General features: G+C 35.3%; 48 protein-coding genes and 7 pseudogenes (1 of these 55 running past the window's edge). 40 read left to right on the plus strand and 15 right to left on the minus strand.

Annotation, left to right across the window (positions count from 1 at the left end; genetic code table 11):
- From COB47_RS00880 to COB47_RS00890, 3 genes are all read left to right on the plus strand, one after another.
- Positions 1 to 326 carry the 3' portion of an ABC transporter substrate-binding protein gene (locus COB47_RS00880; RefSeq protein ID WP_013289545.1) on the plus strand. It extends 1,480 nt beyond the left edge of the window, so the window shows 326 of its 1,806 coding nt (coding positions 1,481-1,806); the start codon falls outside the window, past its left edge; its stop codon occupies positions 324 to 326.
- Between the two features lie 112 nt (positions 327 to 438).
- On the plus strand, positions 439 to 3,150 hold the full coding sequence (locus COB47_RS00885) for a glycosyl hydrolase (protein WP_013289546.1): 2,712 nt from the start codon (positions 439 to 441) through the stop codon (positions 3,148 to 3,150).
- A gap of 245 nt (positions 3,151 to 3,395) precedes the next feature.
- Positions 3,396 to 5,144: a peptidoglycan DD-metalloendopeptidase family protein gene (locus COB47_RS00890; RefSeq protein WP_013289547.1), complete on the plus strand. Its 1,749-nt coding sequence runs from the start codon at positions 3,396 to 3,398 to the stop codon at positions 5,142 to 5,144.
- 83 nt (positions 5,145 to 5,227) lie between these two features.
- Here the strand turns inward: COB47_RS00890 and queC are convergent, their stop codons facing one another.
- The 3 genes from queC to COB47_RS00905 are packed head-to-tail and all read right to left on the minus strand — an operon-like array spanning position 5,228 to position 6,713.
- A complete protein-coding gene (queC, locus tag COB47_RS00895; RefSeq protein WP_041742326.1) occupies positions 5,228 to 5,893 on the minus strand; it encodes a 7-cyano-7-deazaguanine synthase QueC in 666 nt (221 codons plus the stop codon).
- 13 nt (positions 5,894 to 5,906) lie between these two features.
- Positions 5,907 to 6,284: a RidA family protein gene (locus tag COB47_RS00900; protein WP_013289549.1), complete on the minus strand. Its 378-nt coding sequence runs from the start codon at positions 6,282 to 6,284 to the stop codon at positions 5,907 to 5,909.
- A gap of 27 nt (positions 6,285 to 6,311) precedes the next feature.
- Complete coding sequence (locus COB47_RS00905) at positions 6,312 to 6,713, minus strand: zinc ribbon domain-containing protein (RefSeq protein ID WP_013289550.1); 402 nt, start codon at positions 6,711 to 6,713, stop codon at positions 6,312 to 6,314.
- 141 nt (positions 6,714 to 6,854) lie between these two features.
- Here COB47_RS00905 and COB47_RS00910 point away from each other — a divergent pair, with 141 nt between their 5' ends.
- Positions 6,855 to 7,049 carry a MoaD/ThiS family protein gene (locus tag COB47_RS00910; protein WP_013289551.1) on the plus strand — a complete coding sequence of 65 codons (195 nt, stop codon included), beginning with the start codon at positions 6,855 to 6,857 and terminating at the stop codon, positions 7,047 to 7,049.
- Between the two features lie 28 nt (positions 7,050 to 7,077).
- Entirely contained in the window at positions 7,078 to 7,989 is a 912-nt protein-coding gene (locus COB47_RS00915) for a TIGR00269 family protein (protein WP_013289552.1), read from the plus strand.
- 63 nt (positions 7,990 to 8,052) lie between these two features.
- Here the strand turns inward: COB47_RS00915 and COB47_RS12825 are convergent.
- Positions 8,053 to 8,208: pseudogene (locus tag COB47_RS12825) on the minus strand (putative 7-carboxy-7-deazaguanine synthase QueE); the annotation flags it as partial.
- 136 nt (positions 8,209 to 8,344) lie between these two features.
- Between COB47_RS12825 and COB47_RS00920 the strand changes: the two are divergent.
- The 4 genes and pseudogenes from COB47_RS00920 to COB47_RS13005 all read left to right on the plus strand — a co-directional run.
- Complete coding sequence (locus COB47_RS00920) at positions 8,345 to 8,782, plus strand: PPC domain-containing DNA-binding protein (protein WP_013289553.1); 438 nt, start codon at positions 8,345 to 8,347, stop codon at positions 8,780 to 8,782.
- A 68-nt stretch (positions 8,783 to 8,850) separates the two neighbouring features.
- The gene (locus tag COB47_RS00925; protein ID WP_013289554.1) at positions 8,851 to 9,546 is read left to right on the plus strand and encodes an RraA family protein; all 696 of its coding nucleotides are present in this window, start codon (positions 8,851 to 8,853) and stop codon (positions 9,544 to 9,546) included.
- Positions 9,547 to 9,758: 212 nt separating this feature from the next.
- Positions 9,759 to 9,966 (plus strand): annotated as a pseudogene (locus COB47_RS12425) (helix-turn-helix domain-containing protein); the annotation flags it as partial.
- A 2-nt stretch (positions 9,967 to 9,968) separates the two neighbouring features.
- A pseudogene (locus COB47_RS13005) lies at positions 9,969 to 10,236 on the plus strand (IS30 family transposase); the annotation flags it as partial.
- 163 nt (positions 10,237 to 10,399) lie between these two features.
- Here COB47_RS13005 and COB47_RS00935 read toward each other — a convergent pair.
- Positions 10,400 to 12,781, minus strand: a complete 2,382-nt coding sequence (locus COB47_RS00935) for a helix-turn-helix domain-containing protein (protein WP_013289556.1) — start codon at positions 12,779 to 12,781, stop codon at positions 10,400 to 10,402.
- Between the two features lie 230 nt (positions 12,782 to 13,011).
- Between COB47_RS00935 and COB47_RS00940 the strand changes: the two genes are divergently transcribed.
- The 5 genes and pseudogenes from COB47_RS00940 to COB47_RS00960 all read left to right on the plus strand — a co-directional run.
- On the plus strand, positions 13,012 to 14,604 hold the full coding sequence (locus tag COB47_RS00940) for an extracellular solute-binding protein (RefSeq protein ID WP_013289557.1): 1,593 nt from the start codon (positions 13,012 to 13,014) through the stop codon (positions 14,602 to 14,604).
- Positions 14,605 to 14,700: 96 nt separating this feature from the next.
- Positions 14,701 to 15,645 (plus strand): ABC transporter permease, encoded by a 945-nt coding sequence (locus COB47_RS00945; RefSeq protein WP_013289558.1) that lies wholly within the window; start codon positions 14,701 to 14,703, stop codon positions 15,643 to 15,645.
- Positions 15,646 to 15,671: 26 nt separating this feature from the next.
- Entirely contained in the window at positions 15,672 to 16,553 is an 882-nt protein-coding gene (locus COB47_RS00950) for a carbohydrate ABC transporter permease (RefSeq protein ID WP_013289559.1), read from the plus strand.
- 50 nt (positions 16,554 to 16,603) lie between these two features.
- Positions 16,604 to 18,304, plus strand: a complete 1,701-nt coding sequence (locus COB47_RS00955) for a glycoside hydrolase family 2 TIM barrel-domain containing protein (RefSeq protein ID WP_013289560.1) — start codon at positions 16,604 to 16,606, stop codon at positions 18,302 to 18,304.
- 238 nt (positions 18,305 to 18,542) lie between these two features.
- Positions 18,543 to 18,731, plus strand: a pseudogene (locus COB47_RS00960) (IS110 family transposase); the annotation flags it as partial.
- A gap of 332 nt (positions 18,732 to 19,063) precedes the next feature.
- Here COB47_RS00960 and COB47_RS00965 read toward each other — a convergent pair.
- A pseudogene (locus tag COB47_RS00965) lies at positions 19,064 to 19,578 on the minus strand (transposase); the annotation flags it as partial.
- Between the two features lie 163 nt (positions 19,579 to 19,741).
- On the minus strand, positions 19,742 to 20,386 hold the full coding sequence (gene queE / locus COB47_RS00970; RefSeq protein WP_041742622.1) for a putative 7-carboxy-7-deazaguanine synthase QueE: 645 nt from the start codon (positions 20,384 to 20,386) through the stop codon (positions 19,742 to 19,744).
- A gap of 346 nt (positions 20,387 to 20,732) precedes the next feature.
- Here queE and COB47_RS00975 point away from each other — a divergent pair, with 346 nt between their 5' ends.
- From COB47_RS00975 to COB47_RS00995, 5 genes and pseudogenes are all read left to right on the plus strand, one after another.
- On the plus strand, positions 20,733 to 21,167 hold the full coding sequence (locus COB47_RS00975) for a MarR family winged helix-turn-helix transcriptional regulator (protein ID WP_013289563.1): 435 nt from the start codon (positions 20,733 to 20,735) through the stop codon (positions 21,165 to 21,167).
- A 34-nt stretch (positions 21,168 to 21,201) separates the two neighbouring features.
- Positions 21,202 to 23,463: an ABC transporter ATP-binding protein gene (locus COB47_RS00980; RefSeq protein ID WP_013289564.1), complete on the plus strand. Its 2,262-nt coding sequence runs from the start codon at positions 21,202 to 21,204 to the stop codon at positions 23,461 to 23,463.
- Between the two features lie 10 nt (positions 23,464 to 23,473).
- Positions 23,474 to 24,088: pseudogene (locus COB47_RS00985) on the plus strand (IS607 family transposase).
- Entirely contained in the window at positions 24,057 to 25,595 is a 1,539-nt protein-coding gene (locus COB47_RS00990; protein ID WP_013289565.1) for an IS200/IS605 family accessory protein TnpB-related protein, read from the plus strand. Before COB47_RS00985 ends, COB47_RS00990 begins: the two are co-directional and overlap by 32 nt.
- 74 nt (positions 25,596 to 25,669) lie before the next feature.
- Positions 25,670 to 27,556: an ABC transporter ATP-binding protein gene (locus COB47_RS00995; RefSeq protein ID WP_013289566.1), complete on the plus strand. Its 1,887-nt coding sequence runs from the start codon at positions 25,670 to 25,672 to the stop codon at positions 27,554 to 27,556.
- Positions 27,557 to 27,614: 58 nt separating this feature from the next.
- On the opposite strand, the gene COB47_RS01000 is transcribed toward COB47_RS00995, so the two are convergent.
- On the minus strand, positions 27,615 to 28,889 hold the full coding sequence (locus tag COB47_RS01000; protein ID WP_013289567.1) for a methyl-accepting chemotaxis protein: 1,275 nt from the start codon (positions 28,887 to 28,889) through the stop codon (positions 27,615 to 27,617).
- Between the two features lie 188 nt (positions 28,890 to 29,077).
- Here COB47_RS01000 and murA point away from each other — a divergent pair, with 188 nt between their 5' ends.
- The 15 genes from murA to COB47_RS01075 all read left to right on the plus strand — a co-directional run bounded on the left by murA (position 29,078) and on the right by COB47_RS01075 (position 42,359).
- Positions 29,078 to 30,322, plus strand: a complete 1,245-nt coding sequence (gene murA, locus COB47_RS01005; RefSeq protein WP_013289568.1) for a UDP-N-acetylglucosamine 1-carboxyvinyltransferase — start codon at positions 29,078 to 29,080, stop codon at positions 30,320 to 30,322.
- A gap of 90 nt (positions 30,323 to 30,412) precedes the next feature.
- Complete coding sequence (locus COB47_RS01010) at positions 30,413 to 30,826, plus strand: DUF1284 domain-containing protein (protein ID WP_013289569.1); 414 nt, start codon at positions 30,413 to 30,415, stop codon at positions 30,824 to 30,826.
- A complete protein-coding gene (locus COB47_RS01015; RefSeq protein WP_013289570.1) occupies positions 30,819 to 31,763 on the plus strand; it encodes a biotin--[acetyl-CoA-carboxylase] ligase in 945 nt (314 codons plus the stop codon). Before COB47_RS01010 ends, COB47_RS01015 begins: the two co-directional genes overlap by 8 nt.
- A gap of 16 nt (positions 31,764 to 31,779) precedes the next feature.
- On the plus strand, positions 31,780 to 32,904 hold the full coding sequence (gene folP, locus COB47_RS01020; RefSeq protein WP_013289571.1) for a dihydropteroate synthase: 1,125 nt from the start codon (positions 31,780 to 31,782) through the stop codon (positions 32,902 to 32,904).
- A gap of 33 nt (positions 32,905 to 32,937) precedes the next feature.
- Positions 32,938 to 33,150: a DUF3006 domain-containing protein gene (locus COB47_RS01025; protein WP_013289572.1), complete on the plus strand. Its 213-nt coding sequence runs from the start codon at positions 32,938 to 32,940 to the stop codon at positions 33,148 to 33,150.
- Between the two features lie 6 nt (positions 33,151 to 33,156).
- Complete coding sequence (gene folK, locus COB47_RS01030) at positions 33,157 to 33,618, plus strand: 2-amino-4-hydroxy-6-hydroxymethyldihydropteridine diphosphokinase (RefSeq protein ID WP_013289573.1); 462 nt, start codon at positions 33,157 to 33,159, stop codon at positions 33,616 to 33,618.
- Between the two features lie 18 nt (positions 33,619 to 33,636).
- The gene (locus tag COB47_RS01035) at positions 33,637 to 34,431 is read left to right on the plus strand and encodes an SDR family oxidoreductase (RefSeq protein WP_013289574.1); all 795 of its coding nucleotides are present in this window, start codon (positions 33,637 to 33,639) and stop codon (positions 34,429 to 34,431) included.
- The gene (locus tag COB47_RS01040) at positions 34,421 to 34,702 is read left to right on the plus strand and encodes a Uma2 family endonuclease (RefSeq protein ID WP_049770040.1); all 282 of its coding nucleotides are present in this window, start codon (positions 34,421 to 34,423) and stop codon (positions 34,700 to 34,702) included. The genes COB47_RS01035 and COB47_RS01040 overlap by 11 nt, the downstream gene beginning before the upstream one ends.
- Before the next feature lie 25 nt (positions 34,703 to 34,727).
- Positions 34,728 to 36,059 carry a hypothetical protein gene (locus tag COB47_RS01045; protein WP_013289575.1) on the plus strand — a complete coding sequence of 444 codons (1,332 nt, stop codon included), beginning with the start codon at positions 34,728 to 34,730 and terminating at the stop codon, positions 36,057 to 36,059.
- Between the two features lie 37 nt (positions 36,060 to 36,096).
- The gene (locus tag COB47_RS01050) at positions 36,097 to 36,765 is read left to right on the plus strand and encodes a PspA/IM30 family protein (RefSeq protein ID WP_013289576.1); all 669 of its coding nucleotides are present in this window, start codon (positions 36,097 to 36,099) and stop codon (positions 36,763 to 36,765) included.
- A gap of 216 nt (positions 36,766 to 36,981) precedes the next feature.
- The gene (locus tag COB47_RS01055; protein ID WP_013289577.1) at positions 36,982 to 39,288 is read left to right on the plus strand and encodes a SpoIIE family protein phosphatase; all 2,307 of its coding nucleotides are present in this window, start codon (positions 36,982 to 36,984) and stop codon (positions 39,286 to 39,288) included.
- Positions 39,257 to 40,294: a stage II sporulation protein D gene (gene spoIID, locus COB47_RS01060; RefSeq protein WP_013289578.1), complete on the plus strand. Its 1,038-nt coding sequence runs from the start codon at positions 39,257 to 39,259 to the stop codon at positions 40,292 to 40,294. The genes COB47_RS01055 and spoIID overlap by 32 nt, the downstream gene beginning before the upstream one ends.
- A gap of 42 nt (positions 40,295 to 40,336) precedes the next feature.
- The gene (locus COB47_RS01065) at positions 40,337 to 40,738 is read left to right on the plus strand and encodes a hypothetical protein (protein ID WP_013289579.1); all 402 of its coding nucleotides are present in this window, start codon (positions 40,337 to 40,339) and stop codon (positions 40,736 to 40,738) included.
- A complete protein-coding gene (locus COB47_RS01070) occupies positions 40,689 to 41,285 on the plus strand; it encodes a hypothetical protein (RefSeq protein ID WP_013289580.1) in 597 nt (198 codons plus the stop codon). Before COB47_RS01065 ends, COB47_RS01070 begins: the two co-directional genes overlap by 50 nt.
- Positions 41,286 to 41,423: 138 nt before the next feature.
- On the plus strand, positions 41,424 to 42,359 hold the full coding sequence (locus COB47_RS01075) for a DUF4097 family beta strand repeat-containing protein (protein ID WP_013289581.1): 936 nt from the start codon (positions 41,424 to 41,426) through the stop codon (positions 42,357 to 42,359).
- Positions 42,360 to 42,414: 55 nt separating this feature from the next.
- On the opposite strand, the gene COB47_RS01080 is transcribed toward COB47_RS01075, so the two are convergent.
- Both COB47_RS01080 and COB47_RS12070 read right to left on the minus strand, forming a co-directional pair.
- Complete coding sequence (locus COB47_RS01080) at positions 42,415 to 44,037, minus strand: NAD+ synthase (protein ID WP_013289582.1); 1,623 nt, start codon at positions 44,035 to 44,037, stop codon at positions 42,415 to 42,417.
- Between the two features lie 31 nt (positions 44,038 to 44,068).
- Complete coding sequence (locus COB47_RS12070; protein WP_237698947.1) at positions 44,069 to 44,224, minus strand: hypothetical protein; 156 nt, start codon at positions 44,222 to 44,224, stop codon at positions 44,069 to 44,071.
- 286 nt (positions 44,225 to 44,510) lie between these two features.
- Here COB47_RS12070 and COB47_RS01085 point away from each other — a divergent pair, with 286 nt between their 5' ends.
- From COB47_RS01085 to COB47_RS01095, 3 genes are all read left to right on the plus strand, one after another.
- Entirely contained in the window at positions 44,511 to 46,952 is a 2,442-nt protein-coding gene (locus tag COB47_RS01085; protein ID WP_013289583.1) for a beta-mannosidase, read from the plus strand.
- 234 nt (positions 46,953 to 47,186) lie between these two features.
- A complete protein-coding gene (locus COB47_RS01090; protein ID WP_013289584.1) occupies positions 47,187 to 49,022 on the plus strand; it encodes a glycoside hydrolase family 15 protein in 1,836 nt (611 codons plus the stop codon).
- A gap of 148 nt (positions 49,023 to 49,170) precedes the next feature.
- Positions 49,171 to 50,388 carry an RNA-guided endonuclease InsQ/TnpB family protein gene (locus tag COB47_RS01095; RefSeq protein WP_013289585.1) on the plus strand — a complete coding sequence of 406 codons (1,218 nt, stop codon included), beginning with the start codon at positions 49,171 to 49,173 and terminating at the stop codon, positions 50,386 to 50,388.
- 56 nt (positions 50,389 to 50,444) lie between these two features.
- Here the strand turns inward: COB47_RS01095 and COB47_RS01100 are convergent, their stop codons facing one another.
- The 5 genes from COB47_RS01100 to COB47_RS01115 all read right to left on the minus strand — a co-directional run bounded on the left by COB47_RS01100 (position 50,445) and on the right by COB47_RS01115 (position 52,743).
- Positions 50,445 to 51,044 carry a hypothetical protein gene (locus COB47_RS01100; protein ID WP_013289586.1) on the minus strand — a complete coding sequence of 200 codons (600 nt, stop codon included), beginning with the start codon at positions 51,042 to 51,044 and terminating at the stop codon, positions 50,445 to 50,447.
- A gap of 69 nt (positions 51,045 to 51,113) precedes the next feature.
- The gene (locus tag COB47_RS01105; protein ID WP_237698948.1) at positions 51,114 to 51,665 is read right to left on the minus strand and encodes a hypothetical protein; all 552 of its coding nucleotides are present in this window, start codon (positions 51,663 to 51,665) and stop codon (positions 51,114 to 51,116) included.
- The gene (locus tag COB47_RS12730; RefSeq protein WP_272941042.1) at positions 51,655 to 51,780 is read right to left on the minus strand and encodes a hypothetical protein; all 126 of its coding nucleotides are present in this window, start codon (positions 51,778 to 51,780) and stop codon (positions 51,655 to 51,657) included. Before COB47_RS12730 ends, COB47_RS01105 begins: the two co-directional genes overlap by 11 nt.
- A 62-nt stretch (positions 51,781 to 51,842) precedes the next feature.
- Positions 51,843 to 52,391, minus strand: a complete 549-nt coding sequence (locus COB47_RS01110) for a hypothetical protein (protein ID WP_013289588.1) — start codon at positions 52,389 to 52,391, stop codon at positions 51,843 to 51,845.
- On the minus strand, positions 52,381 to 52,743 hold the full coding sequence (locus COB47_RS01115) for a hypothetical protein (protein WP_013289589.1): 363 nt from the start codon (positions 52,741 to 52,743) through the stop codon (positions 52,381 to 52,383). The genes COB47_RS01110 and COB47_RS01115 overlap by 11 nt, the downstream gene beginning before the upstream one ends.
- Positions 52,744 to 53,044: 301 nt before the next feature.
- Between COB47_RS01115 and COB47_RS01120 the strand changes: the two genes are divergently transcribed.
- The 3 genes and pseudogenes from COB47_RS01120 (at position 53,045) to COB47_RS01130 (ending at position 57,480) form a co-directional block, all read left to right on the plus strand.
- On the plus strand, positions 53,045 to 54,238 hold the full coding sequence (locus COB47_RS01120; protein WP_013289590.1) for a glycosyltransferase family 4 protein: 1,194 nt from the start codon (positions 53,045 to 53,047) through the stop codon (positions 54,236 to 54,238).
- 40 nt (positions 54,239 to 54,278) lie between these two features.
- Entirely contained in the window at positions 54,279 to 56,411 is a 2,133-nt protein-coding gene (locus tag COB47_RS01125) for a sugar phosphate nucleotidyltransferase (RefSeq protein WP_013289591.1), read from the plus strand.
- Positions 56,412 to 56,493: 82 nt separating this feature from the next.
- Positions 56,494 to 57,480: pseudogene (locus COB47_RS01130) on the plus strand (glycoside hydrolase family 5 protein).
- The last annotated feature ends 191 nt before the right edge of the window (positions 57,481 to 57,671 follow it).

A 57,671-nucleotide genomic window follows, 5' to 3' on the forward strand; every position in this document is an offset into this window, starting at 1 on the left:
TAGATGCTCTGTATTCAGTTCCAAGCAAAGTTAAGATTTACGGCTGGCACGATTATAAAGTAAGCTTTGATGTAAAACTCTTGAAAGCTCCGCCAAAACCAGGTGACACATACATCTATGCTCAAATTATAAATAGCAACAAGTCTGGCTATAAGTCATATGGCTGGATAACATTCAAACTTGACAAAGCAAACACCGTTTATCATGTTGAAGGGACAATTGCAGGAATTCCTGACAACTCAACAACAATGGGCTTGAAGATTGGCATTCACTGGGGTACTGATTTTGTAATAGACAACATCAAGGTTGAAGAGGTAATTCAGTAGACAGGCTTTTTTCCGGTGGGTGCACCGCTGAAAGTAAAAAGATCAAAAGTAGGACGGTGCGGTGTACCCCCGGCTTTAAGAAAAAATAAAAAAAGGGGAGAGTGCCAGAATTATGAGAAAAGGCTTAAAGATTGCATCTTTAATAGTGAGTCTTGTATTTTTACTTGGGCTTTTGCCGACAGGAATTTTTGGTGCTGTTGAGACATCTGTTCAAAGCTATGTTTTCGACTTTGAAGATGGCACCACAATGACTTTCGGTGAGGCTTGGGGAGACTCATTAAAATGTATCAAAAAGGTGTCAGTTTCTACTGATTTGCAGCGACCTGGTAACAAGTATGCGCTCAGGCTTGATGTTGAGTTCAACGAGAACAATGGATGGGACCAGGGTGACCTTGGTGCATGGATAGGTGGTGTTGCCGAAGGGCAGTTTGACTTTACAAACTATAAATCTGTTGAGTTTGAAATGTTTGTTCCATACGACGAGTTTGCAAAAGCAAAAGGTGGCTTTGCTTACAAGGTTGTATTGAATGACGGATGGAAAGAACTTGGAAGTGAGTTTAGCATTACAGTAAATGCTGGCAAAAAGGTGAAGATAAACGGCAAGGACTATATGGTCATTCACAAGGCGTTTGCAATTCCAGATGATTTTAGAACCAAAAAGCGTGCACAGCTTGTGTTCCAGTTTGCAGGTCAAAACTGCAACTACAAAGGACCTATCTACCTTGACAATATAAGAGTAAGACCTGAGGATGCGTCAAACCTCTCAAAAGAAGACTATGGAAGTAGCGAAGAAGAGGAAATTAAGGAAGACTTTTTCACAGGGGTTACACTTGTGTATCCAGTGGAAGGCAAAAACTTTGTGTACAACTTTGAAAAAGACACAATGGGATTTTATAAATACTCAGGTGATGGATTTGCAAAGAAAACAAAATCAATGGAATTTTCGCAAGACTTGAAGACATCAACAAATGCAGGCAGTCTCAAACTCAATGCTAATTTCCAGGGCACTGCGTTTGAAGAAATGAACATTGCTGTAAAGCTCACAGACAAAGAAGGAAAACTTTTTGACCTTGGCAAATACTCAGCACTTGAATATACAATCTACATTCCAAATCCAGACAAAGTTGCTGGAAAAATCATGTCAGCAAGTGCTGTGGACAGTCCATGGAAGATAATCAAAGACTTTACAGCTCTCAATTTCAAAGATAAGACAACATGGAAAGAGATAAACGGAAAGACTTATGCGGTCATAAAGTGCAAGGATAATCTTTACAATGTGAAAGAAAAAGCAGGTGTATTGGTTTTGAGGATTGCAGGGTCTTATGTAAAGTATACAGGACCCATCTACATTGATAATGTAGCATTAATTGCTGGAAAGAAGGTTACACCAAAGGTGGAGAGAATATCACTTCCAAATCCAAAGACATACTATAAGGTTAAGATTGAAGCTGAGAGTGCAAGTGATGGCTGGGCGTACAGCGTTGAGAAAGAAAATGCAAAGTTTTCTGGGAAAGGCTATGTACTTTTGTTTGGGAACAACATGGGCAATACCCTTTATAACATCAAGGTTCCAAAGACAGGACATTACATCTTCACTCTTGCGATCTCAACCCTTGGGCTTGTAAAGGATGGTAGCATTGATATCTGGATAGATGGTGATTTGAAAGGTGGAGCAAGGGTTCCAAACATAAAGGGTAAGTTCCAGGAAGTTGTTGTCAGAAAGAAGATTTATTTAACAGAAGGCGAGCACACAATATCACTGCAAAAATCTGGCGGATACACAATTGCGGTTGACTATTTTGTGATAGAAGAGCTTGTTGCGGCAAATAAATCAAAGCTTTCAGTTTCTTCAAAGTTAGTGACGCCAAATCCACACCCCAATGCCCAAAGGCTCATGAATTATTTGGCAAGCATTTACGGTGAAAAGATTTTATCTGGTCAGCAGAGCAGTGGTGAAGGTAAAGAAGTACAGATGATCTTTGATGTAACAAAAAGATACCCAGCTGTTAGAAGCTTTGATTTCATGGACTACTCACCAAGCAGAATGCAGCGCGGCACAAAAGGTACAGATGTTGATGAGGCAATAAAGTGGTGGAAGAGCGGCGGCATAGTTGCATTTTGCTGGCACTGGAACGCACCAACAGGTCTTATTGACCAGCCGGGCAAAGAGTGGTGGAGAGGTTTTTACACAGAGGCTACAACGTTTGACCTCAAGAAAGCCATGGACAATCCAAATTCTGAGGAGTATAAGCTCATTTTGAGAGATATAGACGCAATTGCACAGCAGCTCAAAAAACTTCAGGCTGAAGGCGTGCCAGTTCTTTTTAGACCGCTTCACGAAGCGTCTGGTGGCTGGTTCTGGTGGGGAGCTAAAGGACCAGAGCCTTATATAAAGCTTTGGAAGCTCATGTTTGACAGGCTTGTAAACTATCACAAGATCAACAACCTAATATGGGTATGGAACGGTCAGGATGCGGCTTGGTATCCGGGAGATCAGTATGTTGATATAATTGCAGAAGATATATATGAGGAAAAAGCTCAGTACTCACCATATACAGAGAGGTTTGTGAAAGCTCTCAAGTACACAAATGCAAACAAGATGATAGCACTTTCTGAGTGCGGAACTATTCCTGACCCGGCTGTGCTAAAACAAGAAGGTGTTTCGTGGCTGTGGTTTTCTGTATGGGCAGGAGGCTATGTCATGACAGGCAGCAAATACAATGATGAATGGAACGACAATCACATGCTGCGAAAGATTTACAACAGCGACTATGTAATAACAAAAGATGAGCTACCTGATATAAAGAGCATTCCACTCAAATAGACGGATATAGGTTTTTAATATTTGAGATCGATTGTCAGCCTGTAAGAGGGAGGAGAAGTTCAAAAAAGACCTCCTCCCCCTTTTTTGTTCCTTGTGAGTAAAAAAATAATCAATTTTTGGTTTTGACATCTCAAACAATGTCAATTAAAATAAAAGTATAATGTTTTGCATATTCAACATAGTATAAATTATATAGAAGGGTAATTTAAATACCCTTTTATTTTTTGTATCAAGGAGGTGTTCTTGTGGCAAAGAACATTTCAAAATCTAAGTCATCTGCCACAGCCACCGTTTTGGACCAAGAGAAAGCAAGGTTTGTTTCAAAAAATACAAATGATAATGAATTCAAACAAAGTTTAAAAGAACCCTCAAAAAAACCTGAAAAACCTCTTGTGCGGGCAGATGCAAAAAAAGAAAAGAAAAAATCAAAAGGTAAAAAAACAACTGATAGAGAGAATAATAGTTATTTACATAGATTTTGGAGAGCTATATCTTCCAAGATAAAACCAGCGATAATTAAGAAAAGTCACGTTTTTAGAAATAAACCAGAAGGCTCTATTTTTTCTTACAAACATTTCAGAAAAAACCATCTAGGAAGTATATTAGATGAGATATTAAAGATAGTTATTGGGCTGAGGTTCATTGGCAATATAAGAAATTCGAAGGAAGGTGTGCTGAAACTAAAAATATCTGTTACTTTGGCATTTATGATTTTTATCATTTTTGCTATAAATAAAATTCCAACTACATACCAAAAAGCTTATGCGGTTTTACTAAATGGAAGCATTGTAGGATATGTAAAGGACAAAACAGAGGCTCAAAAACTTTTCAGCAGCCTGAAAAAAGAAATTTCAAGCAAGCATGGGACAGATGAGTTTGTTTTTCAAAACAGCCCTCAGCTAAAAGAGATTCCGCCCGGTCAGTACAAAAGTACAAGTTTGGATAGTATCAAAAACACCATAATAGAAAAAGGTGTTGTGCTTGTAAAAAGGTATGCACTTTTTGTAAATTCCAAGGCTTATTTGATATTTGAAAATTCTGAGATGCCTAAAAATATCTTAAACAAGTTAAAAGCTATTTACTACAAGGGTGAAGCAAGGTCTGCCAGGTTCCTGGAGAAGGTTGAGATAAAACCAATTTATGTAAAGCCAGACATGAAGGTTGTGACAGAACAGCAGGCACTCAATAAAATAATGTTTGGAAAAGATGAGGTAGTTGAGTATACTATCAAAGAAGGTGATACTCTCTGGGATTTGGCAAGAAAATACAATATTTCTGTGGATGATATATTTGCATCAAACCCGGGACTTACAGAAAAGATAATGCCAGGGCAGAAGATAAAACTTACCCAAATGACTCCTCTTGTAAATGTTGTACTTGAAAAAGAAGTAGAGTTTGTAGATACTCTTCCCAAAGAAGTTAAAACTATAAAATCAGATAAATACTATACAACACAAACTATAGTAAAACAAGAAGGGAAAGATGGCAAAGCAAGGATAAGAGCAAAGATAGTTTATTTAAACGGTCTTGAATATGATAGACAGGTAATTTCTCAGGAGATATTAGATAAGCCTGTGGAGAGAATTGTAGTTGTTGGCACTAAAAAACCGCCGAGATATTTTGCAACAGGAAGATTTTCATACCCGACGTGGGGAGTTTTGACATCGCGATTTGGATACAGGGGAAGAGAGTTTCATGAAGGAATAGATATAGCAGTGCCATGGGGTTCGAATGTTTATGCTGCAGATGGTGGTATTGTTGAGTTTGTAGGGTGGCTTGGTGGCTATGGTAAGCTCATTATTATAAATCACCAAAACGGCTACAAAACTTACTATGGTCATCTTAGCAGGTTTTTGGTAAGCCCAGGGCAGAAGGTTGCGAAAGGACAGCTTATTGCAAAAAGTGGTTCAACTGGTAGAAGTACAGGTCCTCATCTTCATTTTGAAGTTAGAAAAAACGGAATTCCACAAAATCCTCTGAGGTATCTCAACTGAGGGATATTCAAAATCAAAAATCAAAAATCAAGAATAAAGGGGCTATCCATTTTTTATCTTTTTGAACAGCCCCTTTTACTTTTCTACCAATCAATCTCAATTTCGTATTCAATTGGGTCTTTCACCCCCGCTTTTTTGAAAGCTTCAATCCGTTCTGTACAAGTTCCACACCTGCCACAGGCTTTTTGCCCACCCTTGTAGCATGACCATGTCAGGCTATAATCTACTCCAAGTTCAAGCCCTCTTTTAAGTATGTCTTCTTTTTTCATATCAACATAAGGTGCTTCAAGTTCAAGACCTATATAGTCAGCAAGATATAATGCCTTTTTCATTGCTTCAACAAACTCTTTTCTGCAATCAGGGTATATGGGATGGTCACCTGCATGCGCACCATAAAAAAGCTTTTTTGCACCAAGTGATATAGCATACGCCGCAGAGATAGAAAGTAAAACCATGTTCCTGTTTGGCACAACTGTCTGTTTCATTGTGCTGTCGGTATAATATCCTTCTGGTACATTCCAGTCAGGCATGGTTAGTGCAGACGGAGCAAGTTCTGCAAAAAATGATATATCTACAATCTTGTGAGGAACTAATAAAAGACTACATGTCTTTTTTGCAAACTCAAGCTCTTTTGAATGTTTTTGCCCGTACAAAAAACTTATTGCAAAAACTTCATAGCCCTGATTTTTAACATCATAAAGAAGAGTTGTTGAATCCATTCCTCCAGATAAAACCACAACTGCTCTCATTTTTTTAAGCTTTTCACTCCTTTACTGCGATGACATCAACTTCAATCAATGCACCTGGAAGAAGCTTTGCCTCAACAGTTGTTCTTGCAGGAAAATTCTGCGTAAAGATTGTGGAGTAAACTTCATTGAACTTTGCAAAATCTTCAAGTGTGGCCAAATATACGTTCACTTTGACAACATCTTCAAAAGAAAACCCGGCTTCTTTTAAAATAGCTTCAATATTCTTAAAAACAAGCTGTGTTTGAGCTTTTATATCCTCACCTTCTATTTTTCCAGACATTGGGTTTACGGCAAGCTGTCCTGAGACAAAAAGGAAATTTCCTGCTTGTACAGCATGTGAATATGGACCTACTGGCTTTGGAGCATCATTTGAAACAATACATTTTTTCATTTTAAAATCACTCTCCTACAAAAAAGTTTATTCAAGCTTGTTGCCACAATAAGGACAGTACAAAAAAGTCTTTGAAACTCTTCTCTGACAGTTTGGACAAAAATCAGACCTTTCATCCTCAAATCCATATGAAGGTTCAAATTTTCTGAAAAGTTCAACATCGGCAAGAGTAATTGGAGTGTCAATTCCATGTTCTAAGTCGTGAGCAAGTTTTTGGTTTGTAATTATATAAATCCTGTTACAACAGCTTGTTTGCAAAAAATACCTAACATTCCACCTGAAAAGTGGAATAAAGAAAAAATGAAAATAGTTATAAACTTTAAGCAAAGTATGGTTTCCTTTTCTTGAACAAAAAGGACAAATTGTCACATCTATTTGCCGTATAGCTTTTGCCTTCTCTTCGATACCAAAAATACCTATAAAAAACATTATTAGTATATTCAGCTCCTCAAAAATTATTATTCTTTTTGTATTTTATCATTTTAAGTTTTGATTTTAAAGATTTGTGATATAATTTTATTGCGGTTTGAAAAGTGCGTATTAAGATTTGTGAGGAGGGTGAATGCAGAGGTGAAGGTAATATTTGTGGGTAAAAATAAAGAACTTGAAGTAAAAGGACCAAAGACTGTTGTAAATCTTGCTAAAGAGCTAAATATAACTTTAGAGGCAAACGTGTTTATCAGGAATGGCGAGATAGTTGCACCTGATGATATTTTAAATGATGAAGACACAATTGAGGTTATCTCAGCTGTTTCAGGTGGTTAGAAAGTTTTGAAAGGAGTTGAAAAAGACTTTGAAGTGTGTCAGATGTAAAGGAAAAGGCATAATTTATCTCAAGCGACACAACGCAGCTTTTTGTCAGGATTGTTTTTTATATTACTACAAAAATCAGGTAAAGAAAAATATAAAAAGGCACAAGATGTTTGACAAAAAGGATAAGATTTTGGTGGTCATCTCCGGTGGAAAGGACAGCATGGCTCTGTGGCACATATTGGCAAGCGAAGAGTACAATGTCACAGGGATGTATATAAACCTTGGAATAGGTGAGTATTCGGATAAATCACAGCAGGTTGTGGAAAGCTTTGCGCAAAAAAATAATCTTGAAGTTATTATAAAAGACATTAAAAAAGAATATGGGCTTGACATTTACAAGCTTTCAAAGCTTTTGAAAAGAAGCACGTGTTCAGTTTGCGGTTCAATAAAAAGGTACCTTTTTAACAAAGTGGCGTACGATGGCGGGTTTTCAGCTGTTGCAACAGGTCACAATCTTGACGATGAAGCTGCAACGCTTTTGGGAAATGTTCTTTCGTGGGAAGAAGGATATCTGGCAAGACAGTCACCTGTGCTTGATTCTACTCATCCAAAGCTTGTAAAAAAAGTAAAACCGCTCTATACTCTCACAGAGCGTGAAAACCTTTTTTATGTTCTTATAAACAAGATAGAATTTTTGCATGATGAATGTCCTCATGCTGTTGGTGCAAGGTCAATTATGTACAAAGAGGTTTTAAACAGGCTTGAAGAGGAAAGTCCGGGAACAAAGCAACGTTTTATAACAAGCTTTCTTGAAAAAGGAAGGAAACATTTTCAGGATGTCTATGAAAAGGTTGAACTAAAAGAGTGCAGCATCTGCGGTCAGGTTACAACAACAGATGTCTGTTCATTTTGCAGGTTTGTAAGACTGTCAAACCAGAATACAGAACACTAAAAGGGTTGCCGAAACTGATGAATTCCAAAGCATATAAAAACTTCTTGGCAACCCTTTGATTTTTCACACCCCTCTGCTATTTTCTGACCAGATTATCTTATGAAGCTGAAGCTGGACCCTTGCATCAAAAAGCCCATTTTCAAGCAAAAACTTTACAATCTCCGCTGGTTCTATTTTACCAAACACTGGACTAAAAAAGATATTACATTTTGGTTTGAATTGTTAGCACGAAAATAGTATTATGATATCAACACTAAAATTAGGTTAACTTTATTTTCATCAATGGTAGTACTTTTTTTTAAGCATGGATATTTTATGATAAAATAAAAATCTACTGAGAGGAGATGTACCTTAAATGAAAACTTTTAGAATAAAAGAATGTAAAGAAAAAAGTCTCTTTATTCTTAATCTTGAGCCTGGCGATTTGCTCTTAGAAAGTATTAAAAAATTTGTTCAAGAGAACTTTATAAAGCATGGATGTGTAATAAGTGGGATAGGCACTTTGAAAAAGTTACGATATCATAGAGTTTTAAATACAAATTATGTACCTGAGAATGAATATCTGACGATTGAGGGGGCTATTGAATTAAGTGCCTTGCAAGGTCTGATAATAAATTATGAGCCGCACCTCCATTTTGTAGCTTCTGATTTAGAAAAAACTTATAGTGGACATTTAGAAGATGGATGTGAAGTGCTATACTTAAGTGAAATTTTATTACTTCCTTTAGAGGATATTAAATTGAAGAGGATTCCTGATAAAAGGAATGTTACTTATATTACTTTAGAGGAATAAAAAATAAATATTACTAGTAAATGGAAATTTAACACTATAAATTAATCAAAAAAGGAGGTATTAAACTCATGTTTAGCCAAAGTGAAAATCAAGAGTTAATTGAGATGTTTAGTCAACTAAGAGTTGCTGATGTCAGAGATGGGTTGGATGCAATATTGTTGCATCACTACTGTAGTCTTCCATCCACAATTAGACCTCTCTTTAGAACTAAGGCAGTTGGAATTGCAAAGACTGTAAGATATATTCCTTATAGAGGTGAAATTCCCAAGTTGAGTCCCGAAGAATATTCAGAATGGTGTGGGTATTATTATCAGAAAATTTGTCCATATCCATGGATGAGCGAGATACAAAAAGGTGATTTTATTGTCATTGATCAAAGTGAGATAGATGCTGGTTTAATGGGTTCAAACAATTCATTAGAAGGTTATGCGAAAGGAGCAGTAGGATATTTAACAAATGGTGGGCCACGAGATACCGATGAACTTATTATTCAAAAAATTCCTTTTTGGTCCAAGTTTGTGTCACAAAAAACTGTAATAGGTAGACTCCAATTTGATGCAATGAATGTTCCTGTTAATATTGAAGGAGTTTTAATAAAACCGGGAGATATTATTGTAGCTGATGGGGATGGTGTTGTAGTAGTGCCACGTGAAAGAGCCGCTGAAGTATATGAATTTGCTAAAAAAGAACTAGATGCTGATAAAGCTTCGAGAAGAAAATTATACGATATGCTTGAATGGGAGTATGATGATACTGTAAAATAACTCATTTAGGAACAAAATAATCAATAGAACTTTATTCCATCTCTTGTTTCCTGAATTTTTATAGGTGTACCCATGTAAGGTTTAAAAAATTTTATAAAATATGTTTTTTTGTAAAATTAAATGCAATGAGGTAAAAAATATTGAAGCCATAGCTTCCTCCTGTGTGTGATATTAGTTGTAAAGACAATACAATACACAGGAGGGTGAAAGCTATGGCCTATAATGATAATACCACAAAAAGAAAGAGATTTAAACATCTAAGCCATGAAGAAAGAGGAGCGATAGAGAAACTATTAAAAGCAGGACATGAAATAAGAGAAATAGCAAAACTATTAAATGGAAATACAAGCACAATTTCAAGAGAAGTAAAACGTGGGACAACACAGCAGAAAAAGAACAGACCTGAGCACATTTGAAAAAGGAAGATTTTAAGCGAATTTAGTTCTGAGGGGTATTATACACATCCATATTTAGCGTACAATAGGTGAACAAATGAGCGTATGAATGAGTTGATAAGAAGATTTATACTTAAAGGGAAAGAAATAAGCAAGATATCGAAAGAAGGGCTAAGAAGGATAAGGGATTGGTAGGAGGATATTTAACTACGAAAGCAGTGGGGAGAAGTTTTTAATGGAGATAAAGGGAATATGTGAAATAGAGATGTTAGAAAAGCTATTAATAGAGGTGTAGAGTGTATTATCTAAAAAGGAGAATATACAACATAAAATGAAAGTTCCAGCTTCCCGCAGGGAAGCTGGAATATACTGGCAACTAATATCATACACAGTTGTTATTATAGTCAAGTTTTTATTTCCAGTTCCTTTTAAAAAAGTGTTGCATTTGATATTGCAATTTAGATTTTTTGATTTTCATTTGAAATAATTCTAAATTTAGCAGGCGAAATTCCAACACGTTTTTTAAATGCGTTAATAAAGTTAGTAGGATAATTATATCCAACGTGTTGGGATATTTCGCTTATTGAGAGAGTAGAATTTATAAGTAAATACTTAGCCTTTTCAATTCTTAAATTGATTATATAATCACTTAGCTTTTGACCGGTCATTTCTTTAAAAAATAGAGAAAGATATTGTGGTGTTACTTTAAACTCATCTGCTATGGAAACTAATGAAAGATTGGGGTCTGAGTAATTTTTATTTATATACTCTATTATTTTTTCAATTGAAACTCTTCTGTTTAAGGAAAGATTATTTTTTTCAACATATTGAGCTAATTGAGCAAACATTTGTTTTATTTTATAAAAGAAGTCTTGAATTGTTTCATTATTAATATGCGAAATTACTGTTTTTTCCAAATAGTTTATTAAATCTTCGGATGGTGTATAATTAATTAATCTACATGCATTTTCGAAAATAACAACCAGTTGTATGCACAAAACTTTCGCTTCTATTGTTGTAATTTCACTTTTTTTGATATTCCTCTCATATATTAATTCAAGAAGATTTTCAACCAGGAACTTATTTCCTTCAAATATTGCATTATAGATCTTATTTTCAATCTCTGGGGGGACGTATACGTTTTTTCTTCGATAATATTGGTTAGGAAGATTTTCAAAGGCATTAACTTTTAGATTACCAGAGATAAATTTGTAATTTAGAGCAGTTTCTGCTTCATAATAACAATCCGAGATAGATTCTATTCCTGTTTTTATTGAACTCAATCCTACAGTTATGTAGAGACAAAAGTTTTGTTCTAAGAAAGATTTTGCATGTTCTAAATTTTTTATAATATCTGTTATATTTAGATTGTTACTTCCTATATTCAAAACTATAGCTAATATATTGGCTGAAAGAATAACGTTAAAACATTTACTATTATCAGTTGACAAAACTTCATCAAAAACATTAAATACTATAACTCTTAAGAGATCATGTTTTAGTGACAATTCTTCTGATATTTTATTGATATTACATATCTCTATTAATATCACACAGAAGGTATCTGAAATAAAATTAATTTGATATTTTTCATATTCTTCTTTATTCAATAATAAAATATTACCTTTTAAAAGATTTTCTATAAAAGAATTTTGAACTATTGGTAACATGCTTGTTAATTGTTGTTTAAGCTTTTCTTCTTCTCTCAGTAATATTTGTGCTATTTCTTTTAGCATAATAGATTCCTTTTTGTTAAAACTGTGGCTGCAATTTTCTGGACATGTTTTTGAATTTGTATGGATGTTGATTTTCTTAAAAAGTATTTTTTTTATTTCGTCAACTGGATGATAGCTTTTTTGGCTCAATATAATTATGAGCGGTACACCAACTAAAGTGGAGATTAAGAAGAAAAGAATAAAATAAACCCTAAAGTAGGATAATGAACTAAAAAAGCTAGAAGAAGGTATAAAAACTATATACTTCCACGCATTTTGATCGATTGTGTAAAAGCATTTCCAGTTTTTTTTCTTATAATTAATTTCTGAAATTACGTTAATATTGTCTTCTTTAAAGTTTAATTTAGAAACAGTTAGAAAAAGTTCTGAATTGGGAGCATAGCTTACTAATATTTCTCCTTTAGGGTTTAATATAAAAATGTTACTTTCTTTATACAGAGAAATATCTTTAAGATATTCTGCTAATTTATCTTTATCTATCAAGATAAAAAGTTTGGCATTAGCGCCATCAAATTGCCAGTTATCTAGGGAATGAAGATACACTATGCAATCCTTCCTATTATTTCCAATATACTTATTAAGATTAAATGTAATTGGAGGAGAAAAATAATTATAATTAGAGCTAGAAAGTAATTTAAGCCATTCTCTTTGATTGATACTAATCGGAGTAACAAAATATCTAAAAAACAATTCAGCAGACTCAAAAAAAGCAGGAGAAATGATGATGTTATCTTTTGGTATATAAACACCTATTTCGGTTATAAACGGATTTGTATAATATAATTTGAGCGTATTACAAAAATCTCGAATTTCAAATATTATTTCATTTTTGTTTGTCAAGGGATCGGAGTTTAAGAATAATGAGAGATAAAAAGGATTTCTATTAATTGATTGTTGAATCAAATCAAGTGGTTTTACGATTTCATCATAAACTCTGAGAGGGAGATGATTTAATAATGATGTTGTATAACGGTTCAAATTTTTTACAGAAATTTTGTAAGTAATAAAGTATGTATACAATCCTATAAGGAAAATAAGAGCGAAAATCGCTAAGTACGATAATACAATTCTTAAATAAATATCTTTCTGGAAGAATTTATTCATAAATTGTGTCCTCCCTTTTGTTTCTATTAATTATAATACTGCTTCTCATCAGGTACTGCAATATTAAAAAGAGAAAAATTAAATATTCATAATTATTACGAAAATTTAATAAGTAAATATTTGGTACGAAGTTGTGGTCTAAATATTGGAGCTTAATTCTTCATTATTGACAGGATGTAGTGGGAAGCAATAAAGTTTAAAATGAAAATAAAAAAAGGAGTGATGGTTCAATGAGAAAAAAGAGATTGGCTTTAAAATGTGTTGTATCTTTGGTGACCGTATGCTTTTTTCTTTTAACAATTTTACCTAATTTAATATCTGTAAACGCAGCTTCGAGTAGCAAACCAACATTAACTTACTGGTGTAATCTAAGTGGTAGAATTGGAGCTCATTACCAAAACTATGCTCAGTTACCTCTGTATCAAATAATAATGAAAAAGTTTAATGTCAATCTTAAATTTATACATCCACCCGTAGGTGGGGAAAGTGAGCAATTTAATCTACTTATAGCGACGAGGCAGTTACCAGATATGATAGAGTACTCATGGGAAGGATATCCTGGAGGAGTTCAAAAAGCTATTGAAGATAAAATAATAATAAGACTCAATCCTTATTTAGACCGATATGCTCCAAATCTAAAAAAATTTTTAGATTCAAGGCCGGATATAAAAAAGATGATGACAACAGACGATGGAACTGTATATAATTTTCCCTTTATCCGTAGCGATAAAACAATTTGTATTTTTTACGGTCCGATGATAAGAAAAGACTGGTTGAAAAAACTTAATCTTCAAACACCAGAAACTATTGATGATTGGTACAAAATGTTAGTAACATTTAAAAATAGGAAAAATGAACTACCAGGCGTAAAAACGCCATTTTATCCATTTAGCATATTAGCGTATGGCTCTAATAATGGAAATCCTCGTCGTACTTTCGATTATTGTGGTTTCTTATGTGGAGCATGGGGATTTAAAACAGATTTTTATGTAGAAAATGGAAAAGTTAAATTTGGAGCTTTACATCCTAATTTTAAAGACTTTGTTGCTTTACTACAGAAGTGGTGGAAAGAAGGATTAATAGATCCTGATATAGTAACAACAAATAACTCAGGGATAGAAGCAAAGGTTTTGAACAATCAAATTGCTTCTTTTCTTGGGCTCATCGGTGGAAACATGGGGACGTTCTTGTCAAACAAGAAAGGTACTGACTTTGATTTAGTAGGTGTTCCATACCCTGTTCTCAAGAAAGGGCAAACGCCAGAGTTTAGCCAAATGGATTTTTTATATAAGAAGTACGGAACGGCAATTACTACAGCATGCAAAAATATTCCTCTGGCAATGAAAATATTGGACTGGGCTTACAGCAAAGAGGGATATATGGCATACAACTTTGGTATACTTAATAAAACATATGTTATTAAAGACGGAAAGCCTTATTATACAGATTTAATTCTCAAAGACCCATTAGGACCTGTTTCTGCAATATCTAAATATACACGATCTCAGGTTGATGGTCCTTTTATTGGGGCAAAAGAATTTGCAGAGCAAACTCGTCTTCCACAACAAGTAGAAGCTGCAGAAAATTACGCAAAATCTAAAAATGATAAATGGCTTCCACCAGTTTCGTTAACGAAAGAGGAAGCACAAAAGTTAAGTAACATCATGAATACAATTGATACCTATTACGATGAAGCATTTTCAAAATTAATTACAGGGAAGTCTAATAACATAGAAGGTCTAGTAAAAACACTAAAGAAAATGCGCATTGAAGAAGCTATAAAAATATACCAAACAGCTTATAACAGGTATATAAAGAGGTAAAATAGATATACCACAGGTTATCCCTAAAAAGGATGACCTGTGGTGTGATAATAATATCTCTTTTTTATTAGTGTAATTTTAGAGGAGGAACAAAGTATGAGTATATTTAAAGGGATAATGACAAATATTTATGACATAGTAAAAGATCTTAAACGCAATAAAAGTCTTTATTTTATGATTTTACCTATTCTTCTTTATTATTTTATATTTCATTATATACCCATGTATGGTTTGCAAATAGCTTTTAAAGATTTTTCACCAGCAAAAGGTATAAGCGGCAGCCCATGGGTAGGCCTGGAAAAATTTAAAGAGTTTTTTGTATATGACAGTTACTATGTTTGGAGAATTATTCGCAATACCATTTTAATAAATGTATATGACATTATTTTTGGTTTTCCTGCTCCAATAATTTTCGCGTTATTGTTAAATGAAATAAAAAATAATTTTTACAAAAGAACTCTTCAAACAATTAGTTATATGCCTCATTTTATATCAACTGTTGTTATAGTAGGCATTATCTTAGATTTCTTTTCGCGAGATGGATTAATAAATTATATTTTGAAATCGTTAGGCATAATTCCAGAACCAATTGCATTCATGACAGAGCCAGGATGGTTCAGACCTCTGTATGTTGGTTCAGGTATATGGCAACACCTTGGGTGGGGTTCAATAATATATTTAGCAGCTATTTCTAATATTGATCCTCAGCTATACGAGGCAGCTATCATAGATGGTGCTGGTAGATTCAAACAGGCTTTATATATTACTTTACCAGGAATCATGCCTACAATTATTATAATGTTCATTTTGAGAGTAGGAAGTATTATGAATGTTGGATTTGAAAAAGTATTCTTGATGTACAATCCTCTTGTTTATGAAACTGCCGATGTTATTTCTACATATGTTTATCGAAAAGGACTTTTAGAAATGGATTATGGATATGGTACAGCCGTAGGTCTTTTCAATTCACTTGTAAACTTTCTGTTTGTTGTTTTAACAAATTATATTAGCAAGAAGTTTACTGAAACTTCATTATGGTAATAGTTAGAATGGAGGCGAAAATATAGATGAAAAAAAGAAGCATAGGTGAAGTATTATTTGATACAATAAATTATATATTTTTGGGTCTTATATGTTTTACTATGTTATATCCAATGGTTTATGTGATATTTGCTTCTCTCAGTGATCCATTAAAACTTATGGCATATAGAGGGCCACTTCTAAAACCAATAGATTTTACAATTAAAGCTTATAAACTTCTTTTGAATTATCCTATGATTTGGATAGGTTATAGAAACACCATTATATATGTTGTACTGGGAACCACTCTTAATATTTTTCTAACAACTATGGGAGGATATGTACTTTCTAGAAAATATTTAAAATTAAAAAATTTAATAATGTTTTTTATTGTTTTTACGATGTATTTTAGTGGAGGAATGATACCCACTTATGTTGTGGTACAGTCTCTGGGTATGATTGATACTATATGGGCTATGATAATACCTGGAGCAATTTCTACTATGAACTTAATTATTATGCGGACAGGTTTTCTATCTGTTCCCGACAGTTTGGAAGAATCTGCAAGAATGGATGGAGCCGGTGATTGGACTATACTTTTTAGAATTATGATACCACTTGCTATGCCGACAATCGCCGTAATGATACTTTTTTATGCGGTAGGACATTGGAATGCTTTTTTTAATGCGATATTATATTTAAGAAGAAGAGAATTGTATCCACTCCAGCTTGTTTTAAGGGAAATTTTGATTATGGGTGATACAACGTATATGGAGACAGGAGTTTCTGATGCAGATGATAGATTAGCTTTAACAAGGCTTATAAAGTATGCTGCTATAGTAGTTTCCACAGTACCAATATTGTGCATTTATCCATTTTTGCAGAAATACTTCGTAAAAGGTGTTATGATTGGGGCTATTAAAGAATAGAAAATTATTATTTTAAACTTAATAGTACAACAGGGAAGAAGGGAAGAATTATGATTAGGTTGTTTACACAACATAAGGTAAGAAAGCAAAAAGAATTAGAGGGACTGTGGGATTTTACAATTTTAAGCGATAATGAGAATATATTTCAAAAAAAATTTACCCATAAAATGTGGGTACCAGGTTGTTGGGAAACACATCCTGAATTTTCTAAGTTCAGAGGAAAAGCTTTGTACAAAACTACAATTGAATGTGATCGCAAGACCAATTTAAGATTTGTTTTCAAGGGTGTAAGTCATACTGCTGAAGTTTTTTTTGATAATTTTAAGATTACACAACATTACAATGCTTATACTCCCTTCGATGCAATAGTAAAAAGTGTAGAAAAAGGTAAACATGAACTTCTTGTAATGGTTGACAATTCGTTTTCAGAAGATTCAGCTCTTCATATTCCTAATGATTATTTTACCTACGGTGGTATAATTCGGCCAATTGTAATGGAGGAAATTAATGATATTTTTATTAAAAGACTAGAATTTTCACCTGCTTTAATTGATGATAATACTTGGACTGCAGAGATATCAGTTTATGTGAGAAACATTTCAGACAAAGCAGCTAATGTAAAAATAGATGGTAACTTAGATAATTGGCATCTTGATTTTGGTGTATGGTGTGTTAGAGAAGAACAGGAACTTAAAATATCAAAAAAGTTTACATTTGATGGTATTAGAGCTTGGAGTTCTGAAAATCCTCAACTTTATTTGTTGAATATACGACTGTGGAAAGATGATAGTAATGAATGTATAGATGATTTAATTGAGCGGGTAGGATTTAGAGAAATAAAAGTAAGTTCAAGTAAAATTTATATCAATGGTAAACCAGTATTCTTCAAAGGATTTAATCGACATGAAGATCATCCTGATTATGGATGTGCAATTCCGTTCCAAATGATGGTGAAAGACATAGAACTCATAAAACAGAGTGGTGCAAATATGATCAGAACAAGCCATTATCCTAACGATGAAAGATTTTTAGATCTTTGTGATGAGTATGGAATTTACGTTTGGGAAGAAAATCATGCGAGAGGATTAACCTTACAGCAGATGCAAAATCCAAATTTTGATATTCAATGTGAAAATTGTAATCGCGAGATGGTTTTGAATCATTATAATCATCCATCGATTGTTATTTGGGGTATTTTGAATGAATGTGCAAGTCATACTCCAGAAGGAAGAGAAAAATATAAAAAACAGATTGAGCAAATTAGAAAAATGGACAAAACGAGACCAATAACATTTGCGAGTTGCATGCATTTTTCTGATTTATGTCTTGATCTCGTTGATATTATATCTATGAATATATATTCAGGATGGTATGAAGACAGGGATGCTAATGAATTTTTTGATAAGTTATATTGTTGGATCCAACAAGCAGGTGGAGCAGGAAAACCAATTATTATTAGCGAATTTGGTGCAGAAGGACTTTATGGGTTTAGGGATCCGTTTGCAAGAGTCAAGTGGTCAGAAGAAAGACAGGCTGACATATTGGAAGACAATCTCAAAGTATATTTAAACAGAGAAGAAATATCTGGAGCCTTAATTTGGCAATTTTGTGATTGCAAGGTAACCGAAGAAGGAAAAGTTTTCTTAGGACGAGCACGAACAAAAAATAATAAAGGTGTATTTGATGAATATCGCCGTCCAAAACTCGCTTATGACATTGTAAAAAAATTTTTTATGTACAAAAATGGTTAAACTAAAGTAAAATTTTGTCCTAACCTGAAAGTTGTTGGGTAAAAGGTATGATTATTGTAAGTAAAAATTCTACATGAGAAATTAAAAATAACCCACTTGTGATATAATAGCGAAAAACAACACAAGCATTCCTGTAATGAACGAAAATGAGTGAAAATGAAAGAAAATGAGATTTGAAAGGAAAAGGTACCTCCTGATAAAATATAAGAAATAATCACAAAAAGGAGGTACCTACCTTTTGAAGTATATACAAAATGAGAAGATATTACAAGTGACAGAGAAAACTTTAGTTGTAGGAATAGACATAGCAAAGAAAAGGCATGTTGGCAGAGCATTTGATTTTAGAGGAGTGGAGCTTGGCAAGAGAATAGAGTTTGAGAATAGAAAAGAAGGTATGGAAAAATTTTTGGATTGGGCAAATAAGATAAGTATTTGTCAAGAGTTGGGGGTATTCTGAATGCCCCTTTTTTAGTTTTATCGAACATACATTTAATAGGGTGTTTAAATAATTTTGGGGTCTGTAAATAATTTTGTGTATTTAAGATAAACCGTCCTTCTTGGTAAGTAATCATTCAGAATTTAATTGCCAACTTTCTATTTTTTAGTATTACCATTTTGATATTTTTATGCGTAAATTTTTAACTTCATGAAGAAAATTTAATACTGGGTTATAATATTCACTTTTTTTATTTGTTTTTTAACTGCTTCTATAGAAGCGTTTAAAAAACACGAATTGACGATTGCCATCTACTTTATATATTATTTCAAACGCTCAGGATACATTATCAAAAGCTGGTTCAATATTATTCCCAGTTTCTGTATCTTTGCGTCCACTTTCTTACAACATTTTTTGTCGCAAGATAAAACATCTTTTCTAATGCTGTATTGTTTGGAAATACTGATTTTGTCTTTGCCACTTTCCTAAACTGTCTGTGAATTCCTTCTATGATGTTTGTGGTATAAATTATCTTTCTTATTTCTCTTGTCTTTAAATCATTCAATCGACCTTGCCAAAATTTTGAACTCTCACTTTCTCTTATCCATATCCCTAAAACATCCTTATATCCCTCAATGTTAATTCCTAAAACAACGTAAGCAGCTTTGTTTACAATCTTGCCTTTATCTTTTATCTTGTAATGAATTGCATCCATAAAGATAAACGGATATATCTTTTCTAACGGTCTGTTTTGCCATTCTCTTATTTCTGGTATTATTTTTTCTGTAATTTTGCTTACCATCTCAGCAGATACTTCAATACCACAGATATCTTTTAATGCTTAATAGTATTATTTTTCCCTCTAAATTAAAAATACACCTTTAATACAATTATTTTCTATATATAACAACTCTGTCATGAAGAACATTTATTGATATTATTATACTCATAATAGGAAATGATTGCTTATACTTTTAACGCCATATTTTTAAAACCTTTTTTCACACTCCTCTGCTATTTTCTGACCAGATTATCTTATGAAGCTGAAGCTGGACCCTTGCATCAAAAAGCCCATTTTCAAGCAAAAACTTTACAATCTCCGCTGGTTCTATTTTACCAAACACTGGACTAAAAAAGATATTACATTTTGGGTTGAATGTCTTTATTATTCTTTCTGCACTTTTTAAATCTTCATGTGTAGCAACAACAAATTTGAGTACATCTTTTTGACCAAGAAAGTTGATGTTGTCGACAATCATCCTGTCTTCCATACCGCTTGATGGGCACTTATAATCCATAGTGATTATAGCATCTCTTGGTACGCACTTTATACTGACAGATCCATTTGTTTCAATATTAACCTCAAATCCTTCGTAAATGAGCCTGTCAATCAATATGTAAATATATGGTTGAATAAGAGGTTCTCCACCTGTGAGAGTAACCCTTTTGATGCCGGTAGAAGCTATAAAGTTCAAAAGAGTGTCAATATCAATTTGCTCATATTTTGGATTTTCGGTTGCATACTTTGTGTCGCACCAAGAGCAGCTAAGATTGCATCCTGCAAACCGAACAAACACGGCAGGATATCCACTTCGAATACCTTCTCCTTCAATGCTAACAAATTTTTCAACCACATTAAATTTAATAAGCTCTTCGTTATTATATAAATTTAGCAACTAATATCATCACCCTTTTTGTTATAATCTGCCATATTTTATATTAAAACTCCAACACAAGGTTTTGAAGTTTTTTAAGAACAAATACTTTATACAATTAATATTATAATCAATAACATTTAAAATTTCGATGCTAACTTGAAAATAAAATAACCTCAAACAGCAAACTAACATAAAGCCTGCTTTGATGGGCTTTTAAAAGGTATAAATTTTTAGGCTTGACATATAACTATTTCGAGAGTAAAATATAATTCGCACTCAAAATATTCGGGTTCGAAATATTCGATACGAAATAAATTTGTATTTGGTGGTGACTATGGAATTAAGAGAAAAAAAGATTAAATTATTAAAACTATTAAAAGAAGTGTCTATTAAGGTTAAAGATGCGCTGAGGTACAGGGATGATAATGTGAAGATACCTGCTTCTCACTGGATGCTTATGAATGTTCTTGATAAGAATGGGGAAATGAAGGTTGGTGATTTAAGTAAATTTTTAGGACTATCGAACAGTACAGTTTCTGGTATAATAGACAAACTTGAGGAGCAGGGTTATCTTGAGAGAAGAAGAAGCACCGAAGACAGAAGAGTTGTATGGGTAAAAACAACTCAAAAGTTCAAAGACAGTTTAAAACAGCATTTTAAAGAAGCTGAAAAACAGTTTGAAGGTGTTTTGAGCAAAGCAACTGAAGAGGAATTGGATAAAATTATCGAAGGGTTTGAAACTCTTAAAAAAGTTTTAGAAAAACAATAAAATTTAAAATTCTAAAAAGAAGGGTGATAGCAAATTGAAGAAAGTACTAAGATATGTAAAACCATATACTCTGCTTGTCTTAGCAGCAGTTTTGTTTGTGTTTATTCAAGCAATGAGTGAACTTACGCTGCCAGATTATATGTCAAAGATAGTAAATGTAGGTATTCAGCAAAGTGGTATAGAAAACGCAGTGCCAGAAGCCATATCAAGTTCAACTATGGAAAAAGTGCTTTTGTTTGTGCCGCAAGACAAAAAAGATGACATTTTAAACATGTATAAGCTTTTAACAAAAAGTTCTGATGACTACAGTAGCTATCTCAAAAAATATCCTCTTTTATCCAAAGAAGATATTTATGTATTAAAGAAAAAGGACAGGGACAGTTTAGACAGAGTTAATGTTCAGATGGGTAAAGCTATTTTAGCTGCTTTTGGTATCGAAAAGATGAAGAAAGAAGCAAAAGGCGGGATTATAAACTTTAATGGCAGACAGATACCAGCAAGTATTGACCTTTTTGCTATTTTGAAACAGTTACCACAGGAACAGATAAATCAAATTCAGCAAGAAATAAACAAAAAGTTTTCATCGCTTGGTGACAGTATGATAGTTCAGGCAGCAGCTGTAGCGATAAAGGATGAATATAAAAAAATTGGAATTGATATAGGTAAGATGCAGAATGCATATATTATAAAAATGGGGCTTTTGATGCTTCTTTTAACTTTGGTTTCAGCAATCTCTACTATTCTGGTTGCTTTCTTTGCTGCAAGAGTGGCAGCTGGTGTTGCAAGAGATTTGAGGAAAGACGTGTTTTCCAAGGTTGAAAGTTTTTCAATTGAAGAGTTTGATAAGTTTTCAACGGCATCACTCATTACAAGAACGACAAACGATATCATGCAGATTCAAATGCTTCTTGTGATTGGAATAAGGATGATATTCTTTGCACCTGTAATGGGATTTGGTGGTGTAATCAAAGCACTATCAAAAAGCGTTTCAATGTCGTGGATAATTGCTCTTGCTGTAATTGTTCTTCTGGGGCTTATCATGATTTTATATGCCATTGCAATGCCAAAGTTTATGATTATGCAAAAGCTAATAGATAAGTTAAACCTTGTAGCAAGAGAGAATCTGTCTGGTATCATGGTTGTACGGGCATTTAATGCACAAAAGTTTGAAGAACAAAGGTTTGATGAGGCAAATAGAGATTTGACCAAAGTAGGTCTTTTTGTAAACAGAGCAATGGCAGTGCTTTTTCCTTCAATGCTGTTTATTATGAATGGCACAACCCTTTTGATTGTATGGGTTGGAGCACATTATATAGAAAATTCAAGTATGCAGGTTGGAGACATGCTTGCATTTATGCAGTATGCTATACAGATAATCTTTTCATTCTTGATGCTTTCAATGCTATTTATACTTGTTCCAAGAGCTGCTGTTTCAGCAGGACGTATTGAAGAGGTACTTTCAACAGAACCTTCAATCAAAAATCCGGAAAAGCCGGAGAAGTTCAGAGAAGATATGAAAGGAATGGTAGAGTTTAAAAACGTGTTCTTCAAATATCCAGGGGCTGAAGAGTATGTTCTTGAAAATATAAACTTCAAAGTTATGCCAGGGCAGACGGTTGGCATAATTGGAAGAACGGGAAGTGGAAAGAGCACTCTTGTAAACCTTATTATGAGATTTTATGATGCAACAGAAGGACAGGTTTTGGTAAACGGTGTTGATGTTAGAAGTGTAAAGGTTGAGGATTTAAGGGAAAGGATAGGATATGTTCCACAAAAGAGCTGGCTTTTTAGTGGTACCATCAAGTCAAACCTCAAGATTGGCAACGATTTTGCAACAGATGAAGATTTGAGACAGGCAGCAGAGATTGCTCAGGCACTTGAGTTTATAGAGGAAAAACCACAAAAGTTTGATACTGAGATTGCACAGGGTGGAACAAACGTCTCGGGAGGACAGAAACAGAGACTTTCAATTGCAAGGGCGCTTGTAAAAAATCCGGATATTTATATATTCGATGAAAGCTTTTCTGCTCTTGACTTTAGAACTGAACTAAAGTTAAGAAGAGCTTTGAAAGAAAAGCTTAAAGATAAGACAGTAATAATAGTATCGCAAAGAATCGCAACCTTGATTCATGCAGACCAGATAATAGTGCTTGAAGATGGTAAGATTGCTGGTATTGGCAAGCATGAAGAACTTTTAAAAACCTGTGAAACTTATCGTGAAATTGCACTTTCACAACTTCCAGAGGAGGTGACAACAGTTGAAAATAACAATGCAAAAAGGTGTAATTTTAATTAGGTGATATTGAATGTTACTGAGTATGCAAAAAGTTAAAGAGATATATGGCATTAGTCGAAGGCTATTTCCTAAACTGGGAAAAGGAAGGGTTAATAATACCTCTCAGGCTCCCTAAGGGAAGGAGAAGGTATAAAAAAAAGAAGACATAGAAAAACTACTTGGCATGATAGAAGAAAAAACAAAGCCAACCCTTGTTTTGTATGCAAAACTCTCCACTAAAAAGCAAGAAGAGTACCTTAAAAACCAGCTCAGAAGACTTGAGGAATACGCAGAGTCTCAAGGCTGGCAGTATTGAGGTTATATCTGAAATAGCTAGCACAGTAGAATAAAAACAGGAGAGGACTATTAAAACTTTTGAACAAAATCAAAAGAGGAGAAGTTGTAAAAGTTGTAATAGTGTATCCTGACAGACTTGCAAGTTTTGGATTTGAATATCTTAAGTTTTTCATGGAGAGTTTTGGGGTAGAACTTGTAGTGTTAAATGGCAGAGAAAACGAAGAAGAAATAAAAGAAGAACTGGCAGAGGATTTAATAGCGGCAGTATACATCTTTTGCAGCAAGGATTTATTGGCAAAGAGGTGCTAATAAAAGACATGGTAACAGTTCAAACCAAGCTGATTTTTGAGGGCAGTGAAGATAAGCAGAAGGTATTAGACCTTATGAGAAGATGGTCCTCTTGTATGAGGTATGCATACAAGAGGCTACTGGAAGGGCATAAAAGGAATGAACTCAAAAAGCAGCTGCAGGGAATTTTCAATCTTAATTCCCGATACGTTGATGATGCGATAATGAAAGCAAAAAGCATTTTGACCTCATGCAAAGAAAGAGGAGAAAATCCCAATAAGGTTGTTTTTGGTGGCAGGCAGCTTTTTGAAAAACTCCAGAAGAGGCACATAAACGGTAAAGCGTACAGGAAACTTCAACTTAAGTGGCAGGAGAAGAGGAAAGGGAATCTGTACTCAAGAGGAGACAGGAGCAAGAAGGGGAATCTCAACACAAGGATTGAGATAGATGAAGATTGTACAAAACTCAGAATCAACGTGGGAGAAAGGGAGTACGTATATGCGATTATACAGCCTGGATGGAAGATAAAAGACAGAACGTACACAGACAGGAATCAACTGTTGCAGGCGATAGGTACTTGTGGGGAACCCTATTCTGTTGAATTGAAACTCAAAAATGGAAAAATATATGCCTATTTTACCGTTGAAGAAGTTTTCCCAAGGCCTGCGATGACAAGAACAAGTGGAGTTATAGGGATAGACACAAACGCATATCCCAGGCACGTGGCATGGACAGAAACAGACAAGAGTGGACAGCTTCTAGAATATGGCAGAATACCAATGCCAGAGCTTGAGAGTGGGAGTTCAAGCAAGAGGGAGTATTACAGGTGGCAGTATGCATACATGATAGTAGAAATGGCGAAAGATAATCAAAAAGCCCTAGTAATTGAGAAGTTGAACATAAAGGACAAAGGGAAAAGAGGAGATTTTTCAGGTAGAAAATCAAGACGGATAAGGCACTATTTTGGGTACAGGTCACTTTTGGAGAAGGTAAAACTTTTAGCAAAGCGAGAAGGAGTAGAGGTTATAGAAGTAAACCCTGCGTATACTTCTGTGATAGGGATGTTAAAGTATGCACCGCAGTTTATGGTGAGCAAGGACGTGGCAGCTGCATATGTGATAGCCCGAAGAGGGCTTGGCTTGAGAGAAAGGATACCGCACAACTATATGATGTTTCTCAGTAGACTTGATGTAAACGAACTGGAGGAACTGAAGGAGTACGTAAGGAAGGTAGTTAAGAACACATACGTTAGGAAAAAGCAACTCAGAGAGATAGATAGAGCGAAAAAGTTTTTACAAAGCCTTGGGAGTGAGGCAGAGAGGCTATCTGTACCACTGGATGGAACAAGTGCAGGTAGTCGTGGCAAAAACCACAATCTCTGGCGAGTTCTCAGGGTAGCGGTGGTGACTCCACTCTCCCCTGACAGAGTCCTGCGTGACATGTCTGTCCTGAAATCACTTTTAGTTTCAGGGCAAGTGGGGAAGACCTATAAAGGCGTAAGTTCCTGTTTCTTGGGACAGGGGCTATGGCTTTCCCAAATACCGCCTGCTGGGGCTGGGAAAGCCTGAAAGGCGGACTATAAATACCCCAGCCGCCAAACTCGTGCTAATGTGCACAGTTTGGTTGACCAGGAACTTTTGGCATGAGTGAAAGACAGTCTACATCATCTACAATGAATATTCAAAGACCAAGAAGACGTGGACCTGGCGGACCTATGGGACCGGCTTTTGTTGGTGAAAAGCCCAAAGATTTTAAGACTGCTATGAAAAAGCTTATAAGGTATCTATCTTCTTATAAGTTGTCATTAACAGCAGTAATAGTACTTGCAATGCTGTCTGCTGCCTTTTCGATTGCTGGACCTAAGATTCTTAGCAAAGCTATAACAAAGATATTCGAAGGACTTATGAGCAAAGTAAGCGGTACAGGCAGTGGTATTGACTTTGAATATGTTGGGAAAATCATTTTAATTTTGCTGGGTCTTTATATAGTAAGTGCTATTTTTGGCTATCTACAGGGCTGGATTATGTCGGGGATTTCTATGAAGCTCACATACAGGCTCAGAAAAGAGATTTCACAGAAAATTAACAGGCTTCCACTGAAATATTTTGAAAGTACAAATCAGGGTGAGATACTGTCAAGAATCACAAACGATGTTGATACACTCACACAGACGTTAAATCAGAGCCTCACACAGGTAATAACCTCAACAACCTTAGTCATTGGTGCGCTTGTTATGATGCTGAGCATAAATCTTTTGATGACAGTGGTTGCTTTGCTTATAATTCCTCTTTCTTTTTCGGTTGTTATGTTAATTATTAGCAAATCACAGAAGTTTTTCATGCAGCAACAAGAGTATTTAGGGCATGTCAATGGTCAGGTTGAAGAAGCATATGGCGGGCATATTGTAATAAAGGCATTTAATGCTGAAAGAAAGACTATTGAAAAATTTAATATTTACAATGAAAAGCTTTATAACGCTGCATGGAAATCACAGTTTTTGACAGGTGTTATGATGCCGCTCATGAACATCATAGGGAATCTTGGATATGTTGTTGTGACTGTCTTGGGAAGTTACCTGACAATAAAAAGAACAATTGAGGTTGGAGATATTCAAGCCTTTATTCAGTATATAAGATCATTTACACAGCCAATTGCCCAGATTGCTAACATTTCAAACATCTTGCAGCAAACAGCCGCTTGTAGCGAGAGAGTGTTTGAATTCTTAGAAGAAGAGGAAGAGGTGCCAGATACACCAAATCCAGAGATTAATCTTGAAAGCATAAAAGGAGATGTAGAGTTTAGAAACGTCAGGTTTGGTTACAGACCTGACAGAATTGTTATTAAAAATTTCTCGGCAAGAGTGAATGCAGGACAGAAAATTGCTATTGTTGGACCAACTGGTGCTGGTAAGACAACTATTGTTAAGCTTTTGATGAGATATTATGATGTCAACGATGGTGCAATTTTGATAGATGGACATGACATAAGAGAGTTCAATCGTAATGATTTGAGATCCCTTTTTGGTATGGTTTTACAAGATACATGGCTTTACAATGGTACTATAAAAGATAATATACGCTATGGGAAACCAGATGCAACAGATGAAGAGGTTATAAGAGCTGCAAAACTTGCACATGCAGACCATTTTATAAGAACACTGCCTCAGGGTTATGATACTGTATTAAATGAGGAGACCACAAATATTTCTCAAGGTCAAAAACAGCTTTTGACAATTGCACGGGCAATCTTAAAAGATCCGAAGATTTTGATTCTTGACGAAGCAACAAGTTCTGTTGATACTTTGACGGAGATTCAGATTCAAAAAGCAATGGATAATCTTATGAAAGGCAGAACATCATTTATAATAGCGCACAGGCTTTCAACAATAAGAAATGCAGACCTCATTTTGGTCATGGACCATGGCGACATTGTTGAGCAAGGCACACATAAAGAGCTTTTGCGCAAAGGTGGATTTTACGCTCAGCTTTACTATAGCCAGTTTGAAAAGGAAGAAGAGCTTGCAGGATAAAAACGAATTTTCTTCAAAAACTAAAGAGCCCCGGAGCAATAGATTTCCGGGGCCTTTTTTATCTTATCTTGTATTTTTTAAGTTTCTTTTCAAGCTCATCAACAAGTTTTTGAAGTGACTGTGCAGAGTATTTCATCTCATTTATAGAATTTAACTGATTTTCAACAGTTGCTGCAACTTCCTGTGATGCTGCAGCTGTCTCCTCAGATACAGATGATATACTTTCAATTGCTTTGATAACTGCATTTCTTGCATCTTCCATTCTGACAAGAGCATCCTTAACAATATAAGTTTTTTCAACAATTGCATTTATCTCATCAGAAATTTTTGCAAATGACTGTTGAGACTCAATAACAGCATCTTTTTGACCAAACGCAGCAGATTTTATTTCGTCTATTATTTTGATTGTATTTTCGGTTTCGCCAAGTATAACATCAACAATTGAATTGATTTCATCTGCAGCTTTTTTGCTCTGGTCAGCAAGTTTTCTTACCTCATCTGCAACAACTGCAAATCCTCTGCCAGCTTCACCTGCTCTTGCTGCTTCAATTGCAGCGTTGAGTGCTAAAAGGTTTGTCTGCTCAGCAATAGTGTTTATCACTTCAACAAAGTTTGAGATATTTTTAATTCTTTCTATGAATGAAGTAATAGTATTTATAACATTTTCAGCAGTGGTCACAGCAATTTCAGCCTTTTCACGAAGTGCACTCATCTTTTCTATTCCTTCTTTGTTAAGGCTATCTATTTTGTTAGCTTCGTCAATCACAGCATTATAACTTTCAGAAACAGCATTTATCTGTTCAGAAAGGTTATTTACAAGCAGAACACCATGCTGTGCCTCTTCAGCTTGCTGGGAAGCACCTTTTGCGATCTCCTCAATGGTCTTTGCGATCTCTTCAATTGCAGCAGCAGCTTCCTCAGACGTCTTTGTGACCTTTTTAGATGCACCTACAATTGCGTTTGACAGGTCAAAAAAGCTTTCAATCAATGTCTTTATATCCGAAAGAACAATGTTTACGCTTGATGCAACTCTCTGGATATTACCAAATTCTTTTGATGAAATAAGTTTGCTGTAATCTCCGTTTTTGATTTTTTCGAGAACATCTTCAAGTTTTGTAATCATTTTGTTCATCTCATACCTGATCATGAAAGCTGTAAGTGAAAGTGTTAGGATAAATGTGATTGTGGCGACCAAGATAGAGTATAACTTGAATTTTGGTGGCATAGCAATTCCGAGCAAAATGTCAAGTACAATTATAAATGCAACTGCTACATATGTAAGACTTAAAACTCCTTTTTTGACAACACCATTTTGTTGGTTTTTTGGTGGCATTAATTTTTCACTCCTTTTACCCAAAAATTTCTTTAGTTATTTCTATTATAATACAAGATGTGCCCTTTTTGCTAATATTTCTTTTAAAAAATATGTCTAAAAATTATACAAAACTTTTTGTCTAAAGCCACAAAAAGATTTCAATACTACTATAATAAGCAAAATTTTAGGACGGAGAAGAAAGACAAATGTCGAAGTTTGTAATAGAAGGTGCAAATAAGATTTCAGGATGTATAAAGGTTCACAGTTCAAAAAATGCAATACTGCCACTTTTGGCTGCATCCTTGCTGTCAAGTGAACCGATTGAAATTTTAGATCTCCCTTTACTGGAAGACATCAAAGTGCTTTTGCAGATTCTTTCCCACTGCGGGTGCGATGTAAAGATTGAAGGTAACAAACTGCAAATCACTCCTGATATCAAAAACGGGGATATAGATGTAGATGGGGTGAACAAACTCAGAGCCTCAATACTCCTGTTAGGAAGCCTTATCGCCCAGGGGAAAAAAGTTGTAATTGGAATGCCGGGTGGGTGCAATATCGGCACACGCCCAATTGACCTTCATGTAAAAGGGCTTTCCCAGCTTGGTGCAGAGATTAAACTCAATCAGGGTTACATTGAAGCGAAAGTTAAAAAATTAAAAGGTGCAAAAGTGTATCTGGATTTTCCGTCTGTTGGAGCAACAGAAAATATCATGATAGCAGCCGTTTTAGCAGAGGGTGAGACCATAATAGAAAATGCTGCGACTGAACCTGAGGTTGTATGTCTTGCAAATTTCTTAAACTCAATGGGTGCAAAAGTGATGGGTGCCGGCACTGATACAATCATAATTTTGGGAGTAAAAAAGCTTTCAGGCTGCTCATTCATTCCAATTCCAGACAGGATTGAAGCGGGAACGTACATGGCAATGGCTGCAATGTGTGGTGGTGAGCTTGAACTTACAAATGTAATTTGTGAGCATATAAGACCTGTTATTGCCAAGTTCAAAGAGAGTGGCGTGAAGATCTATGAAGGGGAAAATACTGTACGCGTTGAGGCACCGGACAGGATTTTAGCAACAGACATAAAAACCCTGCCTTACCCTGGCTTTCCAACGGATATGCAGGCGCCCATGATGAGTATGCTAAGTATAGCAAAAGGTACAAGCGTTGTTATTGAAACAATATTTGAAAACAGATTCCTCCATGTTGGTGAACTTGTCAAGATGGGCGCAAATATAAAAGTTGAGGGGAGAGTAGCAGTAATTGAGGGGGTTAAAAAACTAAAAGGCGCAAAGGTTGAGGCAAAAGATTTGCGAGGTGGTGCTGCACTTGTTTTGGCAGCGCTTGCTGCAGAAGGAGTAACTGAAATTGATGGAGCTTGTCACATCGATAGAGGATATTTTGAATTTGAGAAAAATATAACAAGCCTTGGCGGGAAAATAAAAAGAGTGTGAGAAGGGGGTTTTTCTCTCACACTGCTGAAAAGTTGTGGTATAATTAAGTTAAAAAGCTTGTTTTGATGAAAGAAAATGAATAGAAATAAAATGCCAATTATACTCAGAGCACATCATCTTTTATGTTTTCTGGGCTTTAGAGGAGCAGGGTATAGCAAGGAGTTTGTTGAAAATTTTGAAAGAGTTTATAAAAGCGTTTATCTTGAAAATTTACCTATAAAGATTGTGTCATTTCCAGATGAAATTTGCAGGTGCTGCCCAAACTTAGCTGCTACAGAGTGCAAGTTTGAACAGAAGGTCAAAAAGTATGATGCAAAAGTAGTTGAGCTTTTAAAGTTCTATGGGCTTTCTGATTTAGAAAATGTGCTGCCTTCTGAGGCTTACAGTGCTTTGAAAAAGGTTTTGCCACACCAGCTTGAGAGTATCTGCCGAACATGTGAATGGTTTGCCCTTGGTTTTTGCAAAGAAAGCTTTTATAGAAAGGACTTGTGGAAAAATGGATGAAAAGGACATCTGTATATTAAAAAAGCTGTATGAAAATGAGTATATTTCAGGTGAGGAACTTGCCTCTTTACTACATGTTAGCCGGATGGCAATAAACAAGAGAATAAAATCGTTGCGAGCTCTGGGCTACAGGATTGAGTCTGCCAAGAAGAAAGGATATATGCTTGTGGACAAAGATGTGATAAGAATTTGGGAGATAGAAGGGTACATCCAATCTTCAAACCTTTTTAAAGAGTTTATATATCTTAACGAAGTGGACTCAACAAATGCGTATGTAAAACAAAACCAGCAGTATCTTCCAAACGCTACAGTTGTGTATGCTGAGAGGCAGACCCAGGGAAGAGGCAGATTTTCACGCAGGTGGGTGGACCTTGACAAGGGCATAAAAATGTCTATATTATTGAAGCTTCTTTTGCTGGATTTAGAAAAGATTGTCCCGTTTACACTTTTCACCGGGCTTGTGATAAACAGGGTTTTGAGAAAACATGGAGTTGAGAGTTTTATAAAATGGTCAAACGATATATATTTGAACGGCAAAAAAGTTTGTGGTATTTTGTCAGAGCTTTCAGGTGAGGTTGAGGGGTTTGGCAGTATTATAATTGGTATAGGAATCAATGTCAATGCAAAAAGTGTGCCAGAGGAAATAAAAGACATTGCAACAACCTTGAAAGCTGAGACATTACATGATTTTGACAGAACAAGGTTAATAATTGACATTTTAAAAGAATTTGAAAGAGAGCTTTCCAACTTTGAGAAGTATGGGTTTTCGTATTTCAGGGATGAATATAAAAGCTTTTGCATAAATCTTGGAAAAGAGATTTTGGTAAATGGTGAGAGGATGCTTTGCAAAGACATTGGCAAAAATGGGGAGCTTGTATGTGAAAAAGATGGGAAGATAGTAGAGATTTCAAGTGGAGAGGTTACCATAAGATTTTAAAAGGGGATGATAAAACTTGAGGTTGATTTCAAAAGATGCAAATTTAAAAAGGATTTTGTATCAAAAAGGTTTTGATGAAAAAGACATTTTGGAATTTGAAAAAAAAGCAAACTCAATAATCTTAAGATTTGATGATGTGAAAAATCCATCAAGGTTTGTCCAGCTTCTTTCAAACCTTGGTTATTTTACAATCACAAACGGCAATATATGCTTTGCAACAACATCACTTTACAACTTTGAAAAGACAAGATGTATTTTAGCTGAGGCAGGGATAGATTGCAATTTTGATGGAGATTTTACCATTTCGCAAAGGTGCTTACTGGCAAAAGATAAGCAAATAAGTCTTTTGAAGACAAATGTTATGGGGATTATAAACGTTACACCTGACTCGTTTTATGAGGGTTCAAGAGTCCAGGTTGATAAAGTGACTCAGAGAGCACTGCAGATGATTCAAGATGGTGCAGATGTCATTGATATTGGAGGTGAGTCGACAAGACCTTTTTCAGACCCGGTTTGTGAGGAAGAAGAACTAAAAAGGGTAATTCCTGCAATTGAAGCGATAAGAAAAGTGGATAAGAACATTCCAATTTCGATTGATACATACAAGAGCAGGGTGGCTCAAAAAGCGATAGAAGCCGGTGCTGACATTATAAATGATATCAGCGGCGGGACGTTTGACAAAGACATGTTTTACGTGGCAGCACAGTATAATGTTCCTATCATAATTATGCACATCAAAGGCACGCCAAAGGATATGCAGAAAAATCCTTACTATGAAGATGTGATTGAAGAGATTTTACAGTTTTTTGAGGAAAGGATTGAACAGGCGCTAAAAGCTGGTGTAAAACTTGAAAACATCATTTTGGACCCTGGCATTGGCTTTGGGAAAAGACCTGAGGACAATTTGGAAATACTGCGAAGGTGTGAAGAGTTCAAGGTTTTAGGAAGACCAATTTTGATTGGGGCATCCAGAAAATCGGTGATTGGTTATGTGCTTGGTAATCTTGGACCTGAGGAGAGACTGGAAGGTACTGTTGCTGTCTCTGTAATATGTGCTCAGAAGAAGATTGAATTTGTTAGAGTACATGATGTAAAAGAAAACAAAAGAGCTATCTTGATGACACAGGCAATATTTTGCTGAGACAAAACTTTTTTAAAAAAGAGGTGTTATATAGTGACCAAAAAAGCTATTATAGACAGGTTTGAAGGTGACTTTGCTATTATTGAGCTTCAAAACAGGAAGATGGTAAGTGTTCCAAGAGAGATTTTACCTGAGTGTGCAAAAGAGGGCGATGTGATTTTGATTTCAGTAGATGATAAGGAAACTCAGAAGAGAAATGAAAGTATAAGAAATCTTTTTGAAAGTTTGAAGGAAGAGGGTGAATGATAGAATATGGCTGAAAATGTTGTATTTTTAGGACTTGGGAGTAATCTTGGTGATAGAGGTGAGAATATAAAAAAAGCAATTGAGCACCTGAAAGATAAGATAAGAATTGAAAAAGTTTCGAGTATAATTGAGACAGAACCATATGGATTTGTAGATCAGCCAAAGTTTTTAAACTGTGTTTTAAAAGGCACAACGGTACTTTCACCGCTTGAACTTCTTGAGTTTGTGCTTGATATAGAAAATAAAATGGGGAGAAAAAGGCTTTTTAAATGGGGACCGAGAAACATCGATATTGATATTCTTTTTTATGATGACTGTGTCATAGACACAGAAAATCTCAAAATCCCCCATCCAGAACTTCACAAAAGACTATTTGTACTTGAGCCTCTTTGCGAAATTGAAAAGGATTTTGTCCATCCGGTGCTGAAAAAGAGCGTGTATGAGCTTTACACTCAGCTAATTTCTTAAAGAAAGGAATGATAAAAAGTGGGGAATTCACCTTTTCTTTCGATAACTGAGTTTGAAGGCAAAAATGTGGTGGTAACAGGCGCTGCCCAGGGAATTGGTCTTGTCACAGCACTTTCTTTTCTGGAAAATGGGGCGAAAGTGTTTGCTATTGACAAAGACAGAGAAGCGATTGAAGATGCTTCTCAGGACTTTTTTGATAAGTTCAAAGACAGGATAACCTTTTTTGAGTGTGACTTGGCAGACGCAAAAGAGATTGAGCTTGTCTGCCAGAAGATTGGTGATGTTGCTGGCAAAATAGATGTTCTTGTCAACAATGCAGGCATAGGCTCAACAAAGTGGATTGAAGAAAGAAGCGTTGATGAGTGGGATGAAGTTATAAATGTTAACTTGAGAGCGCCATATTTAATGGTAAAATTTCTTCTGCCGTACTTAAAAGAAGGTGCTTCTATTGTAAACATAGCATCGACAAGAGCTTTGATGTCTGAGCCAAACACAGAGCCATATTCAGCGTCAAAAGGCGGTATACTTGCACTTACACACTCTTTAGCAATTTCACTATCTTCCAGAAAAATTAGGGTAAATGCCATAAGTCCGGGGTGGATAGAGACATCAAGGTACAAGAAAAGAAAATACCGCCGAGAACCAGAACTGCGCGAAGTTGACCATCTTCAGCATCCGGCAGGAAGGGTGGGTGTCCCCGAAGACATTGCAAACGCCATCTTGTTTTTGTCATCTGAGAAAAGCTCATTTATAACAGGCACAAATCTAATTGTTGACGGTGGTATGACAGTTAAAATGATTTATGAGGAGTAAAAAATATCAAAAAGAAGGTGTGCCAAAACTGATTGTTGAGGTGCTCTTGCCTTCGAGTGTTTCTGTTGACTATATAAAAAAGATGCAGCTTTACAGCTACTTTGGTGTTTGCGAGTACTGGATTGTAAGTCCGCGTAACAAATCTCTCCGGGTTTTCGTTTTAGATAATGGAGTATATATACAATATGCTACCCTGTCTCAAAAAGGGATTATAAAGTCAGCTGTATTTGAAAACCTGGAATTTGACATAGAGAATGTGTTCAATTTCTAAAAATAAAAAAGAGAGGCTTTAAAATATGTGGGGTGGGTTTTATAAAGTTGAAATAGACTTTTCAAAATTGTTGTGGGCACAGCTTTTGTGGTTTTTGCTCGGGCTTTTCTTTATAGTTGCTGTGATTGTTGTAGCTGTTGCTATCAAGAGAAAAAAAGCTGAGAAGATGAGAAGACTTGAAAACTTGCAGAAGGTGGAAGAATATTTTGAAACAATTTCAAACAGGATCTTGAACTTAGAGGACAAGGCAAAGTTTTTTAAGTTACTTGATGATGGTCAAAAACTTGAGAGCAAGTTCGAAGAGGTTACCATAAATTTTAAAAATCTTAAAGAGTACTATGAAGGGATAAAAAAAAGCTATTCAGACAGTGAGTTTAAAACCTTTTTGACAATCTACAACATACTCAAAAGTGATTTAGATTTTCTGGAAAAGGTTTTAAAAGATTCTGAAAAGGCACTACAAGAACAGATAGAGTACATTAAAAAGGTAGAAATAGCTGTAGATGGGGTTAAAAATAAGGAGGTTCTAAAGCAAAAGATAAATGATCTGCTTACAAGAAGACTTTCTGATGATGATTTGAAAAGTGCTGTTGAGGGTATAAAAAGAATTGATGAGAAAATAGAATATTTCAAGAGCCTTGGTGATGACAAGAAAAACGAATATATAAATACAATGATCCAGCTTTTAACAAAGAGGTTTGAAGAAAAGTATCCGCTAATTCTCTCAAAATCTTCTTCTAAGGCTTTAGAACTTCAAAAAGAGTTTGATGATTTGCTCTTAAAACTTCAGGTGTCAAGCGACTTTAAAAAAATTGTCCTGGCAGAAGACTTTTTAGGAAAACTTATGCAGATTGAAAATGAAATATCACAGGATTTTCAGAAAAAGATGAGACCTCAAAAAGAACTTGTCGACAGGTTTGAAAAAATTGTATCAATTTACGACAATGTGGGTTTTAGATTTTACAAAATAGACCTTGAGATTGAACGTGTGAAAAGTTTGCTTGAAAGTTGTGATAGCAATGAAGAGTTAGAAAAAGAGATATCTGAGCTTGAAAACACCATTTTTACCTTTTCACGAGAGTTTTCAGAGTGCAGAGGACTTCTTGAAAATTTTAAAAGATTTTTGGAAGAGGCAAAAAATAGGCTAAAGATTAGCCTGTCGTCTAATCTTTTTGATTCATATTATAAAAACTTAAAAGAGCTTTTATATGAATGTAACTTTAACGAGTTCAAAAAACGCTATATAGAATACCAGAATGCTGTCTCAGATGCGCTTTTTAAGTCATCTTCACTTTCAAGTTCAAGCGATACAATTAAAAAGGTCATAAAAGACCTTTTTGATGAGTTTTTTGGATAAAAAATAAAATATTACATTTTTAGGAGGTTTTGCTGCTATGGGGATATTTCAAAAGATTGCCCAGCTTCTCAAGGCAAACATAAATGATCTTATTGAAAAGGCGGCTGACCCTGAAAAGATGCTCAATCAGCTGATTGAAGACATGGAAGACCAGCTGCAAAAAGCAAGGGCTGAGGTTGCAAACGCTCTTGCAGATGAAAAGATTTTACAAAAGAAGGTTGAAGAAAACAAAAAGGCTGCTGAAGAGTGGCAGAAAAAGGCTGAGCTTGCAGTTTCAAAAGGCGAGGATGAGCTTGCAGTAGAGGCGCTCAGGAGAAAGAGAGAGTATGAGAGACTTGCAAATGAGTACCAGAAACAATATGAAGCGCAGCACGAGGCTGTGGAAAAATTAAAGAGCGGGCTTAAGATGCTGGAAGACAAGATTGAAGAGGCAAAGAGAAGAAGGGATTTGCTCATTGCCAAGTCAAAAAGGGCTGACGCTCAGGTTACAATCACACAGACCATGAGCAAACTAACAGACACTTCTGCTTTTGAGTCGTTTGAAAAGTACGCGCAGAAGATTGAACAGAAAGAGGCAAGGGCACAGGCGCATGAAGAGCTTTTAAATGCTTCAAAAACATTGGAAGATAGGTTCAAGGAGCTTGAAAATGGCGATGAGGACATTTTAAATGAGCTAAAAGTACTGAAAGAGAAGATGGGCAAGTAAAAGAAAGATTTTTTACAGGTCAGCAGACTCTTTGAAGTGGGTGCAAAGGTTTTTAAAAACCTTTGCACCCTTTTTTTATTTTTTGTCGTAAAAAATTTTCTGGTCATCTTACTATTTACAACAAAAAATACTCAAGAGGGCAAGTAGAATAAATTGTGCAGGTGATTAGTTTACAAAAGACTTTTGAGAATTTGTACAAAAGGAGATGATGTTGCCTTGGAAAGACTTGAGGTTTTACAGTTTAAAAGAGACCAAGTCAAAACTTCAAGGAACAGCATATCAGACCGATTTTTGGTGTTTGGAACAGAACAATTTTTTGTTCTAATTTTAGCCTTTTTGCTTGGAAGATGCAGCCTGTTTTCAAGAAGCTTCTTTTCATGTGCGTATGTTGCAAGTTTCAAAAAAAGGGATTACATGTACTATTTAGCCTCAATTTTTTCCATCTTCGGGATAATTTCATGCTCAGATAAAAGCTCAATATTAAAATATGTGCTTTCCATTCTTTTGATAACTACAATAAACCATTTTTTTGACCTGAACCTTTATTCAAAGGCACTGTTCTGCGCTTTGAGTGTGGGAAGCAGCGGTAGCATTTCTATTTTTCTGTTTTCTAAAGCACCGATAGAATTTTTGTATCTTGTGCTTGAGATGATTGGGTGTTTTTGGGCTGTAATTATGTTTGAGAGGTTTTTTGCCGCAATTTATTCCAAAAAAGCATATACAGCTGATCAGACGGTGGTTATGGTTGTAGTTCTGGCTTTGAGCTTTTTGGGACTTTCAAGTGGACTCGATTCGCTGTTGAGTATTCAAAATATATTGTTTTTTATTCTTCTTTTTTCGGTATCACTTTTTCACGGAATGATAATGTCTACTGCAATGGGTTTTGTAATTGGGCTTTTAGAAAGCATAAAAGAGTGCAGAAGCATTGAAATGGCATGCGTTTTTGCATTCTCAAGCCTTCTGGCAGGTCTAATGAAAGGGTTTGGCAAGTTTGGAATTGCTTTGGGCGGGTTTTGCGGATATATCATATCAATGTTTTACATATCGTCAAACCCGACACTTAGATTTCGTGAGATTTTGATATCTGCCGTGTTGTTTTGCCTGTTTCCGTTAGAAAAGATTGTAAAATTACAAAGTACTGACGAGAGGGAGGTACAAAGAATGATAAAGGAAAAGATCTTTGGGGTTGCGTCTGTGCTTGAAAATATAGAGCAAAATGCTTGTGGCAAACCAGCAGTTTTAATTTGCAAAGAGGAAGCAAAAAACATTGTTCAAAGTACGTGCCAAAAACTTTGTTTAGATTGCAGCAATTCCAATGTGTGCTGGAACATAGATTATTACAGGATAAATCATAGCTTGAATGAGATAAAGAATATGATATTGAAAAAAGGCAGGGTTGAAGAAGAGGATTTAAAAGAATTCAAGTTTTTGTGTGTAAGATGGAAAGAGTTTATAATAGTTATAAATGGATTTTTGGAATCTTTGAAATATTCAAAGCTTGTTCAAAAGGCATCAAGCCCCAAGGAAAATGTATTCAAGACACATATAGAAATTTTAAAGGACATTGTGATGGATGCGGCAAAGATGGCTGAAAATGAGATGAAGAAAGATAGGGGCACATCAAAAGAGATTGAGCTTGAACTTGTGCGGTTTGGCTATGAGGTTGAGAAGGTAGACTATGTTGTATACGATCACTATTTCCAAATAGATATAGATCTCAAAGATGGGTTTAAAGCTCCGCGAAAAATGGAGATAGAAGAGATTGTGAAAGGAGTTGTAGGCTGTGACATAGAAATTATATCAGAGGTGCCAAAAATATCAGGGGGATATACAATTTCCATTATCAAAAAGCCAAACGTGCAGATAGATTATTCTATATATTCAAAGAGTAAAGAAAACATAAACGGTGACAGGGTGTGCTTTTTGCAGCTCAAAAACGGAAAATTTTTAGCCTGCATATCAGACGGTATGGGCACCGGAAAGACAGCTTCGGAAAACAGCTTTATTGTGATAGATGCTCTTAAAAAATTCTCGTCACTTGGATTTGACAGAAAAGTTGCCATAAAGTTTATAAACTCGCTTCTTAGCATAAGAAACGGTGAACAATTTGCATCTGTTGACGTTGTGTGCATAGATAGGTTTACTATTGCGTCCGAGTTTTTAAAAGCCGGGGCAATGCCAACGTTCATAAAAAGGGGGGATGAAGTTTTAACTGTAGAGTCACACTCTCTTCCGGTTGGGATAGAAGCGGAAACCCAGTTTGATTTTTCAACTTGTAAGCTTCAGAAAGGTGACATGATATTTATGTTCTCTGACGGACTTTTTGAGTTGTTGGGCGAGGATGGCGACAGGATTTTGAAAGAATTTATTGCCAAAAACCAGTTTGTTTCAACTCAGAGCGCTTCAAAACAGATTTTTGAATGGGCTACTTCTAATTCGTTTTTAATTAAAGACGATGTAACAATAATTGTACTTAAAATTGGAGGTGCACTTGAAAAAAGAAGTGAAGAAAAGAAATTTTGAGACATTTTGGCTTGACACAACCTTGATGCTGCTTGCCACCTTGGTGTTTTTGATTGCAAATGTTGTTGCCAGACCTTCAAAAGATGATTTCAAGAACGTGCCATCTGCATTCACTTTGCCACAGAACAAAAATCAAAAAGATGATATTTATATAAATCTTCTAAGAAAAAATAAGAACAGGATTGAAAGGATTTCGCTTGAAGAATATGTTATAGGCGTTGTAGCAGCAGAGATGCCTGCCGAGTTTAACTTGGAGGCTTTAAAAGCCCAGGCAGTTGCTTCAAGAACATATGCTGCGCGAAAGATTGTAGGTAAAGCTTTGCACAAAGGATATGAAGAAAAAAAGGTCTATCTTTGCGACGATTTTTCCCACTGCCAGGCATACATTGACAGGGATGAGATGAAGAGAAGGTGGGGTAAAAACTTTGAAAGGTACTATAAGAAGATACGCATGGCTGTGGAAGAAACAAAAGGACAAGTGCTGGTTTACGAAGGTCAGATTATAGATAGTCTGTTTCATGCCGCATCTGGCGGTAAAACTGAGGATGCTAAAGAAGTGTTTGGAGAGGCCATCCCATACTTAAAAAGTGTTGTGAGCCGTGGCGAGGAAAGCTGTCCTAAGTTCTCAGGTGAGTTTTATTTTACCTATGATGAGTTTGTAAAAAGATTAAAATCCTATTTTCCCGGGCTGAGAATAGACAGCTCAAATATATCTTCCCAGATTAAGGTAGTTGAAAGAACAAAAGCTGGACGGGTGAAATCTGTAAAAGTAGGGAATACCGTTTTGAGCGGAAACCAATTCAGAAGCATCTTTGGGCTTTATTCAACAGAATTTTGGATTTACCCTGACAAAAGGGGAGTGAGAATCCACACAAGAGGGTATGGGCATGGGCTTGGGATGAGCCAGTGGGGAGCAAACTATCTTGCACGGCAGGGGAAAAATTACAAGCAGATTCTTCTTTATTACTATCAAAATGTCAAGATTTGTAGGTTAAAATATAGGTAGTGAAAAAAATATAGGGTAATTTGAGAAAGGAGAAATTTAAAATTGAACTGTTATTTGGTGGAAAATAATATTGAAAAGCTAAAAAAGTACATTGAAAAAGTAGGGCCTGACATGTACGCAAAGGAGTATCTTCTTAGAAAAATGGTGTATCTTCACATATATATAGAAGACCTGACACCCACACAGGCAAACATAATAAAACAGACAATGCTTTCCATTGGCTCAGACGCTGTTGTCAATAAGGGCTCTATAGACCACTCAGTCCAAAAGAGTGACTGTTTGGTATTTGGAAATGTTCTTCAGCTTAAAATGCTGTGTGAAAAACTAAAAAAACAGCCTTTTAAACTGAAAGAACTTGCAGAGAAAATACAAAAGATTGTGGAGGGGTTTGAACGTGATTATCTATGTTCCGGTAGACCTGAACAAGAAAAAGATGATACTTGAAAATGGGATGAATATTGAAAAAGACTATAACAAGAAAATCGGGCTTTGGGGCGTGTATGTCAAGTGCATATCGGGATTTTTAACACCTAAACATATAGCAGCAGACTGTATTGCGGTAAATGTGGATACCCAAAGAGCATACATTGCAAACCATGATCTTTGGATTGCTTACAAGCTTTCAAAAAATGAGGTTTTTAATAAGATGTACATTGCGTCTATTGTGAATATAAAAAAGTACAGGTTTGGGGAGTACAGAGTGCCAGAGGTTTTGATTGTATCACATGTCAAGAAAGAGGATATAGTGGATGTAAAAGAGACAACAAGCCTTTGCGATAAAATACTTTATCAAAATGACCAGATATATATAGACTGCCTTGTGGAAAAGATCTCTCAAAACACAAATGTGGCAAAACACTTGATTGTGGACTATTTTACAAAACTTAGTCTCAAAGATGGCGATATAACCACAGAAGTTGTGGAAAAAGGCAACAGCAAACTATATGTTTTTATTCACAAAAATGAGTATGCGTGGACTGTTGAGATTTGACAATAGTACCCCTTGAGATTTTAGGGAAACTTTACAAAGTTGTTTGTCGGGTAGTATACAAAAAGGAACATTTATTATACAATTTCTATATAAAAATTGTTTTGGCTTTTCTTTTTTGAGAACTCAAGGGGGATTTTTATGAAGTTCAAATTGATAACTATTTTACTGGCAATTCTTTTTATGCTTGTGTCATGCACGCCTCAGAAGCCAAAAACGAGAGAATATTCCCAGTCAGGAAGGTGGGTGGTTTTAGATTATAAAGGAAAGGCTTTTGTCCTTGACTGTGACAGTTCTTCTATTATCATCAGAGGGAAAGTCACATCTGATATTACTGTTAGGTACGTCAAAAAAGTAATATGGACATATAATGAAACCAGCAGCAATACTGGAGAGCCTAATGAGAAGGAAGTTCAGAAGATTTTCGATGACATGGATGCTAGTATTGAAAATGAGTTTGACAGGGTTTATGTAAAAGCAAGGGCGTACGGCAGCACCGAAGCAGTTTTAGCCAACAAGGTTTCAAATCCAAAGAGAGAATTTGAATTTGAGGTTTTCCTTCCGCAGGACTGCAAAGTAGTTGTTCAAAACAACAGCGGCAATGTAAGTGTCTCGGATATTAAAGGCGGTTCTGTTTACATAGTAAATGGAGTGGGAAACATTGCAGTGACAAACACGGATGCGCCGCTTGACATTAAAAATGGTGAAGGTGATATCAAGCTTGACTATGTCAGTGGAGATTTTCAAGTTACAAATGGAAAAGGGAACATAAACCTTAAAATTGAAAATACCGGTAGTTTTAAAGTTTTACAAACAAAAGGAAATGTTGTGCTAAAGATAAACAGAACAAGTGGGTATGGAAATTCATCTTTTATAAATGTAGGTGAAGGAGACATTACATTTGATGTAGGAAAAGATGTCAGGGCACAAGTTAAGGTGTTAACACAAGGAAAAATAAAATCTGACTTTGATTTTACAAAGACAGGAAATAGCTACTATATAGACCTTGATTCAGGGAGAAATACTATTGATATAACAAACCTAAAAGGTTTTGTGAGGATATATAAAAATTACTGAACAGATAAGTGTAGAAAATTTTAGAGGATTGGACGATTAAAGAAAGTCCAATCCTCTACACCCACCTCTGGACAATTGGCATGCGCCTGCCAAAACCAAACGCTTTTGATGTTACTTTCAAGCCCGGTGCTGCCTGTTTTCGTTTGTATTCTGCTCTTTCCACCATCTTTATTACTTTGAGTACAAGATCTTTTGGGTATCCCATTTCCACTATTTCGTCTATGCTCTTTTGTTCTTCTATATATGCAACAAGTATTGGGTCAAGCACCTCATACGGTGGGAGAGTATCCTGGTCTTTTTGATTTGGTCGAAGCTCTGCAGACGGTGGTTTTACTAAAACGTTATGTGGTATTATTTCTCTTTCCCTATTTATATACCTTGCAAGCTCATACACAAGCATTTTTGGCAGATCTGATATAACTGCAAGTCCGCCTGCCATATCACCGTAAAGAGTGCAATATCCGACTGCAAGCTCAGACTTGTTACCTGTGGTAAGAACTAACCGGTTTTCCCTGTTTGATATAAACATTAGGATATTTCCGCGAATTCGCGCCTGAATGTTTTCTTCTGCAAGGTCCTGCAGAGCAACTTCGCTTCCATTGAACATTTTAAGATAGCTTTTAAACGGCTCTTCAATTGAGTAAACCCTAAATTCTATACCAAGGTTTTCTGCAAGCTGTTTTGCGTCTTTTAAACTATGTTCTGAAGAATATCGAGATGGCATGGCAACACCAAGCACATTTTCTTTCCCAAGCGCTTCTGTTGCCAAACAGCAAACAACTGACGAATCAATTCCACCGGAAAGTCCTACTACTGCCTTTTTGGTTATTCCTGTCTTTTCAAAGTAGTCTCTTATGCCAAGTACAAGTGCTTTTTTTATCCATGAGATGTCTTCATGTATTTCAACTTCGGGCATCTTGTCAATCTTTTCAAGCTCAATTTCCAATATATCCTCTTCAAATTCTTTTGTTTTTGCCACAACTTTGCCGCTTGAACTGAGCACAACACTGTTTCCGTCAAATATCAGCTCGTCATTTCCGCCAACCTGATTTACATATATAACAGGAATACCATACTTTGTTGCAGCTTCTTTCAAAACTTTTAGCCTCTGAGTTTCAAGTTTTGTGTAGTGGTAGGGTGATGCTGAAAGGTTTATAAACACCTTTGCACCCTTTTGATAAAGTTCATCAAGCACATTTATGTCATACAATGCATTTTCATCATTGTTTATATTCCAGATATCCTCGCATATACTTATACCAAAGTTTATCCCTTCAATAGTCACAACTTCTCTTGCAAGGCTTGGTATGAAATATCTGTTTTCATCAAATACGTCATAGGACGGCAAAAGAGTCTTGTGTATAACCTTTTCTATTTTACCCTGATGGAGAATAATAGCACTGTTGAAAAGTTTTGAAACATGGTGGCTTTTTGTTGGACTACCTACAATTACAAAGCTATCTTCAACTACCTTTGCAATTTTTTCAATTGCTTTTTCAACTGCATCTATAAAGTCTTTTTGGAACAAAAGGTCTTTTGGAGGATAGCCACAGATTGATAACTCCGGAAATATAAGAATTTTTGCATCTGCGTGAGATTTTATAATCTCAATTATCTTTTTTGTGTTACCCTCAATATCTCCAACAATGGGATTTATCTGGCAAAGCAAAATCTTCACATTTTCCACCTTCTTTGTGCTAAATATCCTTCTAGTCTTTTCTAAAAAATTCTTTATTTTTTATACTTTCAAGAATCTTCTGATTGTATATTTCAGAATAATAGCTAAAATCAAGATATTCTCTGAGCACACTTGCTTCAAACAAGCTTCTTTCTTCATGGTCCTTTAGAATTATTCCATAACACATCCACACATGCTTTTTTCAAACTCTTTCATAAAATTATATCACAAAAAAGAAAAAAGCGCTTTTATTTTTGCTCTTCTTCTTTGAACTTCCTTGGAGAAAATCCTGTGTATTTTTTGAATATCATTGAAAAATATTTATAGCTATTTAAAAGGTAACAAGAAGATTTTCTCCTTATTATATTTCTTAAAAAATGAGATAAAGATTAAAAATAAAGAAAGAAAAACTTGCTGTGAGAAGTATTATAATAAATTCTAAGAGACTTTACAAACACAGGAGGGCAGAAACTGTGAGAATAAATCTTGACGGGAAATGGAAGTTCAGAGAAGTTGGTCAAAATGAGTATTACGAGGCAAGTGTGCCAGGGTGTGTCCAGCTTGATTTGATTAACCTTGGAAAGCTTCCGGATCCTTTTTATGCCACAAACGAGGTTTTATTTTACCAGCTGGAAGAGAAAGATTTTGAGTATGTAAAAGAGTTTGTTGTTGATAATATCGATTTTCAGGTTAAAAAGCTTGTGTTCGAAGGAATTGATACAGTATCTGAGGTTTATTTAAATGACCATTATTTGGGCAAGACTGACAACATGTTTTTGAAATATGAATTTGATGTGAGCTTTGCGCTTAGAAAAGGGAAAAACATTTTAAAGGTGGTGCTTCTTTCACCAATAAAAGAGGCAGAAAGGCTCAAAAGCATTTACCAGTCAAGCTACAGCTATCCGCAAAGAAGCTGGATAAGAAAAGCTCAATATTCGTATGGCTGGGATTGGGGCCCGAGGATTCTTCAAATAGGTATCTGGAAGAGTGTGTATTTAGATCTAAACAACGGTCTTGAGATAACAGATGAGTTTATCAAAACAGAACACTTATCAGAAAATTTGGCAGTGGTCAAAGTTTTTGCAAAGATAAATTCATTTGAAAAGCCAAGAAGTGTTGAAATAGAAATCTCTGATGGGGGATATGTAAAAAAAGTTATACCAGATGTCTACAAGTCAAAAGAAGGGTATTTTATTGAAGAGAGGGTTGAAATAGAAAACCCAAAACTGTGGTTTCCAAATGACTATGGTGAACCAAATTTATATACTTTCAAAATTGTGGCTCAAACATCAAATGAAGAGGCAACAAAAATAGTAACAACTGGTCTTAGGACTGTTAGGATAATAAAAGAAAAGGATAGATATGGAGAGAGCTTTATATTTGAAATAAACGGCATTAAAGTGTTTGCAAAGGGTGCAAACTGGATACCTGCAGACTCAATTCTTCCAAGACTCACAGAGGATGATTACAAACAGCTCATAAGGATGGCAAAAGATGCAAACATGAACATGCTCAGAGTCTGGGGCGGCGGAATCTATGAGTATGACTGGTTCTATAGCGAGTGTGACAAAAACGGTATAATGGTGTGGCAGGATTTCATGTTTGCATGTGCCATCTATCCTGATGAGTTTGACTTTTTTGTTGAGAATTTCAAAAAAGAGGCAGAATATCAGATAAAACGCCTAAGGAACCACCCATGTATAGTGCTTTGGTGTGGAAATAACGAAAACAACTGGGGCTTTGTGGACTGGTGGCACATCGGCGACCCAGAATTTTTGGGAAATAGGATATACAAAAAGGTGCTTCCTGAAATTTTAGCAAAACTTGATCCAACAAGACCATATCACATCTCAAGCCCGTATGGTGGGGAGCACCCAAATAGCAGCACTGCTGGTGACAAGCATACATGGGATATCTGGGCTGGCTGGAAAGACTATATTTACTACAAGCACGACGATGCGAGGTTTGTGAGCGAGTTTGGATTTCAGGCAGCTGCACACCTTGACACAATGAAAAGATATATTCCTCTTAAAGACCAGACAATCTTTTCAAGGACTTTGAGAATGCACGAAAAACAAGAAGAAGGCTTGGAACGGTTAATAAGGTATATGGCAGGTTCAGTTGGTCTTCCAAAAGATTTTGATTCTTTTGTGTATTTGTCACAGTTTATTCAAAAAGAGGCTATAAAGCTTGCAGTTGAGCACTACAGGAAAAATAAATTTAAAACAGCAGGAGCTCTTTACTGGCAGCTAAATGACTGCTGGCCAGTCATCTCATGGTCGTCAATTGACTATCTAAAAAGAAGAAAAGCGCTTTACTATGAGTCAAAAAGGATATTTACAAAGTTCTTGCCAGTGGTTGAATATGAGAATGGAAAACTACAGGTTTATGTTGTTAGTGATGAACTTGTGCCAAAACAGGGTCAGCTCAATATTGCTATCTGGAACTTTGATGGACAAAAGTTATATGAGAAAAACCTTGCTATAGAAATTCCTGAAAATGGTGTGGTTGAAGCATTTTCTGAAGAAGTAGAAAACTTAAATATTTTAAAAGGAAGGTTTACTTATATTCCAAAGCAGTTTGAAGCAACTGTTGTAGGGAAAAAAGTTGATGAAAGCCTTTTGGAGAGTATAGTTTTTGTAAGCCTTTTTGTTGATGGAGTTGAATATGAAAACTACTTTGTATTTGAAAAACCAGTAAACCTTGAACTAAAACCGTGTCAGTTTGAGTACGAGATAAAAGATGACTATATTATAATAAAACCCAAAACTCCTACAATTTGCCTTATAGTTGAAGCTGATAAGGATATTGAAGAGAATTTTATCTTTGCAAGACCTGATAAGGAGTACAAAATTCGCTTAAATGGTGCTCAGGTAGGCAGGGTTTATGATTTGATTGAAATGGTGATAAGGTAGACTTAATTACTCCTACACAGAATACTCTTGTAACCCTCTCTGGCATATGACATGTTTTAAATTTGTGCAATGAGAATAATTCAATGCCAGAGAGGGTTTTGTTTTTAATGAAGAAAGAAGGGAAAAATAAAAATTGGTAAAATTGTTGAATGCAAAGCCGAGTAATATTTTGATATAATAAAACTGTTGCAAATGTTTGCACAACAATTTGAATAAGAAGAAAGAGGGATTATATTGAAGAAAGCACATGTTATAGAAGCCATAATTGGGAATACAAAGGTTTTAGGGCAGCTTGATTCAAATGGTATATTGCAAAGGTTTTATTGGCCTGCAGTAGATTATTATCAGCAGCTAAAACTCTTTTTGGCAGCCATTTTTCTTGATGGGCTTGTGTTTTTCGAAAATGAAAGTTTCAAAATAAAAAGTGGATTTGTGGATGACTTTGCGTATTTTTTTGAGTATAAAATTGCAGACAAAACAATTTTTCAGCTTGACTTTGTTGACTTTGAAACAGACAGCTTGGTTCGTCTTTGGGAGACTGACTTTGAAGATTTTTATGTTTTTTTAGAACCTATGATAAATTCCTCAAGTCTTTTTAATGCTGCAAAGGTTGATAAGGAAAATGAAATAATCTATGCGTATTTTAAAGGCATATATATAGGACTTGCATTTGAAGACAAAGTAAAAAGCTTTACAGTAAAACACGGAATTGATGATGCAAACGATAATCAATTAGAAGGATGGCTTGAAGCAACAAACCCGCAAATTGCTGTAAAACTTAAAAACACAGGGAGGATTGTATGTTTTCTTACTTTTGGAAACTCAAAAGATGAAGTCTATCAAAAACTTTCTTATTTAAAACAAAAGGGGTATGACCAAATTTTTAGGCAAAACAAAACCTTCTGGGAAAAAAAATTCTCAAAAGTAAAGCTCATTTGCACACAAGACCCAAAAGATATGCAGCTTCAGAAAAGAAGTGCATATTTATTTTATGTACTGCAGAACTCCAAAACAGGTGGAATACTGGCTGCATCTGAGGTTGACGAGAAGTTTTTCCACTGTGGCGGTTATGGTTTTGTGTGGGGAAGAGATGCTGCGTTTATAACAAATGCAATGGATGCAATGGGACTTTCAGCTGAGGTTGAAAAGTTTTTTGGGTTTAAATTTTCTTGTCAGGAAAAAGAAGGATTCTGGGACCAGAGGTATTATACAGATGGAACTTTGGCACCAAGCTGGGGAATTCAAATTGATGAAACAGCATCTGTTGTGTGGGGGTTTTTGAACCACTGCGAAAAACAAAATTCCTTGCATTTGATTGAAGAGTATAGGGGACAGCTCAAAAAAGCACTGCTGTTTTTGACAGCTGCAGTAGACAGCGAAAAAGGGGTTATCTTTAGAAGTTTTGATCTGTGGGAAGAAAGAGAAGGAATTCATCTTTACTCAAATGCAAGCATATATGCAGCGCTGAAAAGAGCCAAAAAATATTTTCCTGAGCTTGAAAGTGAAATTGAAAAGAAGCTAAAGGCAATAAAAAATCAGATGGCAACAAGATTTTACAGTCCTAAACTTTCACGGTATGTAAGGTCAACAGATGTTAGAATTTCACATGAGGAATTTTTAAAACTTCCTGAAGAGAACAGGTACGCAGAAAAGGACGAAAAATATGAGATAACCTATTATTTCAAAAAACAAGATGAGATTGTTGACATTTCAATGCTGGGGGTTTACTATCCGTTTGAAATGATAGATGCGGAGGATAAAGCCTTTAAAGCTACCATTTTGGCTATTGAAAGGGAGTGTCAAAACAAGATTGTGGGTGGCTACAAAAGATATTCCGATGATAAATACATTGGTGGGAATCCATGGATACTGACAACACTCTGGCTTGCGATATACTATAAAAAAACAGGACAGGTAAATGAGGCAGAAAAACTTTTTGAGTGGGCAAAAGAACATAGCCTTTCAAATGGACTTTTTCCAGAACAGGTTGACAGACTTACTGGCAAGCCCGCATGGGTTGTACCTCTTGCATGGTCTCATGCAATGTATGTGTTGTATCTTTATGAATAAATTAGTGATAAAAATAAAGACCAGCTTGTTTGTTTTAAACACAGCTGGTCTTTTAGTTTTATCAAAAATTTAGCAAGAAGACTCCCACCTCTTTAAGGTGGGAGATGAATTGCTAAAAGTATGATACAATATTTTTGGGTGATTTCAGATGTACAAAACACAGAAAAATCATATAAGATGTGACAAACAAACATACAAACTTCTGCGTATGTTATGTCACTTTTCTAAAAACTTGTACAACTATGCTTTGTATCATATAAGGCAACACTATTTTAAAACTCAGGAATATCTGCCATATGAAAGCATATATCATCTTGTGAAGGAAAACGAAAATTACAGACTTTTGCCTTCTCAGGTTGCCCAGCAAACTCTTATTTCTGTGGACGAAGCTTTTAAATCTTTTTTAAGTCTTTTGAAAGCTAAAAAAGAAGGGAGAATAGATAAAAAAATTTCAATACCGACATACCTGCCAAAGGAAGGGATGTACCAGATTGTTTTTCCTAAAGACCAGTTCAAGGTAGAAGGGAATAAACTGAGACTCAGTCTTGGCAGAAATTTCTACAAGGAATTTGGAGTAAGGTATTTGTATTTTGACCTGCCACAAAACATTAGAGGCAAAAAGATAAAAGAAGTCAGGATAGTGCCAAGGTTTCATGGCAAATGGTTTGAGATTGAGTATGTGTATGAAGAAGAAGAACAGAATTATAATCTTGATAAAAGCAGGTACTTATCAATAGATTTAGGTCTTGACAATTTTGCAGCAGTAGTTGATACCATCGGGACTGCCTTTTTAATAGAAGGCAGGTATATAAAATCAGTCAACCGATGGTATAACAAACAAAAGGCAAGACTCCAGTCGATATATAGCAAGCAAAATATTAAATACGGCAAAAAACTTGCTCGGATTTGTCTTAGAAGACAGCATATAATTGACAACTTTTTGAATCAAGCTGTCAATTATATAATCAAGCATTGTCTGAACAATCAAATAGGTACAGTAGTTATTGGGGAAATGAAAGATATAAAGCAGAAAATAAATCTTGGGGCTGTAAACAATCAAAACTTTGTGAACATACCATATGAAAGGTTCAAGAGAAAGTTAGAAGCAAAGTGTGAATATTATGGTTTAGAGTATGTAGAAGTGGAAGAGAGTTACACTTCGCAGAGATGTAACAGGTGTGGGACAGTCAAGAAAAGTAACAGGAAGCAGAGAGGGCTATACGTGTGCAAAGATTGTGGGTATGTAGTAAATGCAGATATAAATGGAGCGCTAAATATACTTGCGAAGGTAGCTGGCGAGTCTGCAAAGAAGCAGATAGTCAGTAGTGGGTGTGTGAACCACCCTGTGAGAATAAGGGTAGCTTAGCTGCTACCAAACTTCTCACGAAGCCTCCACCTCTTTAGGTGGATGGTAGTTCACTATTACACAGGATTATAAGGTAAATATTTCTCCAATCTCATTTTTGAAGGTTGATATCTAAAGGTTGTTTTTCCAATCATTTCGCCATCAATAAATTTTATTTCAACGTCGTATGTTGCTTCCTCTAGTTGAGAAAAGTCAAGAATGATATGTTCTGCATATTTTATTAAGTAATTATTGTTTTCTTCTCCTGGTGGAATATTAGCTAAGGAGAAATAACATTTTTCAGAATCCTTTTTTATCTCGATAATAATAGGGCATGTATCAACAGGGTTAATTAGTTCAATATATACTACAAACTTTTTATCATTGCCAAAAAGAACATAAGTTTCATGCAATAATTTTAAAAATCCATCTTCAGTTTTGAAGGTTTCCAAACCAATTTTTACTTTTTCTATTTTCAACTCTTCTTTTAATCTTTTTAGTTTTTTAGTAGTTGTAGAAAATATTAATTGTTCATTACACACAATAATAAAAGGTTCATTTTCTTTTAAGAAAGTTGAAATATTGATGAAATCGCTGTTTCTCTTGCATTCAATGACATTGTTTCCTGTTATGATTTTTATTTCTTGAAATGTGTCTAAAGGAAGATAAAGATTCATTAGCATTTACCTCGCACTTTATAATTATTTCAAAAGTCAATATAGTCACCAAGCGTTTTTTGTACTGATTTATTTCAATACCATATTTAGTATTTCAAAAAAAACGATACCAGCGACACATATTGCAATATACAAACCAATACCTTCTAAAGATGGAATGAATATTACAAAGAATATTATTGCCGCAAGTATAAAGAAAACCACTATTTTGCCAAAATTCTTATATTTACAAAATTTAACTTTTTCTAAATGAAAAAAGCGAATAGTAAAAAATGAAAACAAAAATTCAAATATTATTAGCATTACAAGAAGTTTTAGTGAAGATATTATTCTAAGCAGAAGTAGACCAATATTAAACACACAAGAAAAAGTGATAAAAAATACCACAGGTTTTATTAAAATTTTCTTTGAGTAACCATTTGGATTCTGTTCTGCTGACAAATCTAATATACTATCGACTACTATTCCAACCACAATAAAAAGTTGTGCAATTCTATTTTCAATATTACCTTTCGAAATTGATGAGTTTCTATTCAGATAGAATAAAATCAATACTAAAAGTGAAAAAATAATTCCGCTGAGTGCCCAATTCAAAAAATGATATTTAGTTTTATTTGCCATATTCATTCCAACCTCGGACAAATCCTTTTACAAAAGATATACCAGTTGTAAAATATTCTCCATATTCAAATGTTTTAATTATCTCTTTTACAAAAGCACTTGCAGCACTGGACAAACTATCTTGTTCTACTCCTCTTAAACATATATCTATTTTTCATTACATTAAAATAAAAAAATTTATCTCAATGTAAAATTTAATACCTCAAAAAGTATTGTAACAAAAACAAAAATTAATAAATATCTATACATACCTTCTATTTCAGGGAATATTATTCCCAAGAAAATTCCTAACAAAAGAGCAGATAATATAATAATTTTTGCATAATTTTTGTAATTCTTAAATTTAAGAATATATAAGTAATTAGAACGCAGAACAGAATATGTGAAAAAAATTTCAAGCAAGATAAAAGCTCCCAAGTCTTTTATGCTTGGTATTATTTTTAAAACTAAAAGACCAATGTTTAGAGGTAGAAAAAAGAAAACTAAAAATAACAGAAAGTTATTTAATAAAATTCTAAGATGGACTTTGTTAGAATTTTCAATACATTTAGCATCAATTATTGCACCAACTACTATTCCAACTACAATCAACAATTGAATAATTCTGTTTAAAGGATTTTCTTTAAAGTAAGAAGAGTCTTTTAAGTAGTAAACAGCATAAACGAGCAGTATAGAAGTAATGCATCCAGCTACGATCCAACTAAAATAACTTTTTTTATTTTCCATACTCTCTCCAACCTCTAACAAAACCTTCTCCAAATGACCAACCTATTGATATCCATCCGGCAATTCCAGGTGATTTAATTACTCCTTTTGCAAAACCACTTACAGCTCCAGACATGCCAGCTTGTCCTATTCCTCTTAATGTATATCCATTTTTCATTACAGCATTAAATTCTCTGATTTGTTTGTAGCCACTAATACCGCCTTTAATGCCATTTTCCAAACCTGAAGCTATCGCTGTTCTTTCTATATCATTTATGATTTCTTTGACGCCTTCTTTCACACCATTTAAAACTCTTCCGCCAAACTCTTTTAATTCCTGTATAGGACTTTTTCTTACAACATACACCTGCATTCTACATAACCCCTCCTCTAAAGTTGTATTTTAAAAATTAAACCGATATTTTCAATATAGCAAAAGAAAAAAAAAACAACATCAATAATTACAAAGTTCAAATAAAATGTTTGTGCAAATTGCTTATTTTTTGAAAACTAGTCCCGAGTAAAAATTTATAAACTTAAAGTATTAGCATTTGGAGAAAATAATATTAGACAAAGGAATTAAAATTACAGAAGCATTTTTGTTATAACTTTGCACAAAGTGGTATAAATTATATAAAACCAAAGAAATAAACTGTCAGAAAGGGGATGAATGATTGCGAATACTGCAGCTTACATGGGAATACCCGCCAAGAATAGTTGGTGGCATCTCAAGAGTTGTTAGAAGCATTTCACAAAAGCTATCAGAAAAAGACACTGTTTATGTTGTTACCATTTCAGAAGACTATGAAAGAACAGAAGATTATGGAAACCTCAAAGTATTTAGAGTTCCGGTGTATCCTCTAAATTCCCTTAATTTTATTGACTGGGTTATGATGATGAACATGGCACTTGCTGAAAAGGCTATATATATTGCTCAAAAGGAGGGTAAGTTTGATATAATTCACGCACATGATTGGCTTTGCGCGTTTGCTGCGCGTATAGTAAAGTATGCACTTAGAATACCTTTGATTACCACAATTCATGCAACAGAGCATGGACGAAACGGTGGGATATACACAGATATGCAGAGGTTTATTCACAATGTTGAGTGGTGGCTTACATTTGAGGCGTGGAAGGTAATTGTCAACTCTGAGTATATGAAAAATGAGTGTGAAAGGATATTTAGCTTAACACCTGACAAGTGCATTGTCATTCCCAATGGAATAGACTTTGAAGAGTTTGCGCAAGTGCCATTTGATTGGGATTTTAGAAGAAAGTATGCTTTGGACAGTGAAAAGATAATATTTTTCATTGGAAGACATGTTTATGAAAAAGGGATTCATATCTTGATAGATGCTTTTAGAAAAGTACTTGACAATTTTTATGATGTAAAGCTTGTAATTGCAGGCAACGGTCCAATGACAGGTGAGCTTTACTCCAAGGCACATTTCTTGGGACTTTCACACAAGGTATTATTCACCGGATTTGTTACAGATGACGAAAGAAAAAAGCTTTTCAAAATTGCTGACATTGCAGTGTTTCCCAGTCTTTACGAGCCTTTTGGGATAGTTGCTTTAGAGGCAATGGCATCAGGTTGTGTCCCGGTTGTTTCTGACATTGGCGGGTTTTCTGAGATTGTAAAGCACCTTCACAATGGACTTACTTTTTACTGCGCAAATCCGAACTCACTTGCCGACATGATTTTGCTTCTCTTAAAAGATGACCTTCTTCGTCAAAAACTTTCAAGGCAGGCACAAAGTGATGCAAGAGAAATTTATTCATGGGACAAAATTGTAAAAAGGCTAAAAAGCGTATACGAAATGATTGTCACAGAGGCAAAAAAGATGGAGTGGTTTTCAGCACTTTAGAGGAGAATTTTAAAGTAAAAGGAGGAGGTCTCAAAAAGTTATGAAAGGTGTTATAATGGCAGGCGGGTCTGGAACAAGATTAAGACCCTTGACTGTTTCACTTCCAAAGCCGATGATACCTTTTTTTGGAAGACCTGTGATGGAGTATGCGGTAAAGCTTCTTAAAGCACATGGCATTTTTGAGATTGCAACAACTCTTCAGTACCATCCTGACAAGATAATCAACTATTTTGAGGATGGGCAAAAGTGGGGTGTTCGTATCCAGCACTTTGTCGAGGACAGACCACTTGGCACAGCAGGTTCTGTCAGGAACGCAAAAAAGTTCTTGGATGAGACTTTTGTTGTTTTGAGCGGGGACGGAATTACAAATGCAGACCTTACAAGAGCTATAGAGTTTCACAAACAAAAAAGAAGCAAAGTTACCATTGTTTTAAAAGAGGTTGAAATACCTATAGAGTATGGTATTGTTCTTACAGACGAAGAGGGAAGAATCCAGAGGTTTTTTGAAAAACCTTCCTGGAGTGAAGTATTTTCAAACCTTGCAAACACAGGGATATATATAATTGAGCCAGAAATACTTGACTATATTGAAGATGGAAGACCGTTTGATTTTAGCAAGGATTTATTTCCAAAGCTCTTAAAAGAAAACGTGCCAATGTTTGGTTTTAGAATGGATGGGTACTGGTGCGATATTGGAGATGTAGGAAGCTACATCAAGGCTCACAGGGATGTGTTCAGGCTGGGTGGAATACTTGACCTTGATCTGAAAAGTCCCAGAATTTCAAAGGAATCCAACATTTCACCAAACGCAAAGATAAGCCAAAGTGTGTTTATTGGAAGTGAGTGTGAGATAGAAGACGATGTTGAAATAGGCGAGTTTTGTGTAATTGGTGATGGGGTAAAGATTGCAAAAGGAAGCAAGCTTGAAAGAGCTATTCTGTGGAACGGTAGTTTTATAGGTAAAAACTGTGAATTGAAAGGCTGTGTGATTTGCAGCAGGTCAATCTTAAAAGATTATGTGAGAGTTTCTGAAAAAGCGGTCGTCGGTGAGAAAAACCTTTTAAAAGATTTTGTTGAAGTCAAAGCAGAGGCAAAAATCTGGCCTGAGAAGACAATTGAGTCTGGCACAGTGATAGATGAAAACATCTACTGGGGGACAGAGGTAATAAAGAGCGTATTTTGGGTTCGGGGAATTACAGGTGATTTTAATCAGGAGATAACACCCCAGTTTGCTATAAAACTTGGGAATTCCATCGGTTCTGTCTTTGACAAAAACGCAAGGATTTTAATTGGCGACGACTATACAGAAAAGAGCAGCGTTATTCGAAAAGCTATTGAAACAGGTTGCCAGGTAACAGGTACAAGGCTTTACAGGACAAGAGGAATAATACTTCCAATCTTCAGATATATTGTCAAGGACTATTACGATGCAGGCATCTATGTGCGCTCAAGAGGAAATAGCATAAGGATTGAAATATTTGACCAAAATGGTATGAACATTGACAAGTCATTGGAAAGAAAGATTGAAAATTTGTTTGTCACATGCGATTTTAGAACCTCTTCAAACATCAATTTTGTCAATGAACTTATCTCATCACCGCTTGAGATGTACTTTGCAAGGCTTGAAGAGACGTTCGAAAGTTCCAAGTTCAAAGGGTTAAAAGTTTGCATAGTTTCAGAAGACAAATCTATAATTTCGCTTTTTGATAAGATTTCTGAGCGATATGGCTTAAAGACTACCTTGATAAGTGGCGGTTCAAAGCAGTGTATAGAGAATCTGAAAAATATGTGTGTGCAGAATGAGTATGACGCAGGGTTTTTGATTGACCGCCAGGGAGAACACTTTATCATGATGCTGGGAGACTGCACAGTGTACGGTGAAAAGCTCAAGATGCTGCTTGCGTGGCTTGAGATGAAAAAGTTCAAAAATGACCATATGATTTTGCCAGAGTTCTTCAAAGCATTTATAAACGATGTGGACAGGCTTTTGGATGTGCCAGTAAAATACACTGGGAATGAGATAAGAGACTATATGAAAGCAGTCTTAGAACAAGGGATTAATTATTTCTTCTACTACGATGCTGTGTCTTCGATAGTGCTCATCTTAGAGAGACTTTCTGAGGTAAAAGATTTGATAGATAAAGTGAAGAAATTAGAGGAAGTTCATGTATGAAAAAATTTAAAATTGAAAGGAAAGGGACTTTAAACCCCCCTTTCCTTTTATTTTATTTTGCAGAGCAAGGAGGTTGGAAAGATTGAACAAGCTACCAAGGTACAAAGGTTTTAACCTTCTGGGACTTTTTGTCCCTGGCAGAATCTTAGGATTTTTTGAGGATGACTTTAAATGGATGAGCGAATGGGGGTTTAACTTTGCGCGAATCCCCATGAACTACAGAAACTGATATATTGAGGGCAGCGCAGATATAAAAGAAGAGATTTTGCAGATGATTGACAAGGTAATTGAGTGGGGAGAAAAGTACAAAATCCATACATGTCTTAACATTCACGGTGCACCGGGCTACTGTGTTAACGAAAAAACAAAACAGGGATACAATCTCTGGAAAGATAAAGAACCTCTTGAACTTTTTGTATCTTACTGGCAGACATTTGCAAAACGGTACAAGGGTATATCATCGAAAATTTTAAGCTTTAATCTTTTAAATGAACCGAGAGCTTTTTCAGACTATGAAATGACAAAAGAGGATTTTATACGTGTTATGACATATACAACACAGAAAATAAGAGAGATTGACAAGGAACGACTTATTATAGTAGATGGTGTTGATTATGGTAATGAACCGGTTATGGAACTTACAAATCTTGGTGTTGCGCAAAGCTGCAGAGTATATATCCCATTTGAAATAAGCCACTGGGGGGCAGAGTGGGTTGAGGGTAGCCAAAATTTTAAAAAACCTTCATGGCCACTTGTGCGCGAAAATGGTGAGGTTGTAGACAAGGCATATTTAAAAAGACATTACGAGAAGTGGGCAAGGCTTATGTCGTTTGGAGTTGGAGTTATCTGCGGCGAGGGAGGGGCATATAAGTACACCCCTCATGAAGTTGTTATAAGTTGGCTTTCAGATGTTCTTGAAATTTTAAAAGAGTTTGACATTGGCATTGCACTTTGGAATTTGAGAGGTCCATTCGGAATAATCGATTCAGGAAGAGAAGATGTGGAATATGAAGATTTTTATGGCCACAAGCTTGACAGAAAACTTTTAGAGCTTTTGCAAAGATTTTGATTCTAAATAACCATGGTTTTTAGTTTCGCTTCAAAAAAGGGACGCTTTTTTGTATTCTGGTAAAAGCACCTAAAATCTATATAGAAATTTTCGCACCTTGGTGTATGGAAGGTTTTTCACTGCAGCGTTATAATAAAAATTATAATATAACTTTACCAAGGCATATAAGCTGCAAATAAAAGAGGAGAAGA

It is taken from the genome of Caldicellulosiruptor obsidiansis OB47, from assembly GCF_000145215.1.
Classification (GTDB): Bacteria; Bacillota; Thermoanaerobacteria; order Caldicellulosiruptorales; family Caldicellulosiruptoraceae; genus Caldicellulosiruptor; species Caldicellulosiruptor obsidiansis.

Bases quoted from the DNA above. Each gene is read 5' to 3' on its own strand.
- COB47_RS01010 (WP_013289569.1), top strand. From the start codon at position 30,413: ATGCCAATTATACTCAGAGCACATCATCTTTTATGTTTTCTGGGCTTT.
- COB47_RS01110 (WP_013289588.1), bottom strand. From the start codon at position 52,391: ATGGAAAATAAAAAAAGTTATTTTAGTTGGATCGTAGCTGGATGCATT.
- COB47_RS00995 (WP_013289566.1), top strand. From the start codon at position 25,670: ATGAGTGAAAGACAGTCTACATCATCTACAATGAATATTCAAAGACCA.
- COB47_RS01015 (WP_013289570.1), top strand. From the start codon at position 30,819: ATGGATGAAAAGGACATCTGTATATTAAAAAAGCTGTATGAAAATGAG.
- COB47_RS01095 (WP_013289585.1), top strand. From the start codon at position 49,171: ATGTACAAAACACAGAAAAATCATATAAGATGTGACAAACAAACATAC.
- COB47_RS01100 (WP_013289586.1), bottom strand. From the start codon at position 51,044: ATGAATCTTTATCTTCCTTTAGACACATTTCAAGAAATAAAAATCATA.
- COB47_RS12070 (WP_237698947.1), bottom strand. From the start codon at position 44,224: ATGTGTTATGGAATAATTCTAAAGGACCATGAAGAAAGAAGCTTGTTT.
- COB47_RS00920 (WP_013289553.1), top strand. From the start codon at position 8,345: ATGAAAACTTTTAGAATAAAAGAATGTAAAGAAAAAAGTCTCTTTATT.
- COB47_RS01045 (WP_013289575.1), top strand. From the start codon at position 34,728: ATGTGGGGTGGGTTTTATAAAGTTGAAATAGACTTTTCAAAATTGTTG.
- COB47_RS00950 (WP_013289559.1), top strand. From the start codon at position 15,672: ATGAAAAAAAGAAGCATAGGTGAAGTATTATTTGATACAATAAATTAT.
- COB47_RS00955 (WP_013289560.1), top strand. From the start codon at position 16,604: ATGATTAGGTTGTTTACACAACATAAGGTAAGAAAGCAAAAAGAATTA.
- COB47_RS00935 (WP_013289556.1), bottom strand. From the start codon at position 12,781: ATGAATAAATTCTTCCAGAAAGATATTTATTTAAGAATTGTATTATCG.
- COB47_RS01105 (WP_237698948.1), bottom strand. From the start codon at position 51,665: ATGGCAAATAAAACTAAATATCATTTTTTGAATTGGGCACTCAGCGGA.
- COB47_RS00990 (WP_013289565.1), top strand. From the start codon at position 24,057: ATGGTAACAGTTCAAACCAAGCTGATTTTTGAGGGCAGTGAAGATAAG.
- murA (WP_013289568.1), top strand. From the start codon at position 29,078: ATGTCGAAGTTTGTAATAGAAGGTGCAAATAAGATTTCAGGATGTATA.
- COB47_RS00900 (WP_013289549.1), bottom strand. From the start codon at position 6,284: ATGAAAAAATGTATTGTTTCAAATGATGCTCCAAAGCCAGTAGGTCCA.
- COB47_RS00905 (WP_013289550.1), bottom strand. From the start codon at position 6,713: ATGTTTTTTATAGGTATTTTTGGTATCGAAGAGAAGGCAAAAGCTATA.
- COB47_RS01125 (WP_013289591.1), top strand. From the start codon at position 54,279: ATGAAAGGTGTTATAATGGCAGGCGGGTCTGGAACAAGATTAAGACCC.
- COB47_RS01075 (WP_013289581.1), top strand. From the start codon at position 41,424: ATGAAGTTCAAATTGATAACTATTTTACTGGCAATTCTTTTTATGCTT.
- COB47_RS01115 (WP_013289589.1), bottom strand. From the start codon at position 52,743: ATGCAGGTGTATGTTGTAAGAAAAAGTCCTATACAGGAATTAAAAGAG.
- COB47_RS00945 (WP_013289558.1), top strand. From the start codon at position 14,701: ATGAGTATATTTAAAGGGATAATGACAAATATTTATGACATAGTAAAA.
- queC (WP_041742326.1), bottom strand. From the start codon at position 5,893: ATGAGAGCAGTTGTGGTTTTATCTGGAGGAATGGATTCAACAACTCTT.
- folK (WP_013289573.1), top strand. From the start codon at position 33,157: ATGGCTGAAAATGTTGTATTTTTAGGACTTGGGAGTAATCTTGGTGAT.
- COB47_RS00940 (WP_013289557.1), top strand. From the start codon at position 13,012: ATGAGAAAAAAGAGATTGGCTTTAAAATGTGTTGTATCTTTGGTGACC.
- COB47_RS01050 (WP_013289576.1), top strand. From the start codon at position 36,097: ATGGGGATATTTCAAAAGATTGCCCAGCTTCTCAAGGCAAACATAAAT.
- COB47_RS01040 (WP_049770040.1), top strand. From the start codon at position 34,421: ATGAGGAGTAAAAAATATCAAAAAGAAGGTGTGCCAAAACTGATTGTT.
- COB47_RS00885 (WP_013289546.1), top strand. From the start codon at position 439: ATGAGAAAAGGCTTAAAGATTGCATCTTTAATAGTGAGTCTTGTATTT.
- COB47_RS01000 (WP_013289567.1), bottom strand. From the start codon at position 28,889: ATGCCACCAAAAAACCAACAAAATGGTGTTGTCAAAAAAGGAGTTTTA.
- COB47_RS00975 (WP_013289563.1), top strand. From the start codon at position 20,733: ATGGAATTAAGAGAAAAAAAGATTAAATTATTAAAACTATTAAAAGAA.
- COB47_RS00925 (WP_013289554.1), top strand. From the start codon at position 8,851: ATGTTTAGCCAAAGTGAAAATCAAGAGTTAATTGAGATGTTTAGTCAA.